The organism is Embleya sp. NPDC127516, from assembly GCF_044765325.1.
Classification (GTDB): Bacteria; Actinomycetota; Actinomycetes; order Streptomycetales; family Streptomycetaceae; genus Embleya.
This window is the reverse complement of sequence record NZ_JBIWJT010000045.1, coordinates 1-57,671: the sequence shown is the minus strand read 5'-3', so window position 1 is coordinate 57,671 and position 57,671 is coordinate 1. Positions and strand designations below refer to the sequence as shown.

41 protein-coding genes and 4 CRISPR repeat arrays (1 of these 45 running past the window's edge) are annotated in these 57,671 nt (G+C 70.6%); of the genes, 23 read left to right on the top strand and 18 right to left on the bottom strand.

Annotated features, from left to right (window positions below):
- On the bottom strand, positions 1 to 2,103 hold the start of the coding sequence (mobF, locus tag ACIRL2_RS46725) for a MobF family relaxase (protein WP_402241124.1). The gene continues 2,634 nt to the left of window position 1, outside the view; 2,103 of the gene's 4,737 nt are visible here — the first part of the coding sequence; its start codon is at positions 2,101 to 2,103; its stop codon lies off the left edge, out of view.
- A 441-nt stretch (positions 2,104 to 2,544) separates the two neighbouring features.
- On the opposite strand from mobF (ACIRL2_RS46725), the gene ACIRL2_RS46720 reads away from it, so the two are divergent.
- Entirely contained in the window at positions 2,545 to 3,261 is a 717-nt protein-coding gene (locus tag ACIRL2_RS46720; RefSeq protein ID WP_395871078.1) for a hypothetical protein, read from the top strand.
- A 468-nt stretch (positions 3,262 to 3,729) separates the two neighbouring features.
- Here the strand turns inward: ACIRL2_RS46720 and ACIRL2_RS46715 are convergent, their stop codons facing one another.
- The 10 genes from ACIRL2_RS46715 to mobF (ACIRL2_RS46670) form a co-directional block, all read right to left on the bottom strand.
- Positions 3,730 to 4,572 (bottom strand): hypothetical protein, encoded by an 843-nt coding sequence (locus ACIRL2_RS46715; RefSeq protein ID WP_402241121.1) that lies wholly within the window; start codon positions 4,570 to 4,572, stop codon positions 3,730 to 3,732.
- A 19-nt stretch (positions 4,573 to 4,591) separates the two neighbouring features.
- Positions 4,592 to 4,882, bottom strand: a complete 291-nt coding sequence (locus ACIRL2_RS46710) for a hypothetical protein (protein WP_402241118.1) — start codon at positions 4,880 to 4,882, stop codon at positions 4,592 to 4,594.
- 439 nt (positions 4,883 to 5,321) lie between these two features.
- A complete protein-coding gene (locus tag ACIRL2_RS46705; protein WP_402241116.1) occupies positions 5,322 to 6,158 on the bottom strand; it encodes an SDR family oxidoreductase in 837 nt (278 codons plus the stop codon).
- 210 nt (positions 6,159 to 6,368) lie between these two features.
- Positions 6,369 to 6,863 (bottom strand): GNAT family N-acetyltransferase, encoded by a 495-nt coding sequence (locus ACIRL2_RS46700; RefSeq protein WP_395871070.1) that lies wholly within the window; start codon positions 6,861 to 6,863, stop codon positions 6,369 to 6,371.
- Positions 6,860 to 8,245, bottom strand: coding sequence for a UDP-glucose dehydrogenase family protein (locus ACIRL2_RS46695; protein ID WP_402241114.1), 1,386 nt, complete (start codon positions 8,243 to 8,245; stop codon positions 6,860 to 6,862). The genes ACIRL2_RS46700 and ACIRL2_RS46695 overlap by 4 nt, the downstream gene beginning before the upstream one ends.
- A gap of 116 nt (positions 8,246 to 8,361) precedes the next feature.
- A complete protein-coding gene (locus tag ACIRL2_RS46690) occupies positions 8,362 to 9,600 on the bottom strand; it encodes a hypothetical protein (RefSeq protein WP_395871066.1) in 1,239 nt (412 codons plus the stop codon).
- A 360-nt stretch (positions 9,601 to 9,960) separates the two neighbouring features.
- Positions 9,961 to 11,259 (bottom strand): aminotransferase class III-fold pyridoxal phosphate-dependent enzyme, encoded by a 1,299-nt coding sequence (locus tag ACIRL2_RS46685; protein WP_402241111.1) that lies wholly within the window; start codon positions 11,257 to 11,259, stop codon positions 9,961 to 9,963.
- 316 nt (positions 11,260 to 11,575) lie between these two features.
- Positions 11,576 to 12,262, bottom strand: a complete 687-nt coding sequence (locus tag ACIRL2_RS46680; RefSeq protein WP_402241109.1) for a hypothetical protein — start codon at positions 12,260 to 12,262, stop codon at positions 11,576 to 11,578.
- Between the two features lie 523 nt (positions 12,263 to 12,785).
- Complete coding sequence (locus ACIRL2_RS46675) at positions 12,786 to 13,196, bottom strand: hypothetical protein (RefSeq protein WP_402241107.1); 411 nt, start codon at positions 13,194 to 13,196, stop codon at positions 12,786 to 12,788.
- Between the two features lie 908 nt (positions 13,197 to 14,104).
- Positions 14,105 to 15,559: a MobF family relaxase gene (mobF, locus tag ACIRL2_RS46670; RefSeq protein ID WP_402241104.1), complete on the bottom strand. Its 1,455-nt coding sequence runs from the start codon at positions 15,557 to 15,559 to the stop codon at positions 14,105 to 14,107.
- A gap of 228 nt (positions 15,560 to 15,787) precedes the next feature.
- Here mobF (ACIRL2_RS46670) and ACIRL2_RS46665 point away from each other — a divergent pair, with 228 nt between their 5' ends.
- Both ACIRL2_RS46665 and ACIRL2_RS46660 read left to right on the top strand, forming a co-directional pair.
- The gene (locus tag ACIRL2_RS46665; protein ID WP_395871056.1) at positions 15,788 to 15,979 is read left to right on the top strand and encodes a hypothetical protein; all 192 of its coding nucleotides are present in this window, start codon (positions 15,788 to 15,790) and stop codon (positions 15,977 to 15,979) included.
- Positions 15,976 to 16,647 (top strand): nucleotidyl transferase AbiEii/AbiGii toxin family protein, encoded by a 672-nt coding sequence (locus tag ACIRL2_RS46660; protein ID WP_402241102.1) that lies wholly within the window; start codon positions 15,976 to 15,978, stop codon positions 16,645 to 16,647. Before ACIRL2_RS46665 ends, ACIRL2_RS46660 begins: the two co-directional genes overlap by 4 nt.
- A 193-nt stretch (positions 16,648 to 16,840) precedes the next feature.
- Here ACIRL2_RS46660 and ACIRL2_RS46655 read toward each other — a convergent pair whose 3' ends face one another.
- Positions 16,841 to 19,756 (bottom strand): hypothetical protein, encoded by a 2,916-nt coding sequence (locus tag ACIRL2_RS46655; protein ID WP_402241101.1) that lies wholly within the window; start codon positions 19,754 to 19,756, stop codon positions 16,841 to 16,843.
- Between the two features lie 840 nt (positions 19,757 to 20,596).
- Between ACIRL2_RS46655 and ACIRL2_RS46650 the strand changes: the two genes are divergently transcribed.
- Positions 20,597 to 21,877, top strand: a complete 1,281-nt coding sequence (locus ACIRL2_RS46650; RefSeq protein WP_402241099.1) for an HNH endonuclease — start codon at positions 20,597 to 20,599, stop codon at positions 21,875 to 21,877.
- A gap of 139 nt (positions 21,878 to 22,016) precedes the next feature.
- Here ACIRL2_RS46650 and ACIRL2_RS46645 read toward each other — a convergent pair whose 3' ends face one another.
- The 6 genes from ACIRL2_RS46645 to ACIRL2_RS46620 form a co-directional block, all read right to left on the bottom strand.
- A complete protein-coding gene (locus tag ACIRL2_RS46645) occupies positions 22,017 to 22,172 on the bottom strand; it encodes a hypothetical protein (RefSeq protein ID WP_402241097.1) in 156 nt (51 codons plus the stop codon).
- A gap of 655 nt (positions 22,173 to 22,827) precedes the next feature.
- Positions 22,828 to 23,179: a CRISPR direct-repeat array (repeat unit 30 nt; unit sequence ACGGCTCACCCCCACCTGCGTGGGGACTTC).
- A 454-nt stretch (positions 23,180 to 23,633) separates the two neighbouring features.
- Positions 23,634 to 24,443, bottom strand: a complete 810-nt coding sequence (locus ACIRL2_RS46640; protein ID WP_402241095.1) for a hypothetical protein — start codon at positions 24,441 to 24,443, stop codon at positions 23,634 to 23,636.
- 761 nt (positions 24,444 to 25,204) lie between these two features.
- Positions 25,205 to 26,140, bottom strand: a complete 936-nt coding sequence (locus tag ACIRL2_RS46635) for a ParB/RepB/Spo0J family partition protein (protein WP_395871048.1) — start codon at positions 26,138 to 26,140, stop codon at positions 25,205 to 25,207.
- On the bottom strand, positions 26,137 to 26,892 hold the full coding sequence (locus ACIRL2_RS46630) for an AAA family ATPase (protein WP_402241093.1): 756 nt from the start codon (positions 26,890 to 26,892) through the stop codon (positions 26,137 to 26,139). The genes ACIRL2_RS46635 and ACIRL2_RS46630 overlap by 4 nt, the downstream gene beginning before the upstream one ends.
- Before the next feature lie 265 nt (positions 26,893 to 27,157).
- Entirely contained in the window at positions 27,158 to 28,399 is a 1,242-nt protein-coding gene (locus ACIRL2_RS46625) for a hypothetical protein (RefSeq protein WP_402241090.1), read from the bottom strand.
- Between the two features lie 2,488 nt (positions 28,400 to 30,887).
- Entirely contained in the window at positions 30,888 to 31,079 is a 192-nt protein-coding gene (locus tag ACIRL2_RS46620; RefSeq protein ID WP_402241088.1) for a hypothetical protein, read from the bottom strand.
- A gap of 1,163 nt (positions 31,080 to 32,242) precedes the next feature.
- Here ACIRL2_RS46620 and ACIRL2_RS46615 point away from each other — a divergent pair.
- The 19 genes from ACIRL2_RS46615 (at position 32,243) to ACIRL2_RS46525 (ending at position 55,487) form a co-directional block, all read left to right on the top strand.
- Positions 32,243 to 33,277, top strand: a complete 1,035-nt coding sequence (locus ACIRL2_RS46615; RefSeq protein ID WP_402241141.1) for a bifunctional DNA primase/polymerase — start codon at positions 32,243 to 32,245, stop codon at positions 33,275 to 33,277.
- Positions 33,274 to 34,782 (top strand): phage/plasmid primase, P4 family, encoded by a 1,509-nt coding sequence (locus ACIRL2_RS46610; protein WP_402241087.1) that lies wholly within the window; start codon positions 33,274 to 33,276, stop codon positions 34,780 to 34,782. The genes ACIRL2_RS46615 and ACIRL2_RS46610 overlap by 4 nt, the downstream gene beginning before the upstream one ends.
- On the top strand, positions 34,779 to 35,183 hold the full coding sequence (locus ACIRL2_RS46605; protein WP_395871038.1) for a DUF6009 family protein: 405 nt from the start codon (positions 34,779 to 34,781) through the stop codon (positions 35,181 to 35,183). Before ACIRL2_RS46610 ends, ACIRL2_RS46605 begins: the two co-directional genes overlap by 4 nt.
- A gap of 24 nt (positions 35,184 to 35,207) precedes the next feature.
- Positions 35,208 to 35,777: direct repeats of the CRISPR family, unit length 29 nt; unit sequence CGGCTCACCCCCACTCGCGTGGGGACTTC.
- A gap of 897 nt (positions 35,778 to 36,674) precedes the next feature.
- Positions 36,675 to 37,373: an SAF domain-containing protein gene (locus ACIRL2_RS46600; protein ID WP_402241084.1), complete on the top strand. Its 699-nt coding sequence runs from the start codon at positions 36,675 to 36,677 to the stop codon at positions 37,371 to 37,373.
- Positions 37,370 to 38,224: a MinD/ParA family protein gene (locus tag ACIRL2_RS46595; RefSeq protein ID WP_402241081.1), complete on the top strand. Its 855-nt coding sequence runs from the start codon at positions 37,370 to 37,372 to the stop codon at positions 38,222 to 38,224. The genes ACIRL2_RS46600 and ACIRL2_RS46595 overlap by 4 nt, the downstream gene beginning before the upstream one ends.
- The gene (locus tag ACIRL2_RS46590; RefSeq protein WP_402241080.1) at positions 38,214 to 39,830 is read left to right on the top strand and encodes a CpaF family protein; all 1,617 of its coding nucleotides are present in this window, start codon (positions 38,214 to 38,216) and stop codon (positions 39,828 to 39,830) included. Before ACIRL2_RS46595 ends, ACIRL2_RS46590 begins: the two co-directional genes overlap by 11 nt.
- Positions 39,831 to 39,835: 5 nt before the next feature.
- A complete protein-coding gene (locus tag ACIRL2_RS46585; protein WP_395871031.1) occupies positions 39,836 to 40,756 on the top strand; it encodes a type II secretion system F family protein in 921 nt (306 codons plus the stop codon).
- Positions 40,753 to 41,643, top strand: a complete 891-nt coding sequence (locus tag ACIRL2_RS46580; protein WP_395871029.1) for a type II secretion system F family protein — start codon at positions 40,753 to 40,755, stop codon at positions 41,641 to 41,643. Before ACIRL2_RS46585 ends, ACIRL2_RS46580 begins: the two co-directional genes overlap by 4 nt.
- Positions 41,644 to 41,691: 48 nt before the next feature.
- A complete protein-coding gene (locus ACIRL2_RS46575; protein ID WP_395871027.1) occupies positions 41,692 to 41,904 on the top strand; it encodes a hypothetical protein in 213 nt (70 codons plus the stop codon).
- Between the two features lies 1 nt (position 41,905).
- Positions 41,906 to 42,325, top strand: coding sequence for a TadE/TadG family type IV pilus assembly protein (locus tag ACIRL2_RS46570; protein ID WP_395871025.1), 420 nt, complete (start codon positions 41,906 to 41,908; stop codon positions 42,323 to 42,325).
- Between the two features lie 278 nt (positions 42,326 to 42,603).
- On the top strand, positions 42,604 to 43,032 hold the full coding sequence (locus ACIRL2_RS46565) for a TadE/TadG family type IV pilus assembly protein (protein WP_395871023.1): 429 nt from the start codon (positions 42,604 to 42,606) through the stop codon (positions 43,030 to 43,032).
- A gap of 302 nt (positions 43,033 to 43,334) precedes the next feature.
- A complete protein-coding gene (locus ACIRL2_RS46560; protein WP_402241075.1) occupies positions 43,335 to 43,805 on the top strand; it encodes a pilus assembly protein TadG-related protein in 471 nt (156 codons plus the stop codon).
- Positions 43,802 to 48,043 (top strand): LysM peptidoglycan-binding domain-containing protein, encoded by a 4,242-nt coding sequence (locus ACIRL2_RS46555; RefSeq protein WP_402241074.1) that lies wholly within the window; start codon positions 43,802 to 43,804, stop codon positions 48,041 to 48,043. Before ACIRL2_RS46560 ends, ACIRL2_RS46555 begins: the two co-directional genes overlap by 4 nt.
- 788 nt (positions 48,044 to 48,831) lie before the next feature.
- On the top strand, positions 48,832 to 49,563 hold the full coding sequence (locus ACIRL2_RS46550; RefSeq protein WP_402241072.1) for a nuclease-related domain-containing protein: 732 nt from the start codon (positions 48,832 to 48,834) through the stop codon (positions 49,561 to 49,563).
- 13 nt (positions 49,564 to 49,576) lie between these two features.
- Complete coding sequence (locus ACIRL2_RS46545; RefSeq protein ID WP_402241071.1) at positions 49,577 to 50,143, top strand: SH3 domain-containing protein; 567 nt, start codon at positions 49,577 to 49,579, stop codon at positions 50,141 to 50,143.
- An 883-nt stretch (positions 50,144 to 51,026) separates the two neighbouring features.
- On the top strand, positions 51,027 to 51,590 hold the full coding sequence (locus ACIRL2_RS46540; protein WP_402241070.1) for a hypothetical protein: 564 nt from the start codon (positions 51,027 to 51,029) through the stop codon (positions 51,588 to 51,590).
- 87 nt (positions 51,591 to 51,677) lie between these two features.
- On the top strand, positions 51,678 to 52,382 hold the full coding sequence (locus ACIRL2_RS46535; RefSeq protein WP_402241068.1) for a hypothetical protein: 705 nt from the start codon (positions 51,678 to 51,680) through the stop codon (positions 52,380 to 52,382).
- A gap of 238 nt (positions 52,383 to 52,620) precedes the next feature.
- A CRISPR array of direct repeats spans positions 52,621 to 52,834; the repeat unit is 30 nt; unit sequence CGAAGTCCCCACGCAGGTGGGGGTGAGCCG.
- A gap of 1,508 nt (positions 52,835 to 54,342) precedes the next feature.
- A complete protein-coding gene (locus ACIRL2_RS46530; RefSeq protein ID WP_402241066.1) occupies positions 54,343 to 54,672 on the top strand; it encodes a hypothetical protein in 330 nt (109 codons plus the stop codon).
- Between the two features lie 299 nt (positions 54,673 to 54,971).
- On the top strand, positions 54,972 to 55,487 hold the full coding sequence (locus ACIRL2_RS46525) for an ATP/GTP-binding protein (protein ID WP_395873488.1): 516 nt from the start codon (positions 54,972 to 54,974) through the stop codon (positions 55,485 to 55,487).
- Positions 55,488 to 55,736: 249 nt separating this feature from the next.
- Positions 55,737 to 56,421: a CRISPR direct-repeat array (repeat unit 27 nt; unit sequence AGTCCCCACGCAGGTGGGGGTGAGCCG).
- Between the last annotated feature and the right edge of the window lie 1,250 nt (positions 56,422 to 57,671).

Genomic DNA, 57,671 nt, shown 5'->3' with positions numbered 1-57,671 from the left:
GACCACGCTCCAGCCGTCGAGTTCGGCGGCGCGGACCAGGACGCGCAAGGTGGTGGTCTTGCCGGTTCCGGCCGGGCCGATCAGCGACGTCAACCAGGTCCCGCTGTGCGCGAGATGACGAACCGCCGCCTGCTGGTCGGGGGCCAGCGTGTGGCCGTGTTCACACTCCGACTCGACCAGGGCCGCGTCGACCGCGGCGCGCGAGAGCGTGGGCGCTCCGTGCGCGCGGGCGTGGGCGAGGAGTCGGCGCTCGGCGTCGAGAATCGCGGTGCTGGTGTAGCGGGTCGAGGCGTGCGCCTGGAAGACGCCGACCCCGTCCGCGCGGCGCAGGGCGGCGGGTTCGGCGACGAGCGAGACCGGGGTGATCCGCACGATGCGGGTGCCGGCGGCGCGGTCGAGAACGTGGCCATCGGCGGTGGCCACACCCACGATCCGGGACACGGCCGCGGCGCGATCGGCGGGGGAGGCGAACGCCGTGTCGCGGGTGACCCGTTGCGCCTCCGCCTCCAGGTTGCGCACCGTCCACGTGGCCCGATGGTGCTGCACGCCCGCCACGGTCGCCGCAGCCCAGGCCGCGTACTGCTCCGCGTCGATCCGGTCGGCGCTCAGCGTGCAGGTGGTCCGCGTCAGACCGGCGAGGAACGTCGCGTACCCCGGGCCGAGGACGCGCTCGGCGATCTCCCGCCAGCGATCGGCCTCGTCGGCCGCCGTGCTGCCCATCTCCTTGCGCGGGCGGTTGTTCAACGTCGCCTGCTGCAACAGTTCGTACTCCTCGTCGCGGCGCGGCTCACGACCGTGAACCTCGCGGAACGACCGGTACATGGCGGCGAACTCGGCCTTGACCTGAGCCCGACGCGACGAGAAGGCCTCGTTGAGCTCGCCCGGTATCTCGACGAGTTCGCGGATCGCGCGACTGCCGTGCTCGACCTGATCGGCGCGTATCCCGCTCTCCCAGCCCAGGCGCTGCGTGACCCCGTCCAGGACGGTCGAGTTGTACTGCTCGCTCAGTGCCACCTTGGCCGCGTACAGCGCACGCCCGTCGAGCGAGCGCCACCGCCCGTCGGGCCCGAGGGTCTTGGTCGAGACGATGACGTGGGTGTGCAGATCGGGGTCTCCGGCGCGGGAGGTGCGGTGGACGAACGCCACCGCGGCGACACCGTCGGCCTTGACCTGCGCTGCGCCGCCGGCACCCACGCGGGTGAACGCGACGTCGCTCTCCAGACGTTCGAGGACCGCCCGCACCGCTTCGTTGTGGGCCTCCTCGAGGGCGAGCCGCGTGGCGTCGTCGCCGGTGACCACGGCCAGGGCCCACGCGGTGGAGATGCTCTTGGGCGGTGAGAACACCAGGTCGAACCCGGTCACCGCCTGGCGTTCACCGCGGACGTCCTCCTCGCGGAGGATCTCGGCCTCGGCCTGGGCGAGTTCGGCCTCGGTGGCCTGGGGGTAGGCGGCCTTGTGTTTCTGGAAGCGGGTTTGGGCGCGTTCGGCGACACTGCGATGGACGGGAAAGGCACGACCGAGCTGAAGCCCGTCGGTTGCGGCGACCAGGTCGGCGGGAGCCGTACGGGTGAGAACGTCGGCCAAGACTCGCTCGTCGGCGTCACCCTTCACCAGACGGTGCGCGAGCCGCGCGACGCGCCGGGCGTCGGCGCTCTTCTCCTCGTCACGGATACGGTTGCGCAGCGCCGTACGCGCCGCGCCCGTGACGTCGACGCCCTCGACGGCCATCCGTTCGTTAACACGGCCGGCGACGTCCGCACCGGGCAACACGCGCTCCACCACCGAAGGATGCCGCCCCAACGCCCGCGCGAGAGCCTCGACATCCACACTCGGGCCGAGCGTGCCGGCGAGGGAGCGAGCGAACTCCCAAAGCAGCATCGGGTGTCGCCCGAGCCCGAACAGATTCCGTATCTGCTCCCGGTTCGCCTCCGTGCCGGCAACCCCCAGCACCTCGGCGAGCGCACCGGTCCACGTCCCTGGCGGATTGTCGGTGGCGGCGTAATAGGCGACAAGGTCCTGCCCGAGCCCACGCCCCTCGTCGGCGACACTCACCGAATCGACGAGGTACTCCCACCCACCCGGCCCGAGCTTGTGCAACGTCATCACGGCGCGACCACCCCCCGCGCGCCGCGACTTCGCGCCTGGTCCATCCCCCGAGCCGTCATGCCCGGATGCTAGGCAGCGCCGACGCCCGCCCACCAACGGCCGCTAGGCGAGCAGAACCAGGGCAAGGCGCCGAACGGTATCGGGCAAGGGAGCACGCGCAGGGGCGGTACCACGGGCAAGGCGGGGAGCGTCGGAGCTTCCCGGGTCCACCCCACCTGCGTGGGGACTTCCTCCACGACCGTGATCGGCGGACCGGGATCGCGGCTCACCCCTGCGCGTGGGGACTTCGCCACGAGCTGCGGGCCTCGCCGCTGCGAGCGGACGCACCGCGGCCCCCTTGGGGGTTGTCCATCTCGGCCGCTTCTTCGCTGTACTCAGGCGGTGGGTTGAGTAGCAGCGCGGATGCCGGGGGAGTGGCGGCCGGAGGAGGGTTGCCGCATGGGTTCTCGGGTGGTGGCCATCGGGCTGAAGGTGTTGCTGGGCGGGCTGTTGACGCTTGCTGTCGTGTTCGACGAGTGGGCGCGGTTCGCCGACAAGGCGATGGGGATGCGGGCCGTGCTCTATCCGGTCGCGGTGATGGCGCTGCCGATCTGGTGGCTTGCGCGGCGCCGGAAGGCGTTTCCGTGGGATGTGGACGCGCTGATCACCCTGCCGTTCGTGGTGGACGTCGCCGGGAACGCGGCCGATCTGTACGACCGGGTCGCCTGGTTCGACGACGCGTGCCACTTCGGCAACTGGGCCGTGCTCGGGACGGCGTGCGCGGTGTCGCTGCGGCGGTGGAGCAGGTTGCCGGGGTGGGCGGTCACCTGGTGCTGCGCGGGCGCCGGGGCGATTGCGGCGATCCTGTGGGAGTTCTTCGAGTACGGGGCGTTCGTTCTCGACACGCCCGAGTCGGTGTCGATCTACCGGGACACCATGGGGGATCTGCTGCTCGGTCTGCTCGGGGCGACCGTCGCCGCGGCCATCGCCGGCCGGCGGATGCGGCCGCGGGTCGGGGAGGCGGTGACGGACTCGTCGACCCGGAGCGCTGGCAGCACCACGAGCACGTCCTGTACGGCGTCCTCGTCCGCGGGGTCAGGCGAGCACGTCGTCCGGGGCGAGGTCGGGGCACAGTCGATGCCAGGACGGGTGTCCGCTGGAGTCCGGCGCGGGTGATGGTGGCACAGGCGACCTCGCCGACCAGGCGCGGCAGCCAGTGGGCGCCGGGGACGGCGGGTCGTGGGTAGAGCGGGCAGTCCTTGGTGGCGACGACGCGCAGCAGTTCGGCCAGGGTCGCGCGCCGCCGCCACTCCTGGGCGGTCGACGGCACGCGGTCGACGGCGGTCGGTGCCTCGATCAGCTCGCGGCGGACGACGTCCCGGGTCAGGGTCCGCACGTCGGTCCGGTCGATCACCTCCTGGACCACGCGTGGCTCGGGCACCGCGGCGCCCAGCTCGGCTACGTGCCGGCGGAGTTCGTAGGCCCGCTGCCTGCGGGTCCGGCCGCAGTAGCGGGGACGGGTCCCGCTGGCCCGATACCGGACGGGCAACCTGCACATCGCGCATTCGTCACAGCATCAGAACCGTTGGACGCGATGCGATGGAGCGCTGGACCGGAGGGCCGGTGATATGGCCTGACGGTTCGTCAGGATGTGAGGGCCTGCATCTCGCCGGCTCGGATGTCGCCCACGGTGGTGGTGCGGGTCGCCTCCAGCAGGCCGGTCTGGCCTCCGCCGGCCCAGGTGACGGTCCAGTGGGTGGCGGCCGAGACCGTGTACACCCCGGGTCGGGTGTAGGTGTGTCCGCAGTCCGGGCTGGGCTGTGCGCCTCGGGCGGGGGTGTAGGGGGTTCCGGGCCTGGTGCAGGTGACGGTGGCGCCGTCGCCCATCGTCCAGGTGATCCGGTCCACCACGGCCGTCGCGGTCACGGACAGACCGGGAACGGCGGCGGTCGCAGTGGCGGGTCCCCAGGTGGCGGGGGTGGCGTCGATCCACAACCAGGTCGGCAACCCGACGAGACCGGTCTTACCGGGCCCGGGAGTCAGGTGCAGCACCGGTGCGTCGAGAGGGATCTCGGCCGCCGCGCGGGCCCCCAGTTCCCCAGGGGTGGGCGGAGCCGCAGGCTCTCCGGGTGGGGTGGGGTCCACGTGCCGACCCGGACACTGCTGCCCCTGCACGACGGTCGCGGCCCCGGGGCACTGGGTGTCGGTCGGGTCCAACGGATCCACCGGGGCCGGGGCCGAGGCCGAGTTGGTCCCAGCCGGGACAGTGCCGCCAGTTCCGCCAGTGCCGGGTTTGGCTCCCGGTTTGTCGCCGGACCGAGCGGTGACCACGACCTCGCCGAGGCTGTTCAGGCTCGTATCGACGTGATCGTCGTTGTCATTGTCGTTGTCCTTGTCCTTGTCCCCGTTCCCGGCTGCGGCGGGCACAGCGAATGCCATCACCAGCACGGGTACGACCGCCACCCCGGTGATCACGCGGCTCAACATGTCCGATCCCGCTGGGCGTTCACGTCAGCCACCCGCCACCCTGCCGCGTCACGCGTGACGGTGACCGCCGTGATGAACCGAGGCGACTGGTCGCGATCTCCGCCGGTGTGCCATCCCGGTTGACCGCCCGCCGCCGGCTGACGTCCACACAGTCCTCCAGCATCACCTGGAGCACCGACGCGGTCAGGGACACGACCGTAATCTGCGTCGACCGGGTTGTGGGTCCCTGGATGGTGATCCCATCCTTGGCGGTGCTCGACGCCAACTGTCGAATCAGCGCGGCGGCCCGTCCGGTCGCGATCCGATCCAACGACGCATCATCCAACCGAGTCCCGCTCGCGATCGTGTTCTGGTAATCCGTGAACCGCCCCTACACCTCCAGGGTGTTGGCTCGCGCGACTTCCTCGGGGTTCGGCGTCGCCGGGGCCTGGTTGGACGGCGGTGGCGGGGTCGATGGCGGCGAGCCTTGTCGTCGTCTCCGCCGCTGCATCCCACTGCGAACAGCAGCGCGGATAGCGCGGCTATGGCCGTACTGCGTCCCAGGAGTCCCCCTCGGTCGGTGATCACACACCGTACCGAGAAGGTTCCACACCGCCTACGGTCGTGACCGGTCGAGCCGGCCTTGGTCGTGCCCGTCACGGCACCCTCCCCATGGACACTCGGAGAGTGCACTAGGTGTGAGGCCTGGTGCACTTGATCGGGTTGTGTGGAGGTGTGGGGGTCGAGGGTGTCTTGCGCTGGTGTGCGGGTTAGGAGTTGGTGGGTTGTTGGCAGAACTGTCGGGCGCCGCGGAGTGTGGTGGTCAGTTTTTGTTGCGTGGTTCGGCTGTCGAGGCGTACATCGAGGGCGCCGGGGAGTGTGCTGTGGGCACGTAGGCCTCGGGGCAGTCGGGTGGGGTCGAGGCCGTCGCGTTGGGCGATGAGGGTTCCGAGTTCGTGGCGGCTGAGCGCGTCGGGGCCGGCGAGGTGGTGGATGCCGTGTGTGTCGAGTGTGGCGAGTTCGAGGAGGGCTGTGGCGAGGTCGGTGACGTGTACTGGGCAGCGGATGTCGTCGGTGAACAGGGCGCCGTCGCGTGTGCCGGCGGCGAGTTCGTGGACGGTCTGTTCGTGGGTGGAGCGTCCGTGGCCGATGATCAGGGATGTGCGGGCGATGATGGCGTTGGGGTGTACGGCGAGGACACCGGTTTCCGCGGCTGCTTTCGCTGCTCCGTAGGGGGTGATGGGGTCGGGGGTGCTGGTTTCGTCGTAGTGGATCCGGGCGCCGGAGAAGATCGCGTCGCTGGAGACGTGGAGCAGGCGGCTTCCGCGTTTGGCTGTGGCGATGGCGAGGTGGACGGGGCCCTCTGCGGTGACGGCCCAGGCGGCCTTGGCGCTGGTTGCGTTCACGACAAGGCGTGGGTTCACCTGCGTCATGATGGCGTCGAGGCGTGCCGTGTCTGTCAGGTCCAGGAAGTACCACGCGGTTTGGCAGGTTTCATCGGGTTTGTTCGCATGGTATGTCGCGGCGGTGGTGTGTCCGGCAGTTCGTGCCTGCCGGATCAGCTCGGTGCCCAGGAATCCGCTGCCGCCGATGATCAGAAGTGTCATGTGCGCACGATAGAGGGGCTTCGGTGGGCGCCGGCGGAGTCGGGTCTGTTTTCCGGGTCGTTGTGTGGGGTTGGCGCGTGGTCCGGGTTCGCCGTGCCGGATTCGCCGGGGGACGGTCACCCGGGTTCGGGTGACCGTCCCGCCTGTCGGTGTGCCTGTTCGGGCGGTGGCCGCCGGGGCCGATGGTCTGGGTGAGGGCGGCCGGGCGGTTCACTTGCGGGTCTGGTCGTTCCTTTCGGGCTGTCGGGTCCGGGGTTTCCAGTCGTAGCGGATGTCCGGTTCTTGTTCCTCGTTGAGCTGCCCGTCGGTTCGTCCGGTCTCGGTGAATCCGTGGCGTTCGTAGAACCGGCGCGCCGGTTCGTTGATCTGGAAGGTACGCAGTGTCAGGCCGTGTGGCCGTTGCTGTTTGGCCAGGGTCATGAACCGGTCGCCGAGGCCTCGTCCGCGCCATGCCGGGTCGAGGTAGAGCTGTTTCAGTTCTGTGTCTTTGAGCACCATGAGTCCCACTACGGTGTTGTGGGAGAGCGCCACCCAGGTCTCCTGGTGCGGTATGAGCACGTGTGAGAACCAGGCCTGTACGTCGGCTTCGTCGTGCACGCGGCGTACGGACGGCAGTGCGGTGGTGAAGGAGCGCAGCCACACGTCGGCTGCGGGGAGCGCGTCGGCGCTGTCCGCGCGGCGGAGGACGATGTCGTCGTCGTTCACGGTGTGAGACCTCCGTGTGCGATGGGGTTGTCTTGCGGCCCTGTTGGGGGGTTCGGTTCGGTTTTCGCGGGACGTCCGATCTGGTGGATGGTCCAGCCCGCCGTGCGCCAGGGTTCGGGGTCGAGGGTGGTGCGGCAGTCGACGAGCAGGGGGTTCGCGGGGCGGTCCGCGAGGGTTCGGGGGTCGGCCTGGAGGTATTGGGGCCAGTCGGTGGCCAAGACAACGAGGTCGGCGTTGTCGAGGGAGGCGGGCAGGTCGTCGGTGTAGTCGAGTTCGGGGTTGTGGGTCATGGCCGTGGGGACGGCTTGGGGGTCGTGGACGGTGACGGTGGCGCCGTTGCGTCGGAGGGCGAGGGCGAGGGCGAGGGCTGGGGATTCGCGGGTGTCGTTGGTGCCGGGTTTGAACGCGGCGCCCCACACGGTGATGTGGGAGCCGCGGATGGGGTGTTCGCCCAGGGCGTGGGTGATGAGGTCCAGGGCGACGTGGGTGCGGGTTTCGTTGATCTTCTCGGCGGCGCGCAGGAGCGCGGCGGCGTGTGGGGTGCCGAGTTCCCGGGCGGAGGCGGTGAAAGCGCGGACGTCCTTGGGGAGGCAGCCGCCGCCGTAGCCGATCCCGGGCCTCATGCCGGCGCTGCCGATGCGGGGGTCGATGCCGAGGATGTCCACGATTTGGGAGACGTCGGCGCCGGCGGCCTGGCACATGTCGGCGACGGCGTTGATGTAGCAGATCTTCAGGGCGAGGTACGTGTTCGCGGCGCCCTTGGCGAGTTCGGCGGTCTGGGGGTCGGTGACGAACAGGGGGGTGCCGGCGGCGAGGATGGGAGCGTAGAGGGTGCGGATCGTATTCTCGGCCCGGGTGGTGGTGAGGCCGACGATGAGGCGGTCGGGGTGCAGGGTGTCGTCGACGGCGTGTCCCTCGCGGAGGAACTCGGGGTTCCATATGACGTCGACGTGTTCGCCTGCGGGGGCCAGGTGATGGGTGAGGGTGGTGAGGCGGCGGGTGGTGCCGACGGTGACGGTGGACTTCCCGACGACGGTGCAGGGTCGTTGGAGGAGGGGGGCGAGTCGGCGGATGGCGTCGAGGACCTGGCCGGTGTCGTAGGTACGGCCGTCGGTGTGGAGAGGGGTGCCGACGGCGATGAAGTGGAGGTCGGCGAAGGCCGCGGCCTCGCGGATGTCGGTGGTGAATCGCAGGCGTCCGCCGGTGGTGTGGCGGGCGATCAGTTCGGGAAGTCCGGTTTCGTGGATGGGGCATTCGCCGGCGTTGAGGCGGTCGATCCTGGCCTGGTCGACGTCGACGCCGATGACTTGGTGGCCGATTTCGGCCATGGCGGCGGCGTGGGGGATGCCGAGGTGGCCGCAGCCGATTACGGAGACGCGCATGTCGGGTCCTTGTCTGGTCGGGGAGTTTGGTGCTCGGGTTCGTGAGGTGGTCCGGGGGCGCACCGGGCAGGGTGCGCCCCCGGACGTGGTGGGCGGGGCGGGGCGCCCCGCTCGGCTCAGATGTTCAGGTCGAGGAGTTCGACGAGGTTGAGCAGGGCGGGGATGGCTGCGGAGCGGACGACGATGTCGCCGTCGCGGGCGCCCTCGATGGGATAGGGCTTGTAGACGCCGTTCTCCGTGACGCCCTCGGTGTCGAGATAGACGATCTGGAGGCCGCGGGCGCGGGCGCGTTCCTGGACGCGGCGCCGGTCGGCGTGCAGACCGATCACGAGCAGGGCGCGGGCGTTTTCGGGGAACTCCATGTGCGGGGTGTGCTGGTCGTAGCGGCGCATGAACGCCTCGGGCAGTCCGGCGCGGGCGAAGATGCGGTCGAAGTTGTGGGTGGCGATCGGGCCGACCAGGTGTCCGGCGTCGTGGAGGGCCTTGAGGGCACGGTGGGCGTCGGTCGGTTCGGCTTCGACCACGGAGCGGAACATCGAGACCATGTCGTTGATCTTGCGGGCCGTGTCGGTGAGGACCTCCTTGATCAGGATGTCGGTGGTGGGGTCGAGGGTGAAGGCGAAGCCCTGAGTGAGGTCGTTGCCGGTGCGGGTGGTGACCCGGTAGACCTCGTGGAGCCAGTGCAGGGGCGGGATGCCGGCCTCGATGCTGGTTCCGCATCCGGCCTCGACGACGAACGGCAGGTACTCCAGCAGGCCGGACAGGTCGTCGGCGTAGGTGGGGTTGCCGCGCTGGTCCTTGACGCGCATTCCGCCGGCGAGCACATCCCACGGGAGGTTTCGCGAGGCTCGGGTGAGGGTGTAGTCCGCGGAGGTGATGGTGACGTCGATCGAGGTGAAGCCCTCGGGGGTGTCCCGGTCGGCGCGTTCGTCCTGCGGGTGGACGGTGTATTCGGTGACGGTGGCCTGGAGGTCGCCGCGGCGCCAGGTGTCGTTGCCAGCGGACTTCCAGCGGCCGTCGCCGAGCCACTCGTTCAGGTCGCGGCGGTGTGCGGCGATCTCGGCGGCGGGCGCGAGCCAGGACGCGTACAGGTAGAGCTCCTCGAGGACGAGGCGCTCCGTCGGCTGGGTCAGGTCGATGCCGTAGTGGAGGCGGTAGTGGACGACGCGGCGGCGCCCGGACTCGTCCTCGGTCCAGCCGGACTGTTCGGCGTTGGCCGGCTCCTGGGTGCGGCGCCAGATGCCTTCCTCGATGGCCGGGCGACGCTGTCCGCCGGCCTCGGGGGAGAAGTGCGCTTCCCAGGTGGCGACCTGCCGGGGGGTCAGGGAGTGTATGACGGGGTGGGGCAGGAACATGTCGGTTCTCCTCGGTTCGGTGCGTTGCCCGCTCGGGCTTGACGCCGTGTGGTCTGTTTTCTGGTGCCGGAGGGTCGATCACCTTGGTGTGGTGGTCTTTCGGGGTATGCGGAAAACCCCTTTTCCGGCTCGGGCCGACCGGCGGGCGCCGGGCGAGGGCCGTGAAATCGCTTGCGATTTCGCGGAACCGCCCGGGGTCTGCCAGGCTCGAGAGCCGGAAAAGGGGCTTTTCGCGTGCCCGACCTTTGATTTCTTTCTTTTATGGATGTGGCCGGTCGCCGGCACCCTGGGGGGTGTCGGCGACCGGCCGTGTGGAAGGTGTGTTGGTCGTGTGGGCGGCGGTGTCGCCGGTGGTGGGGTCTAGCGGTTGGGGTCGAGGGTGGCCGCGGCGCGGTGGAGTGCCTCGGTGAGGAAGTCGATGTCCTCGTCCGCGGAGTTCAGCGGCGGGGCGACGACCAGGCCCTCGCTGCGGGGGTCGCTGGCTCCGGTGAACGGGTAGAAGAGCACGTCGTTCTTCTCGGCCTCGCGCATGAGGGGCCAGAGGACGCCGGGTTCGAGCTCGACTCCGTAGAAGTGGCCGAGGCCCCGGACGTCACGCACGAGGGGCAGGTCGGTGAGGGCGCGCAGGCTCGTTCCGAGGCGTTGCCCGCGTGCGCGGAAGGCGTCGAGGTCCATGGATTCCAGCTCGTCCAGGACGCCGAGACAGATCGCCGCCTGGAGGGGCTGGGCGGCCATGGTGCCCATGGCGGGCAGGGGGTCGGCGGTGGGGTGATGGAGCAGGGGTGCGAGGTCGGGGGACACGAGCACCGCGCCGACGGCGGTGTAGCCGGCTCCGAGTCCCTTGGAGAGGATGCACAGGTCCGGTGCGGCGTCGTCCCAGTGGTGGCCGGCCAGGGGGGTGCCGGTGCGCCAGAGTCCGGTGAGGACTTCGTCGTGGATGACGAGCACGTTCCTTTCCCGGCAGATCCGCGACAGGCGGGAGAGGTAGCCGTCGGGCAGCACGTGGGCGCCGCCGGTGGTGCCGTTGACGGGTTCCAGGAGGACGGCGGCGACGTTCTCGGCGCCCCTGGCGTCGATCACCCGCGCCACCTCGTCGGCACACGAGGCGTCGCAGGGGCGTTCGGGGTGGTTGTGGGCGGGCGGGTAGGGCGCCGGGAAGGCGGGGCCGAGGCCGAGGGCGTCCTCCGGGCGCGGGCGCCTGGCGTGGTTGCCGGCGAGTCCGAGGGTGAGGGCGCTCATTCCGTGGTAGCTGAGGTTGGACGTCAGGATGTCCCCGCGTCGCTTTCCGTCGCGGACGCGAGTGATGGTCCGGGCGAGCTTGACGGCGATCTCCACGGCGAGGGTGCCGCAGGTGACCAGCGCAACGGAGTCCCGGGGGCGTCCGACGGCGTGGCACAGGCGTTCCGTGAGTTCCATTTGGGTGTTGGGCCGTACGACGGCGGGGCCGCCGAAGGAGGTGCGGAGGGACTGCGCGTTGATGCGGGCGAGGACCTTGCGGCTGTTGTGGCCGACGTTGACGCAGATGAGTCCGCTGGATCCGTCGAGGATCCGTCGGCCCTCGGCGAGGTGGAGCCAGGATCCGTCCGCGGTGACGACGTCGAGGTCGGGCATGGGCCTGGATGACGTCAGCAGTCGGTCGCGGGGGGTGTTCCGGTTCATGGGTGGTGTTCCCTTCCTGTGGTGCCGGAGGGTCGATCACCTTGGTGTGGTGGTCTTTCGGGTATGCGGAAAACCCCTTTTCCGGCTCGGGCCGACCGGCGGGCGCCGGGCGAGGGCCGTGAAATCGCTTGCGATTTCGCGGAACCGCCCGGGGTCTGCCAGGCTCGAGAGCCGGAAAAGGGGCTTTTCGCGTGCCCGACCTTTGATTTCTTTCTTTTATGGATGTGGCCGGTCGCCGGCACCCTGGGGGTGTCGGCGACCGGCCGTGTGGAAGGTGTGTTTTCTGTTGTGGGTGCCGGCCCGCAGGGGCGGTCGCTCACTCCGGGGCGGGGTCGGTCGTGTCCCGGGGGCGGTGTTTCCTGTTGGGGTGCTTGCGGTGAGGGCCGGCGGCGGTGCGGGTGTCTGCGTAGGTCCAGATGTCGGCGCGGCGGTACCGGCGGCGGAGGCGGCCGCTGGGGAGTTGCTCCTCCTCGACCGGCCGGGGCCAGCCGCGGGGCATGCGCTCGGGGTGGTGGGCGATGCTGACGGGTGTGACGCCGAGGACGCGGGCGGCCTCCGCCAGGGTCAGCAGGTCGTCGGGGTTGCCGCTGCGATCGGCGTGGATCTCGCGTCGTTGGGTGCGTCTCTTGTGTTCGGCGTACCAGGCCTCCCAGCGGTCGGAGTCCCAGTACATGACGCGGTCGAGCGTCTTGACGGGCGTCGGGTGTCCGTTGTCCTCCCGCAGTGCCCACAGGCGTTCGAGGGTGCTGCGGGCGAGACCGTGACGTTCCTCGAGGCCGGCGCGGGTGATCAGGCCGTCCGTGTCCTGTCGTTCCCGGTACCAGCGGTCCCATTCGGCCGCGTCCCAGACCAGTTCGCGACCGTGGCCGGTGGTGCCGGCCGCCTCCGGGTGGCCGGTCCGTCGGCGGTTGCGGTACCACTCCTCCAGGGGGGACAGCGCCATGCCGTATCTGGCCATCAGGTCCCGGCGTGTGTAGACCTCGCGGCCGTCGAGTGTTGTCATGACCGTCCTCTCGATCCGTGGCCTGACGGGCGACCCGGGATGGGCGGTTCATTGTCTAGGATGCGGATATCGCCTCTCGGAATGGGCTTGTCGATTGTGCCCTTGGGCCGAGGGGCGTAGGGCGGCCGGCGGACTGCCAGAGTTCCCGTCGGTCGCCCGCACGGCCCGTGTCGCGGACGGTTCGCGGACCGGTCGGAGTGTCTGTGATTGCCGTGGTTGTGTCGTGGTCGTCTTTCGCTTGCGCGACCGTTCTTTCGCGTGCGCGACCGTGTCGGGTGTCGTGTGGCCGCCCCGAAGGGGCGGCGTTTTTGTCGCGCCGTAGGCGCATGAGGCTGTCGCGCCCCTGCGGGGCGCGTCCTTGGTCCGGTGCCCGAAGGGCCCGGCCGGAGCGAAGCGGAGAGCCGGGCCCGCAGGAAACGCACCGGACCACCGGGCTGCCGCCCCCGCAGGGGGCGTCCTTTTCCACGCCGGGGCCGGGCGCCCCCCGGGGCGGGCGGGTTCCCGCCCCGGGAGGGATACGCGGTCAGCTCGCGGTGTCCGACGGGGTGACGGCGTTGGGCAGGGTCACGGAAGCAGCGCGCAGTCCGATCACGTGAACCCAATTCTTCTGCTCGTTCTTGTAGTTCCCGTACCACTCGTCCGCGACGGCGACGATCGCGACCGCCTCTTCCTTCGTGGCGCCGCCCGCCCCGTTGGGGAAGGCCGCCTGAAGCGTCTTGACGTCCTCGCCCTGGGCCCACACCTCGAACTCGCGCCGCTTCACCTCGCCGAAGTACTCGTCCACCATCGCGAAGACCAGCAGGGTGAACACGAGGTACTTGGTTCCCTCGGAGTCCACCCGCTCCTTGAACTCGCCCTTCGGGTCGATGTAGCCGATCTTCTCGCCGAAGCTGCTCGCGATGACGGCCCTCGGGGCGGTCTTCTTGATCGTCATGTCTTCCTCATCCTCGTTCGACTGTTTCTTGGGTTTCGCGGAAGTTTCTGCCAGGTCCCTTCCGACATCACTAATTATGCCATCTTTCAGGAGGCACCACAGTGACGCAGGTCACAATCTGACGGGAAGTCATGTGACCTGAGTCACATCACTTCCGTCGATGTCGCATCCGCCCGACGCCGGTCGACACCCCACCCACGCGGGTGGGGGTGGCTCCCTCCTCGGTCGGACAGCTCCGCCGCGCCGGGGTTCTCCCCGGGGTGTCAAGGGCTCGCCGCAGGCGACCGCGCCCGCGCGGCCCGGCCCTTGACACCCCGGGGAGGTTCCCGGCACGCCCTTGGGGGTCCGACCGAGGAGGGAGCCACCCCCACCCCTCCGAGAGAGGACCGGGGTCCGGGGCGGAGCCCCGCAACCCACCACCGAACCCCGACCGACCCACCCATCCCCACCCCCCTCCTCCTCGCCCGCGCCTGTCACCCGACCACCACCGAAACGCCCACCGAACCACACGAACTGCCATTCAGAACACACCACCACAAGCCGAATACGACATCCCATCTCACCCAACCCGAGCCTCCACTCGACGGACGACCGCCGACCCTCAACGACCCGCACATGATGCCTAGGTGTGGGGAATTCCGGATCGGTTTCGAGAGCCCTTGGATCGATGACGTCGTGCGGGTCGAGAACCTTGAGCCAGCGGGTGCATGGTGAACCCGCCGGGTGGCCTGTATGGCCCCGCGAGTTCTGCTTCGGGTACCTCGGCGGAGCATCGCGTCGGTGATGAGTGGGGTCGCGGGGCCACCACGATGTCGACTCGGATATGACGGAATCCGTCTGCGCAACCGCGCGGGAGCCAAGTGACCGGGTCTCCCGCGCTCCCCCACACGCGGGCGCTCGGACCCGGACTACGGGACGACGGGGCCGCCTGCGGTGACGGGAAGGAGCAACTCGTCGGCGTCCGATAGACCCATGCCCAGGAGGGCCCGGTCGGCCAGGTCGTCCACCAGCCGGCGGATGTTCACGGTGGCGAGGCGGTCGGGGAGTTGGCGGCACAATTCCGCGACCAATTCCGGACGGGTCCAGGCTTCCCTCACGGCGTCGAGGGTCGACATGGCGCGGGCCACGATCGCCGAGGGGTTGGGCTGTTCGGCGTCCGTCGGGCCGACGCGGTGCAGGGTGGCCGCCGGGATGTCGGTCAGGGCGATGCCCGGGTCGCGACGGGCGGCTTCGGCCCAGCGGGTCAGGAGTTCGGTGCGGGGTACTGGGACTCGCTTCTTGTCCTCGCGGCGGAGCAGGGTGATGTGTTGGGCGATGGCGGTGAGTTCGTACGCGGAGGGGTCGCGGCTGTAGGTGGCGGTGAACCTGGCGGCGTAGATGGCGACTTCGGCGGCTATCGCGCGGCGTCTGGAGGAGAAGCGGGCGCGGAGGGATTCGGGGATGCCGACGATCTCGCGGGCGCGGCGGTCGGGGCGGGTGGCGAATTCGACGCCGAGGGCGTGGGTGAGGGCGATTTCGGCGGCGCGTTCGCACAGGTGTCCGGCGGCCTGTTTGTGGCGGTGGATGGCGCGGCTGTCCAGGGTGCGCCAGACGCCGTCGTCGGCGTGTACGCGGTTGAGGACGGCGGTATGGACGTGGAGTTGGGGGTCCTCGTCGCGGGAGGTGTGTTGGGAGAAGGCGGCGACGGTCCAGCGGTGTGCGCCGATCCAGCGGCCGGTGGAGGCTCCGGTGGAGGTGCGTCCGTGGCGGCCGGCGCGGGCGAAGCCTGCGTTGTCCTGGAGGTATTCGAGACCGGTGTGAATTCCGGTCAGCCAGGCTTCCCAGACCTGGTCGGCGTCGTTGTCGCGGCCGGCGAGTTGGAGGGCGGCGTGCAGGATGGACCAGGATTTGGGGGCGGACCAGGTGAGGTCGAGGTATTTGACGGCGGCGCGGGCGCGGGCGCGTACGCGGGCTTCGATCTGTCGGCGTCGAGCGGGGGTCGCGTCGGGTTCGGCGGCTAGGGCTCGGGTGATCGCGGCGCGGGTGCCGGTGGTGTAGTCCCTGGGCCGAGGCCCCAGGCGGACGGTGTCCCGGGCGGCGTCGGCGGCGACGATCCACTCGGGGGTGCCGGGCGGGGCGGTGATTCGGGCGATGGCCGCGGCGAGTTCGTCACGGCGGCGGGGGTCGACGAAGTCGTGGTAGAGGTCTTCGAGGATGGCATGGTCGATGACGCCGTGCAGGCCCAGGTCGTGCGCGCCGCGGCCGAGCCACTCGCCCGGGGGTTCGCCGATCAGGGCGACGCCGCTGAGGAGGTAGTGCTCGGCGCCTTGCCCTACCTGTCGGGACAGGTAGGTGACGTCGCTGCGTGGGGCGATGGTCAGCATGTGGGGGGAAGTGTCGGACGGTCACCCGGTGTGACGGTGGGTTGGGCAAGGGGTGGGCAGGCCTGGGCGAGGTGCGCCGGTGGTGCTTCGAGGCGTGTGTGGTCGTCGCGGCTCGGTGGTGGGCCGGCCCGGGGCCGCACGGTGAACGAGGGTTCATTCATCGGGGCCGGGCCGCTCGGAAGGGCCGCCTTCACCCGTGCGGGCACGCGGGAGTGGGACGATGGGGTCATGAGCGAACACGATGAATCGGCTGCGAGGGGCGAGACCGTCGACGAGGTGGACGAGTTGCGGATCGACGCCGGCTTCGAACGTGTCCTGGCCGCTCAGGGCGAGGATCGTGTCCGCGAGGGGCGGGCGCGTCTGGACGCGTTCGCCGCGAAACTCGCCGCCGCCGGCCACGAGCAGATCCCGGACCTGTGACCACGCCCCCGGACGACGAGTGGCCCGATACGCACCTCGATCCGGAGGCGCTCCTGCGCGTGCTGCAGGACCACGACGTGCGGTACGTCCTGGTCGGTGGCTACGCGATGGTGGTGTACGCCGTTCCGGACCGGCTCACGATGGACATCGACATCGTCCCCGATCGACGTACGGACAACCTGGAGAACCTCGCGACCGCCTTGCGGGCGTTGAACGCCCGTGTCGTCCATTACGCCGACGCCCACGAGATCCACGCGCAACGGCGGCCCCTGACGCCGGAGTTGTTCGAGGCCAATCCGTTCCTCCACCTGTACACCGCTCGGGGTCGGGTGGATGTCCTGCTCGCGCCCACCGGGCTCCCCGAGGGGTACGACGGCCTGATCGGCCGGGCGCGTGTTCTCGACGTCGACGGTCTGCGGATCACGGTCGCCGATATCCGCGATCTGATCACGACGAAGGAGGCGACCGGTAGGCCACGTGATCTCGTGGATGTTCGTGTCCTGCGCGAGCGTCTCGGTGCGGATCGAGGCGGGAGGCTGGGCCGGGTTGCGGAAGCGTTGGATCGGAGCGGCACCGCGTTGGAGGAGCCCTCAGGCCACCGGGAGCGTGGGGTGTCGCCTGCCTCCGGCGATGTCGCGCAGCGGCCGGATCCGGGTCTGTCCTTGTAGGGCTTTTCGGGGCCGAGGTTTCTTTCGCGGACACCGTTTGCCTGCGCCGGTTGGCGCTTGGTTGTCCGCCGTCGCATGAGTCCGCACGTGGGGCGGGTGTGGGTCCCGGCCGACGGCACGCCGGTGAATGGGCTCGGCCGGGTACGAATCAACGCTTCCTGCGGCGTGGTTCGCGAAGCCCGGGCTGGGACGTTCACTGGTTCAACCAGGGCACCGATGTCTCGGGGAGGCCTCGGGTGGCCGGAGCGGTCATGTCCTCGACGCGCGGACGGCGGGGGCGGGTGCTCGGTGCTGCGGCCAGCGCGTCGTCTGCGGTTTGCAGGGCGAGACGGACCATCGAGATGGTTCTGCGGCCGGGCCTTGGCCGGGCCGCCCGCGGTTCGGGCGTCCGCTGTTGAAGGGCGGGCTCGATCGATTCGGTTGCGGGTCTCGGCTTGGCCGTTTCCGGGGCGGGCTCCCGGGTTGCGGGCTCCCGGGGCGTGGGTTCGCTTGCTCGGGGCGGTTGTTCGCGACGCTCCGGTTCCCCGGTGGTCGATTCGGGTGGGCCGGAGTTCTTCGCGGGGGCGGGGACGTCCGACTGCGGTGGGACGGGTGGTGTCGCGACGGGTTGTGCCGTGTCTTCGGTGGTGTTCGTACCGCTGTTCGCCGTTCCGCGCTCGAGGATCGAGCGGAGTTGGGCCGACTCGTCGTCGGTGAGGGGGCGTCCCCAGGCTCGGCGGTATTCGGCGGCGATGTCCTGGTGGAAGCGGTCGATGTCGATGGCCGGGGGTCGGGCGGCGCCGAGCAGGTGGCGCGCCTCGTCGGGGTCGCTCGCCAGGCCGGCCAGGTGGCGGGCGCGCAGGCGGTGGGAGCGGGCCTGTTGGAGCTGTGCGGGGGCGTCGTCGGTGAGGATGTTCCCGGCGGCGACGCGGGCCTCGATGCGGTTGGCGCGGTCGAAGAGGTGGGCGGCGTGGGCGGCCACGGCGCGTTCGGGGGCGCCGGTGGTGTCCAGGGGCGCGGGGGCGTTCTCGCGGACGCGTTCGGTGACCAGGACGGCGGGGGTGTCGGGGTCGAGGGTGACGCCGAAGGTGGCCTGGACGCGGTCGGTGAGGAAGGCGAATGCGTCGGTGCGGGCGGGTCCGCGTTCCCAGTCCTGGACGGCGCGCCACATCCAGCCGACCTCGACCGGGCGGGCGTCCTCCCACCACCGGTTGTCCAGGGAGGACTTGAGGGCGGCCGCGTCCTGGGCGAGGTCGCGTTCGGCGCGGTCGCGGCCCGCCTGGTCACGGCCGATCTCGCGGACCTGCGCGGCGGTGACGACGACGGGCTTGGCGTCGGGCCGGTCGGCGGGGACGATCTCGACGACGGCGCGGGCGAGGGCGTCGGGGTCGGCGCCTCGGGCGGCGAGGTCGGCGAGGACGCGGCGGCCGACGGTGTGCGGGGTGTCGCGTCCCAGGGCGGTGTGCTCGCCCTGGTCGAGGAGACGGGTGTGGAGGAGGGGGTCGCGGACGGTGTACGTCCAACGGACGGTGGGACCTTCGGCGGGGGCGGGCTGGCCGCGGTCGAGGGCGGCGTTGAGGTTGACGCCGTTCACCGGTGGTGTGTCGGGGAGTTCGACGCCGTGGTACTGCCGGACGCGGCCGCGCATGTGATGCAGAATCTGGGCGGCGGCGACATCGTGGTGCGCGGACCATTCGACGGCGCGTTGCCAGACGGCGGCGATCTGGCCGGGGTCGGCCCGGCGCCACCAGGAGCGGTCCCGGACGTCGCGCATCACCCGGTGTGCGGCGGCGTGTTCGGCACGGATGTCGCGCACGAGACGGTCGTGTTCGGGACCGGTGGTGTGCAGGTGCTCTTTGGCGCGCACGTCTCGACCGACGACGCCTTGTCGGGCGAGTTCCTCCGCCTCGGCGACGCGGGCCAAGACCGTGTCGGGGTCGGGGCGTTGGCGGGGGGCTCGCGGGGTGAACACGGGGCGTTCGGTCTGCGGTCGCGGTCGGCGGCGCGGTGGGTCGAGGGCGTCGGCGCTGCGGTGGAGGTGGCGGGCGTGGAGTTCCGCGGCGACGCGGAGTTCGTGCAGTGCCTCGCGTTCGACGGGGCGTTGGGGTGAGGCGGCGAGTTTGGCGGCGGCCCGGGCGACGGCGGTGTGGCGGTCGCCTTGGTCGCGCAGGTCGCGGACTCGTTGACTGGTGGTCTGGGGTGGGATGCGGGGGGCGTTGGCGGTGTCCCAGGCACTTTTGAGTGCTTTGTAGTCTCGGGTGTAGATGGGGTCGCGGTCTCGAATACGGTCGCGGACCCGGGCGGGACGGCGCGGGCGGGCGTGACGGCGTGTGCCGGCGTGGCGTCGATTGCGGGCGGGTGCGGGTGCGATCACCTGCCAGTGGTCAAACTCGGATTTCGGGTGTGGGGGCGTGGGCACCTCGGTGCGAGTTGCGGCGGGGCGGGACTGTTGGGTCTGGGCGCCGGCCGATTGGACGCCGGCGGACTCGTGCTGGGTGGGAGACCCGGTGGCGGCCGGTGTGGCCTCGGTCGGCGGCGTGGTGCGGGCTTGTGCCCATCCGGCGGTCCGCGGACCGTCTGCGTCGAGGTCGCGAACGGTGGCACGTACGGCTTCCAGGTGCCGGCGGGTGAGTCGCCACATGTCGCGTAGGGCGGTGAGTTCGGGGTCCTGCCTTCGAGCGGCGAGTTCAGGGCCCTGCTCCCGGGCGGTGAGTGCCCGGCCCAGGGTCTGGATGTCGGCGGCCAGGGTGCGGATGTGTTCCGCGATGGCGCGGAGGTCGTCGGGATCGACGACGGGCGTGTCCGTGTCGACGGCGGGATCGCCGAGGTGGACGCCGTGTGCGACCCAGGAGGCGCGGTGCGCGGTGGTGACGGCCTCCCGGAGTCCGCGAATGCGTTCCGACGCGGGGAATCGGCCGTCGTCGCAGGCCTGCCACGCGCGAGCGGCGTCGTCGATCCTCCGGGCCTGGGCGTGGGCGTCGCTGGGAGTGGCGTAGGGCTCGGGCTCACCGGGATCACGGTTCGACCCACCGGGATCCGGGTCGGCCCGAGGGGACGTCGATGCCGGGACGGGGGAGGTGGGGTCCGGGTGTCCGGTGCCGTCGGGGGGCTCGTTCGGACCGTCGGGCACCGGAGTCGGCTTCGCGGGTATCGGTCCTGGCTCCGGCCCTGGGGACACGGCGTTCTGCGGCTCGGTGACCGGACGGGTATCCGTGCGGGATCGTCGCGTGGTGTTGGGGGCTCGCAGGTTGCTGTCGTCGAAGGGCGGCTCGACGTCGCCGGGGCGAGACGGGACGGGGACCAGGGGCGTGGGGGGTTCCGGGGCGGGGACCATGGAACCGGGGTTCGGGGTGGCGGTCGGCGGGTCGTGGTGGGTGGGATCGACGCCATGGACACCGGCGTTCGCGCCGGTGTCGACCTGGATCGCCTTTGGCGTTTTCGTCCTACCGTCGGGCATGCTCGCGCCTGCTCACGTCGTTCCTCCCGTCGCTCCCGTCGTGCGGAAAGGTGCGCTTCCGGCGCGGGTTGTGACATGTGGCAGCCCGGTGTTCCGCGGTGACACGGGCGCAGCGAGGGAGTGTCCGTGGTGCGGCGGTCGGCGCTTCGGTCGATGGGTTTCCGCGTTTGGAGCGGCCTTTCGGCCCGGCACCGGCGAGTTCGGTGGTATCGGACCGGCGAACACGCGTGTGGTGCCGGGCTCGGCGCCCGGGAGGAGTACGTGCGAAACCCCCGGGGTGGGTCGTCAAAGGTGGGCCGCGAACCCCCTGCGGGTGGTTGCCGCCTCAGTCGGGCGGATGGCGCGCCCGGCCGTGGTGCCGTGTATCCGGCGTCTCCCGGATGGCGCCTCGCCATTCGCGGTAGACCCGGCGTCGCTCGAATCGCCCGGCGGACGGCTTCCGCCGCCACGTGGTGCTCCCGGTCCAGGTCCCGGTCTCGGGTACGTGTCGGCGCGGACTCGTACCCTCTGTCCATGACGATGGGCGACATCACGCGCGAGACCGTTCTCCGGGCCATCGAAGAGTGCGACGACCTCGGTGTCGAGGGCTTCCGCGCCAAGTACGGCTTCGGTCCCGCACGCCAATACGTCCTCGTGCACGAGGCGGAGCAGTACGACTCCAAGGCGATCCTGAACGTGGCCCACCTCTACGCCACCGGTGTGCTGGGCGGCTTCAGCGGAGGAAAGGACCACGCTGCGGCACGTCTACGGGAGTTGGGTTTCGTCGTGGTCGCGCGCGGTCCGCAACCGGCCGCCGATCTCGACGTGTTGCGCTCGATGCCCCTGCTCGAGCAGATCAGGAGGATGCGCACACACAAGACCGGCACCACACCCACGCGACACAAGCCGCTGGCGCTGCTCTGGGCGATCGGGCTCGCCCCGACACCGGACACACGTCTGAACGCGTGGCCGGACTTCCGAGACGGCGTGGGACCTCTGCTGCGGGACTTCGGGCACGACCACAACAAGTCGACGCCGGAGAACCCGTTCTGGTACCTCGCCAGCGGCCCGTTCTGGGAGGTCACCGGTATCACCTCCTCCGACGGTCAGGTTCCCGCCGCCGGCCGGCTCACCGCGGTGTCCCGGGACTCCGTGGCCGGGGTGTCCGCCGGATTCACCGAGGAGGCCGTCAAGGTACTCGCGGATGAGGTACGACGAGCCGAGATCGTCGCCCATCTCCTGACGACGTACTTCCCGGAGCGCGACCACGCCCGTCTCCTGGCGGCGACCCATGTCCGAACGGAAGACGAGGGAGCTGCCACCGACGAGGATGAACAGGACGAACCCGTCACCCTCGATGTTCCGGGAAGCAACGAGGAAGACCGCGCCGTGTCGAAGACGATTCGCGCGACCACGCGCTACGACCGCGACTCCGGCATCGTGCGGGACCTCAAACTGCTCTACGACAACACGTGCCAGATCTGCGGGACGACTCTGCGGGGGCGAGCCGGTAAACGCGGCAGCGACGGCGCCCACTTTCGCCCCCTCGCCGAGGGCGGCCCCGACAGCCTGACAAACCTGCTGTGCCTGTGCGCCAACCACCACCGTGAACTCGACCTTCACGGCATCTACGTCGGCAGCGACAACGTCGTGTATATAACCGACAGCTTCGAGATCGAGGGCGAACTCACCTTCCACTCCGAACACCGGATCAACGCCGACCACGCGCGCTACCACCGTGCCCGATGCCACGTCGACACCCACCCCGACGTGGAACCGCCGCCCGAGGCCGGATCGAATCCGGCGTCGGCCTGAGCACAACGGGACCGGGATCCTTGGGTCCGAGGTGACGGCTGGACGGCCGCGCCCGGGCCGGAACCCGCGAGCCCGAGGGATCACATCGAACAGGCGGTGGCCGCACGGCGAGCGACCGACTCGTTCGCCACGGCCGAGTTCAAGACGACCCGGCCGGCTCACTCACCGTCGCGAATTCGACCTTCCGCTCGACGTCGCCGCAGACCTCCTCCGGCAGGGCCTCGCGGATGTCGGCGATCGTCCCGGACACGGGTCTCCCGCCCTTGATCCGAGTCCTGAGTGCATATCGCGCCATGACGTCCCTCCTGCGCAACGCCTCCCTGTCGCCCACCGATCCGCTCCCCAACGGCCGACACCGGCAGTGGCCGCCACCGGCGCACGAAGCGAACACCCGACCCGACGTGTCGGCACACCCGCCACAAGGCGACACCGACATGTCGGCTGACACGCCCGCCGTACGAATCCCCCGACACACATGTCGGGTTCCCGGACACCGACACCACCCGACACGACGTGTCGGCCCCGGACACGAGGCGACACCGGCATGTCGGCCGACTTGCCACCCACACCGATCCACCCGACACACATGTCGGGTTCCCAGAGACTGACACCACCCGACACGACATGTCGGCTCACCCGCCACGAGACGACACCGGCGTGTCGGCATACACGCCCGCGCCGTACGGCCCCCGACACCCATGTCGGGTGTCGGACAGGCCAAACCGCGACATCGTCGAGGATCTCAACGTGGGCCGCCCATCGAGGATGAACTCGCCGCGCTTATGGTCACGTCCAGCCGCGAGCAGGCACCGAAGCCGTCATGGACTGCGTCTCGCCCCGGTGAGCACCGCCGGGAATCAGGACACCGTACGAATGCGTGCCGCACGCAGCGCGAGGCAGGACGACCGCGACGGCCACACCAACGTCGAATGCCCCGCCATACGCGCGCAACCGGTACCCCACCTGCGTGGGGACTTCCTGCTCGCTGCCTGGCCGGGGCAGTTCGACTACGGCTCACCCCCACCTGCGTGGGGACTTCTCGCTCACCTGCACGTCGTGCCCGCGCGGACACGGCTCACCCCCACCTGCGTGGGGACTTCGACGGAGTGAACGGCCACACCGACAAGGTCTCCCGGCTCACCCTCACCTGCGTGGGGACTTCCGGGACCGGATCGCCGCGTCCACCCGGAAGCTGGGCTCACGGGGAAAACAAGGCTCACCCTCACCTGCGTGGGGACTTCAGGACCGCGCTCGTGGACTTCGCGGTGCCCGGCGGCTCACCCTCACCTGCGTGGGGACTTCCCTTTCCGACCTGCGCATCTCTATGACATTGCCATTTCGTGATGAAAATCGAGCAATTAAGGCAGAAAGCCTTCCTGTATCCCGTCTGACCAGCCTTTTCTCATCAACACGACCCCTCCTCAAGCGGTGCTGGCCTCTCGTCAACACCTTCACCTGCAGAGCCAAGGCTTGTGGTCGTCCCTGTGATCAGCCGTAGTCGTGATCCTTACAGAAGCCAGCAGCGGTCTGGGGGTCTCGCGTATCGTGCGAGCTCCTGACGCGGGCCGTGGGTCGTCTTGAGATGCTCGGCGCGACTTTAGCGCCGGCTCACTCGGTCAGGTCGGTTGAACTGCCACAAGGCATCCGGTACTTGAGCCTTTGAGGATGAGTCAGGTCCGTGGGGCGGGTCGCCAGTCCGTGAGCAGGTCCGGGGGAGTGGAGGGGTTGTAGCGGCCTGCTCGGGCTTCGGTCAGGGCTAAGCGGACGCATTCCCGTGCGCCTTCCAGGGCCCGGGCACCGATGGGGAGTCCGGCTGGGCGTAGGGGCCGCCGGCGCGGTGGGGGACCGTGGTGACCCACAGGGCGTGCACCGGGCCGCCCTCGAGTGCGGTCGTCAAGCGGGTGCGCTCCAGGGTCCAGGCGCGGAGGGCGCGGGTGGTTCGGGGGTCCAGGGGTGCGGTGTGGGGTGGTTCGGGTGCGCCGGTACCCGGGGGTCTGGGGATGATGTGGGCTCGGGTGAGGTGGCCGTCGAGGTCGTGGACGGTCATGGCGGCGATTTCGCCGACGCGGGCTCCGGTGTCGTTGACGACGCGGACGAGGGCGCGGGGGCGTCCCCAGAGGGCGGGAGTGACGCGGTGAGGGCGTGGGCCTTCCAGGAGTGTCGTGCGGTGGTGCAGGTGGTCCGTGTCGAGGTGGGCGCGGGCGGGTTGGCGGGGGTGGGGCGTGGTCTCCAGCGGGACGTCGGCCCAGCCGGCGAGGGCGCGCAGGGAGGCCGCGGCGGCGCGAATGGTCGCGGTGGATCCGCGACGGTCACCGGCGGAGGTGGCTCGCCGGCGCCGGTGGCCTTGGGCGACGGCGTCGAGCCAGGCCTGGTACGTCGGGGGATCGAAGAGCGTCGCGGCGGGGGCGGGGGTGTTGGCTGCGTGCTCGTGCTCGACGTAGGCAAGGAGGTCTTCGAGGAAGGTGACGCGCTGCCGGAGCGTGGCGGTGCCGATCGTCCCGTCCCTGTGGCGCTCGCGCAGATCCGTGATGAATCCGTCGACGAGATCGCGGGCGCGAGGGGTCATGTCACAGCACTTTATGTGGCCCACTCGGCTCCTTGGGGTGCTGCCGCGCCGGTCGGACGGGACGTCCGATGGGGTGTTGAGGTTCGTCGCGGGGTGTACCACTCGCTCCATCGCAACCTTCTGTTATTACGACTCCGCTGCCCGGGCTGGGGTTTCAAATACGCCGATGCGATCGATGCCCATGGCTTTGACCTGCGACTTTACGTCCTTGCCTGGGGCCGGCCCAGACCTTGCCCACCCGTCATTACGGCGTAATGACGCCGGTCCCTGCCGGGCGAAAGTGGTTGATCCGGCCTTCATTACGCCGTAATGACGGGTGGGGATCCGAAGGCGCGGAGCGAGTCGGCGGCGATCGTGAGGGGGAGTCATTACGCCGTAATGACTCGGCGGACGACTCTCGTGGGGCCGCGGTCCGCTCCCCGGGGCCGCGTCTTCATTACGGCGTAATGAGCAACGAGGACGAGCCCCGGCGCGGTACTTCATTACGGCGTAATGAAGATCCGACGCGCGAAGGCCTGGCCGCCCGTTCGACGTCTCGACATGGCCGGGAGTCGAGTTGGCGGCGACGTCGGGAGAGCGGGCAGTGGGGACGCCTCCTCTCTGGCTGCAGCCCTCTCCCCCCACTCCCCCGATTGCCGGGATCCATTACGGCGTAATGAGCCGCGGTGACGGGGTCCGGGCCACACGAACCGGGGCTCTTCTCATTACGGCGTAATGAGAAGAGCCCCGGCGGGTCGGGCGGGCTGAGTGGGTTGTGCGGGTCAGCGCGCGACGCGGGTAAGCAGGAGCTCGACGAGCTTCTCCAAGTCCTCCGCCGACAAGTGCTGTTGCAGGGACGCCGCCAGGTCGGCGGGCGGGCCGAGTCGAATGACCCTGGAGTGGTCCGTCCGGGGCTGCGGCGCCGCCGGCGCGGCGTCGGTGCGTTCCGGTGGGGTCGCCTTCGGTTTCATTACGCCGTAATGATCCTGGGCGGTCCGGGCGGCGTCCGCTTGCTTGTCGGGCGCCATGCGTCCGATCTTGCGGGCGTCCTCGACCTTGAGTTCGCCGTTGCGGAGCAGGTTCTGCAACTCGGGGAGGAGGCCGAGGAGCGCGATGCGCTGCGAGACCCATCCCTGGGACTTGGAGAGCCGCTTGGCGACCTTGTCCTGGGAGCCGTGGATGTCCAGGAGTTCCTGGACGGCCTTGGCCTCCTCGAGGGGGGCGAAGGCCTTGCGGTGGATGTTCGCGACCAGTGCGGATTCGAGGATCTCGACCGCGCTGGTGGCCAGGGTGTCGTCGACCACACTGTTGAGCGTGGCGAGTCCGGCCCGTTCCGCCGCGAGGAGGCGTCGGTTGCCGTCGACGACGATGTAGCGCACGTCGGGTGCGAAGGCGTGGTCCAGGTCGGGGTTGGCCTCGCGGTAGGCGCCGAGAGTAACCACGGCGGCGGCCTGGAGTTGTCCTTTCTCCAGGATGCTGTCGGCCAGGTCCGCGACGTCGCCGAGTGTCTCGCGGGGGTTGGCGGGGTTGTAGGCGAGGTGGGTCAGCGGGATCGCGAACGGGGCGCCCTCGGGTGTGGGGGGCGTCGGGTCCGTGACGGGCGGGGCCGCGAGGGCCTCGGCGGCGGTGGCCGGTGTCGGTGGGAGGGGTGTGGCCCCCTCCCCCGTCTTGGGCGGCAGGAGTGTCGCCAGGGAGCGTTGGCGTTTGGACACGCTCATGCGCTCGCGGCGATCTCGTCGAGGCGTCGGGTGGCGCCGCCCAGGCCCAGTTCGAGGGCGAGGCGGTAGAAGTCCTCGCGGGCCTCGAGGGAGATCCTGTTGCGGGGGTACTGGGTGACGACGCGGCTCTCGGCGGCGGCCTTGGCGTGGATCTTGTAGTGGCGGACCACCGTCTGGGTGCGCCACCAGCCCTGGCTGTCGACGAACGTGCGGGTGTCCTCGAGGTCGGCGAGGCCGTCGCGGGGATCCCAGTTGTTGACGACGACGGTGTAGGGGAGTCCGCGGGGCTTGACGATGTTCTCGATCGTGTTGGCGGTCGGGAGGAAGGACATGCCTTCCGGCTCGATCGGCACGATGACGTCGTCGGCGGCCGACAGGACCGCGCGCAGGGCGGCTCCGGCGCGCCCGTCGCCGAGCGGGTCGCCGCCGGGCCCGGGCTCGTAGTCGGTGGAGTCGGGGCCCAGCCAGCCGGGGGTGTCGACGAAAATGTGCTGGTAGCCGCCGATTTCCTTCAGCCGCGCGAGTTGTTGTGGTTCGCGGTGGGCCTGGACGAAGTCGAACGGCAGCTCGTCGCCGACGCGTTCGGCCCACCAGGTGGTGGATCCCTGCGGGTCGATGCTGACGGCGAGGACCGGCGGGACGTCCATATTGGGCCGGCTCAGCACGTCGGCGGTGACGGCCGCGAGGTTGACGGTCAGGGTGGACTTGCCGACCCCGCCCTTTTGGTTCAGCAGAACATGAACTCTTGCCACGGGTACTGCCCTTTCGGTCTGATTCCCCGGTGCCCTGCACGCCTTGGGTGCGGGCGTGAGCGGGACGAACTATGCCATGTGGAAGGCCCACCATGGCGGAGGGGCTCGGCCTTTTGTCCGAGCCGCGTCATTACGCCGTAATAAAGCGCCCGATCAGCCGTGTCTCGGAGGCCGCCGAAGGAGTGATGCCATTACGCCGTAATGAGCCTGGCGTGGGTGCCTGTTCGGGGTGGTGCGGCCGGTACTCCCGGGGTGGCGCGGCTTATTACGCCGTAATGGGCATCGGGGCCGGTTTCGCAACTCGGGCCGCGCGGGCGCGGGCGACCGCTGCGGCGTGCACGGTGTCGCTTCTGGTCTCGCCCGGCGTCGTCGACTCGACGGGCAGGGCCGCGCGGAACGTCCGTTCGGGCTCTCGCCAGCGGGGTTCGGCCACGGTGTACTCGGAGCGTCCACCTCCTCGTCGGGCGGGGTTCGCCGATACGGTCCGACGTACTCCCCCGGCGCGAACCGCGGCAACCCACGCGGACGCGCGTGCTCTGATGGCGACACGTACGGGCGTGAAGTCCTCCCGTCGGTCCTCGGTCGCCACGGCGGCCTCCCGGTCGGCGGCCAGGCGCGCGCGGAGTTCGCGTTGTTGCCTCAGCCGCAGGTCGTCCCGCCGTTGGCTCGCTGTTGCCTGTGCGACGGACGGGGGTTCGGGCCACAGCGCGGTCGCGCCCTCGAGGCGGGCTCGGAGCCAGGCGACGGGGAACAGCACCAGCAGGGGCAGTGGGGAGACGATCAGCCAGGCGACGACGTCCTCGGCGGTCCAGCCCCGGTCCGCGACGTCGCGCAGTGCCGAGGCCAGCCGGCCGATCCGCTCGCGGGCGACGAGTACGACCCGGGAACGAACCTGGCGTGCGAGTTCCCAGCGCCTCCAGCGTCGGGTGCCCGGGCGAGGGGCGGGTCGTCGTCCTTCCCGGCGGGGGCGGGGAGTTGCGGCCGCTTCGCGCGTACGCCCGTGCGTGCCCGCGCGGTTGAGCCCATCGTCAACGCAGGTATCGGTACCAGGGTCGGGAGAGGGGTTTGGTGGGGTATCCGTGCAGGGCGCACCGATCGGTGTCGCGGACGCCGGGACGTCGCCCGCGGGTGGCGGGGGAGAGGTTGCTTCGTCGGTGGGGGAGGAGGCGGCTTCGAGGGCGTACAGCGCCTCCAGGCGGGCGAGTTCCCGTTCGTCCCAGGCGGCGGGGATGGTGGCCGCGTACTCGGCCGCGAGGCGCACGCCGCCCGGGCAGCGGGTCCCCCGGGCGACGTGTTCGAGCAGGTCCGCCTCGCGCAGCCAGCGCAGGTGTCGGCGGACGCTGGGCAGGGACAGGCCCGTTGCGGTCATCAGGCGTGCGTGACCGGGGCGGATGTCGCGGCCGTCGTCGTGGTCCGCGTATTCGCACAACGCGCGGGCCAGGATCAGGCTCGTGGCGTTCAGGCGCGGGTGCAGCCGGACACGAACGGCCCACTCGACGACGGGCATCCACCCGCGCGCACCCCCCGAAGAAGCCCGGAATTGTGGGGTATGCGGCTTTTTATAGTGCGCGACACGCGAACGAAGTCGAACCAGAGCGTGCGCGGCGCCACGAGTATGCATAGACTCGGGCACGCAGGACCTCCTCGTGAGGGCATGCAGAAGCCCCGTATGTGCTCTGGGTAGAGCGGGACTTCGCAAAAATGGGTTCACGCCCGACACGTGACCGGTGTGGTAGCCGGGCAGCGACGGGCGTCGGTCCTCTCGGGTGGAACTGAGAGAGGCCGTACGAAGGCGACCCGCGACCCTGGCAGGTTGCGGATAGCAGAAAGAGCGGACCGTCTCCGTGCTGGGAGACTCCGCTCGAAAGAGTTAGATCACGACCGCCCCCTCTGACGAGAGGGAGCAGACGCGAACCTGCAACAGCACGGCCCGCCGGACATCAAGCGCTGAGGAAGCGCGGCGTGTCACTGGCGGGCTCTTGTGCATCGGGGGGTGTCTGCCGGTACTCTCATTCATGTCGACGTTCTCTCTTAGGTGTAGTCGGCCGCGCCCCCGGGGAGTTGCACCTCCTGGCAGGGGGCTTCTTCATGTCGTGGTGAGCCTTCCGTTACTCACGGGAGTTTCATGGGAACCCTAGTCCCTTCGGGGGGCTCGGTGCGCGAACACGGGACAACTCGCCGGTCGGCGTGTCGCCCGGCCGGGTGGTCCGGTGTCAAGACATCGTGTGTGCGGACTCCCGCGCCTCAGGGCCAGGTTGCGGATTCCTGTGTGTGCATATCCGCAGGAGGTGTCCGGGAGCGCCGGCGTGTGACATCGCGTGTGTGGTCTTCGCCGAAACCGTGCCGTCGCATCTCGGGACGCGCCCCGATTCGGGCTCGGTAGGGCGGGGTTGGTCGATCCGACGCGTCACGTTGGTTCTCGTGTCCGGACGCGATCGCGATGGTCGCCGTGTCGGGAGGGTCGGTTCGGGCGACGTGTATCGGGCGACATGGCGGGTGTCGGGGGTGTCCTGTCGGCCGACACGTGGCGGGTGTTGGGGTGTCGGGGGTGTCGTGTCGCCCGACAGATGGCGGGTGTCGTGTCCGGGGATGCCGACAGGTGTGTCGGTGCCTGTCGTGTCGCGCGGGGTCGTGTCGGGTATCTGCGTCGAACCGTGTCGGGTGGCGCCGAATCGGGTCGTGGTCCGCTGTCCGCGTCGCGTGCGCGTTGTCGCAGGACCGGCTGGGTGACGGGGTTCCGGGTGAAGTTCATGTGATGTGGCGTGTGTTCGCGACGGCCGGACCCGTGTCGTGTCGGCGGGCGGGGTGCGGTGCGACACGACACCGGGGTGTCGGCCGAGGGCCCGAACGGTTGCGGGGGTGCTGTCGCCGGCGTTGTCCGCTCGGAGCATGTCGGGGGTAACCCGCCGGCAGGCGACACGTTCTCGGGTGTGTCGCCTGCCGGCGCATGTACGCGCCTGCGTGAATTGGCCCGTCGCTCGTGACGTGTCAGGGTCGACGACCCGCCACGGACGATCGTCGCTGCGGAACCGTGGTCCGAGGCCCGGGGGTTCGTCGTCGCGACCGCCCCGGGCCACCCGTGGCCGGGCGATGGTCGGTCCGGGGCCGCAGCGCCGCGGCGGGCACATAGCCGGGCGCGCTGTCGGCACACGACGAGAGGCCTGTCGCGGGCCGTCGGTATGGTGGCTGCATCTCCCGGGTCGAGCTATCGAACGCTGAGGATCTCGGCCACGAGGTCGGGTTCGGCGTCAGGAGCCTCGGAGAGGGCTCCCGGGCCGAGGTTGCTCATGAAGGTGGGGCAGCGACCGTCCACTTGCCGGCAATGGGGAGCACCGCATGGTCGGTCCCGCCGGTGTCCTCGATTACGGCTGCTGCGGATGCGGCGGGCGAGCCCGGTGGGTCGGTTGCTTGGGTGCGCCGGGGCGACGCGGGTTCGGGCGGCTGACCGGGGGGTGGGTGATTCGGTGCCGGGCGTCGGCTGCCGGTGCGGCCGGCGAGCGTGGATGGTGGGTTCAGGCCTGGACGGTGAGGGATCCGGGGTTGCCGGGGATCAGGCGGGCGGTGGCGTGCCAGGGGCCGCCGCCTTCGGTGATGCCGCCCCAGGGGACGGCGAAGGCGCGGGTGGCGTGTTTGGTGTGGGTGAAGACGAACAGGGCTCCGGCGCCGGAGTAGTAGTCGGAGCCGCTGGCGCTGATGCCGTCGGGGAGGTCGATCCGGTCGCCGGTGGCGGGTTCGATGTCCTTCTTGGAGGCGCCTTCGAAGAAGACGTAGACGTTGGTCCCAGGCGAAGGTGGTCAGGTCGCGGAGGGCGCCCTCGCGGCCGTGTTCGCCCAGGTCCTTGATGCCGTTGGCGAGTCGGTCGTAGGCCTTGCCGTCGATTTCGACGCCGACGCGGGCCGAGGCGTCGCCGCATCCGGTGAGCAGGGCCAGGAGGAGGCTCGTCAGGAGGGCGAGGGCGGTGGGGATGGCGCGGTGTCGCGTCGTGTGCTGGGGTGTCAACTGACCGTCGATCCGTTGTCGACTCCGCTGCCGGGGTCGTAGCCGTCCTTTTGGGGCTGGTCGCGCGGCGGGCCGGAGGGTGGGGCTCCGTGGGCGGGCAGCGGTGGGTCGTTCCTGGGGATGGTGGTGTTGCGGCCGATCTCTTCCTGGTCGCTGTAGACGAGTTCGTGGTTGCGGTCCAGAACCACGGCGCGTCCTTCCCGGTTGGCACGCTCTATGTGGTCGGCGAGTTCGACGGGGGCGTTCGTGGTCCGGGGCGGGCGTGGGCGCGTGGTGGTGGGCGGTGTTGAGGGGTGGCGGGTGCATCGCCGCGTGGGCGGGCGCGATCTCGGGGCGGTGAGGGTGAGCGGGTTCCCTCGGTGTGGTTGTAGTTCGTCGTCCTGCTTTCGGGCACCGCGCGCTTTGTCGGTGGTGGACATGTGGCGGGGTGGGGGGCGGTGGGCCGTCTCCGGTGTGGGGAGCCGGAGGCCTTTCGGCAGCGACCGAAGCGACCGAGGTTTCCATATCGGGTGACGAAGATGGAGCGATGAAGCCGCCGGATGGTGGATCGATGCGCGTGTTCGTGGTGTCCTCGGTCGCCGCAGCGATCAACGACGAGCGACCGAAGCGACTGAAGCGACCGAACTTCCCGAGTCCGGCGACCGTGTCGGCGGCGAAAATCGCGGATCGGTACGCGTCCGGCGGCTCAGCGACCGAGCGATCCGGGGTGTGAAGCGACCGGCGAGCTTCGGTCGCTGCTTCGGTCGCTGTGCGAAACCGCAGGTCAGAGGGCTCGTCGTGGGCGATCAGCGACTGAAGCGACTCAACTTTTGCATTATGACGACATTGGCGCGTGTGCGTGTGCGCGTCATAGATACGGACCTTCAGTCGCTTCAGTCGCTGTTTTTGTGGTTGTACATGTTCTGACCTGCGGTTTTTCGTCAGCGACCAAAGCAGCGACCGAAGCGGCTCAGTCGCTGCCCCTTCGGTCGCTCGGTCGCTGACACGCGGGGGAACCGAGGTGGGGTCTCGGGGGAAGCGGTCCGCTAGCCTGTCGTGTCGCAGCAATATCGGGATGTGAGTCGCTTCAGTCGCTTTCGATCCCGTTCACTGCTCTGACCTGCACTTTCGTTCAGCGACTGAAGGATGGATCTCGATCGACAGGCGCAGCCCGCGGCGGGGAACGGGTGGATGCCCGACACCCTCCGGCCGAATGTCCGGGACCGCCGGCGTGGTGTCGGCGGGTCCGTTCGGGCGCTGCGCGGGTCGTCGGGCGAGGGCTTCGGTCGCTGCGCCGGTTCCCTCGGAGGGTGGTGGGAGTGTGACGGCCGAGCGGGGTGCCGACGGGTCGGCTGCGCCGGACGGGTTGAGCGTGGCGCGCTGGTGTGCGCGTTCGGGTTGGCCGGTGCATCCCCTTGCGCCGCGGCGCAAGACTCCGCCGGCCAACTGCGCGGCCTGTCACGCGCCGGGTCACAGCCACGTGGACTGTCCGTGCGTTCCGGCGGGTCGGTGGTGTCACGGCTTCCACGCGGCCACGCTCGATCCCGAGCGGATCCGCTCCTGGTGGGGAAGCGACCCGCGGCTGGGGGTGGCGGTGGCGTGCGGGCCGGCGAACCTGGTTGTGATCGACGTCGACGCCCACGGCCCGTCGGTGCCGACGCGCGATCGACTCCTGCCCGGTATCGCGATCGGCGACGACGTGGACCTGACGGGGCTGGCCACGGGTTTCCACACCCTGGCGTTGCTCGCGGCGCTGCGTGGCGCTCCGGATCCGGCGGCCGATGAGGACACGCTGCGCGTGCGGACGCCGTCCGGGGGTTTGCACGTCTGGTATCGCACGCCACCGTCGCGGCGCTGGCTGTGTTCGACCGGGTCGAGCACAGGGCGCGCGCTCGCGTGGCAGGTCGACGTCCGTGCGGGCGGCGGGTACATCGTCGCGCCCGGGACGGTTACCCACGCGGGTACGTACACGCCGGTGGGGTCGTGTCGTGTCCCGGCGTTGCTCCCGACGTGGCTGGCCCTCGAGTTGGAGCGGACCGGGCACGCCGACCGCCCCGCCGCGACACCGGTGCCCGCGGCTGTGCCCTCGCGGGCACGGGAGGCGGTCGCCGCTGCGGGGGGTCATCGCGAGGCCGCGGCGCGGGTGTTGGCGAAGGCGGTGCAGGAGGTGGCGGACTGCGCCGCGACCGCGTTCGGCGCCGGGTTCAACGAGAAGCTCAATCGGGCGGCGTTCACCGTCGGTGGTCTGGTCGCGGCCGGTCACCTCGCGTCGGGCGAGGGCGAGCGGCTGTTGCTGGACGCCGCGCGGTACGCCCGTCCCGGGCACGAGCAGCGGTCCCTGGCCACGATCCGCGCCGGCATGGCCGCCGGCGTCGTACGGCCGTTGCGCCTGGGGGGTCGCCCGTGAACGGCGCTCCGCAGGGCGGTTTCGACGCGGCGGCGGTCGCCGCGCAGATCCTGGCCCAGCAGTCGGCGTCGGTCCCCGCTCAGGGAGGCGCCACGCAGGGGGTGTTGCCCGGCACGGTGACGGCGCGCGGCCTGGTGCCCGACTCGCTCAGCGACCGGGGGAACGCTAAGTCGTTCGTCGCGTTGTACGGGCGGGACTTCCGGCACGTCCCAGGCCTGGGTTGGTATCGGTGGGACAGCCACCGCTGGCAACTGGACGAGGACGACGGGGTGTTGTGGGCGGCCGGCGACATGGCCGAGACACTGGCCGTCACGGACGCCGAGGGCAGATACACGGACGCGGATCTGCGCCGGCATCGGCGTCGGTCGTTGTCCACGTCCGGTCTCAAGGCGATGCTGATGCAGGCGCAGGCGGCGCCGGGCATGGTGCTCAAGGCCGAGCATCTGGACTCGGAGCCGTACGCGTTGTGCACGCCCGGCGGCATCGTCGACCTGCACACCGGGGCCGTGGTGGCGCCGGACCCGGAGAAGCACCGTCATTCGCGCTCGTGCACGGTGGCGCCGCGGGTGATGGCCACGCCGCGCTGGAACCGGTTCCTTACCGATACCTTCGGCGACGACGCCGAGGGCGCGGAGATGATCGACTTCCTGCACCTGTTGCTGGGATATTCGGTCACCGGGGATGTCGGCGGGCAGATCATGCCGTTCCTGTACGGGCTGGGCAAGAACGGCAAGAGCGTTCTGCTCGACGTCCTGGTCACGTTGTTGGGCGACTACGCGGACGCGGCGCCGCCGGGTTTCCTGATGGCGAAGCCGTTCGAGGGGCATCCCACCGACCTGGCCGAGCTGCACGGGCGGCGGGTGATCGTGTGTTCCGAGCTCAAGCCCGGCGATCGGTTCGACGAGGCGCGGTTCAAGCTCCTGACCGGTGGTGATCGGCTCAAGGCGCGCCGGATGCGGCAGGACTTCTTCAGCTTCGAACCCACCCACAAGCTCTGGCTGTTGGGCAACCACCGGCCGGAGGTGGGCACCGGCGGGTTCGCGTTCTGGCGGCGGATGCGGTTGATCCCGTTCGAGCGGGTGGTTGCGGACGAGCAGCGGGTCGACAACCTCGCGCAGGTGCTGGTGTCCGAGGAAGGGCCGGGGATCCTGGCCTGGTTGGTGGACGGGGCGCGTCGGTATCTGGGGAGCGACCGGGACCTGACCGGGCCGCCGCGGGTGCGGGTGGCCACGCACGCGTACGCGGAGACCGAGGACCACATCGGTCGTTTCGTCGCGGAGCGGTGCCGGATGGGGACCACGATGCGGGCGGAGCAGACCGGTTTGTACGCGGCGTACAAGACGTGGTGCGGCTTCGAGGACGCGACGCCGGTTTCCGCGAGGGTGTTCGCGGTGAGGATCCGGGAAGCGGTCGGTCTCTCGTCGCCGAGGCAGATGATGACGTCCAATCAGCGCAAGTACTACCCGGGCATCGGCTTGCTCGGCGAGCACGAGGAGACGTCGTGAGTGCTCTGATCACGGCCAAGCAGATCGCCCACGAGATCGACATCGTGTGGCTCGAGGACCCGACGGGGCTGGACTACGTGCGCCAGGTGCTGGACCGCCTGCCGCGCCGCACCGGGGTCCCGGCGTTCCATCGGGACGGGCGGATGGTGGGGTACGCGTTGTTGGGGCCGGGGGCGAGGAGCTCGCCGGCGTCGGGGACGTATCGGCGGCGGGTCTTTTGGCTGGCGCCGCACGATCGTGATCGGGTGCCGGACGGGGCATACGTGTCGGGGGCGCCGTCGGAGGCGGTGGATCCGCGCACGCTCGAGCCGCGGGTGCCCGGGTACAAGACGGAGCGGTCGGAGGGTGGTCCGCCGTCGGAGGCGATGCGGGAGCTGGGGATAACGCTGCCGAAGGGGTAGGCGGCGTCGGATCGGCGGGGTGGTCGGACTTGCGCCGCCTGCGTGGGGACTTCCGCTCGGGTCCCGGACGCGACGTCGGCTTACGTCCATCTGCGTGGGGACTTCGAGAACCGCCCGTGATGGCGTACGGCTCCCAGCGGCTCACCCCCACTCGCGTGGGGACTTCCGCCATTCCCTCGAACCCGGCTCCTGCCGGGGCGGCTCACCCCCACTCGCGTGGGGACTTCGGCACGACCCGCGGGCATCGTCGGCAGGTGATCGGCTCACCCCCACTCGCGTGGGGACTTCCGCCGTGCGGGAGCCCGCAGCCATGGCGGCGGACGGCTCACCCCCACTCGCGTGGGGACTTCCTGGAGGACCCGGTGGTCGACGGCCCGGCCGACGGCTCACCCCCACTCGCGTGGGGACTTCAGCACGCCGGCCGGGATGGACAGGGACCCCGGCGGCTCACCCCCACTCGCGTGGGGACTTCAAGGGCAAGGAACCCTCCTCCCTGGACGACCTCGGCTCACCCCCACTCGCGTGGGGACTTCCCACGAGCCCTTTCTCCTTGTTTTCCAGGTTGCGGCTCACCCCCACTCGCGTGGGGACTTCCCTTCCTGACCTGCAGGTTTGGTCGGGCGTTACCGTTTCGTGTCCTCGGAAGGGCGATTGCGGCAAGGAGTTTGCCTGTATCGCGCATGGTGCCTCGCGGTCGGCGTGGTTTTGGTTGTTTCTGGCTGTGGGCGGGTTCGTCGGCGGTGGTTGTGGTGCGGTGTGGTGTGGTGTTCAGCAGGTGAGTGTTTGCATTTCGCCGGTGCGGATGTTGTTGATGGTGGTGGTGAGGGTGCCGGTTTGTCCGCCGCCGGTCCAGGTGATGGTCCAGTGGGTGGTTTTCGACTACGGGGTCATTCTCCTCTTTCTGGACCAGACGGCTCGCATCGGGCAAGCGCGGTGGGGTTCTTGTGGGGATCCCGTCCCCGTGGGGTACTGGCTCTCGAAGCTCCGGCCCGTGTCACGTTTGCGAGGGTGCCGGCAGTGAGATCGTTTTCGGATCACCCACACAGGCGTGTCGCAATTGTCTTCCTGCAGCGGATGTATTCATCGCTCGGACGCTGGTCCCGTCATTCGATCGACAATGCGGCCGATTACGTGCTCTCGGCCCGGATTCGCTCGGTGTGGCCCCGTTTGTTGATCACGGAGGATCGCGGTGTGTTGGCCGTGTGCGTCGTGGGGAAGCGGACTGCCCTGCCTGCGACGGGAGTTCGGAGCGCGAGGGATTCGGTGGCCTGGTACGGTTTCGGGGCTTCGGGGTAAATGTGGGTGGTGGAGGGCTTTTCTTCCCGCGTGTCACAAGCCGGTCGTCGGGCGCACCTACCGGGGGTGGGGATTGCGTCACAGAACGATCGCGCCCTGTTGGCTGGAACAGTATGTTGGCTTGTCCGACGGGGGAATTCTTTATGCCCCCGTTCGGTCGCCGATGGTGTGTATCGGGATATAGGGGGAGTGTGCGTGAAATCCGCGACGGCGCGTCGGTCTCGTGATGCCGGGGACGGGGCGGCGCCGGAGGCCTCGTTGGTGACGCCGCCCAAGGGGCTGGGGCAACGGCGGCGTCGGCCGGGGGTGATGGCCCTGGCGGTGGCGTTGGTCGCGGTCGGCGGGGTCGGCGGGGCCGCGTTGTTCACCGCGAAGGACAAGCGGGTCGAGGCGTTGGCCGTGGCGCGGGCCGTGCCCTACGGGGCGGTGGTCACGGACGCGGACGTGCGTACCGTGATGGTGTCGGTCGGCGGCGGCGTGCAGACGGTTTCCGTGAAGGACAAGCGTTCGGTGGTGGGCAAGCGCGCCGCGGTGGAACTGCGTCCGGACACGTTGTTGTCGCGCGGGCAGGTCACCGACGCGCCGTTGCTGCAACCGGACGAGATCCTGGTGGGAATGGCCCTGACGCCGGGGCAGTTGCCGACCACGCCGTTGCAGCCGGGCCGCAAGGTCTGGGTGGTGTCCACGCCCGGTAAGTCCGACGCGAGCAAGGGCCAGGCGCTGACGCCGCCCGCCACCGTTGCCGCGACCGTGTTCGCGGTCGGCAGCCCCGACCAGTCCGGGCGTGTGGTGGTCGACGTCGCCGTGCCCAAGGGCGACGCCGCGACGGTCGCCGCGCGCGCCTCGACCGAACTCGTCGCGCTGGTGGTCCTGCAACCGGGAGCCAAGCCGTGACGGTGGTGGCGGTGGTCGGGGGAGTGGGCGCGCCCGGCGCCACCACGACCGCGCTGGGCCTGACCCTGTCGTGGCCGCTGCGCGCGGGCCTGCGGGTGGTGCTGATCGAGGCCGACCCGGACGGCGGCGCCGTCCTGGCCGGCGCGCTGCGCGGACGGGTGTCGGCGCAGTACGGCCTGCACCAGCTCGGACTGGCCCACCGGCAGGGCAAGTTGGACGAGTTCTTCTTCCAGCAGCTGATCGACCTCACCGGCGGCGAACGCAACCGGCTGCTCCTGCCGGGTCTCGCCGACTTCGCCCAGGCGGCCTCGCTCGCGCACACCTGGGAGCCCCTCGCGCGCCTGCTCGCCTGGCTCGAGGGCCCGGACATGCCGCACGACGTGGTCGTGGACCTGGGCCGCTCGGGCACGTTGGGCTCCTCCGCCGTCCTGGCCCGCAAGGCCGACGTGGTCCTGGTCGTCGCGCGCGGGACGCTGCGTTCGGCCACCGCGGCCCGGGTGCGCGTCGAGGCGCTGCGTCGGGATCTGGACGCGAACGGCACCGGCGCGGACGCGCTGGGATTGGCCGTCGTGGAGGGCCCGGACTACCCGGCGGGCGAGGTCGCCAAGCTGTTGGGCCTGCCGTTGCTGATGTCCCTGCCGTACGAAACGCGTACCGCGGAGGCGCTGTCGGACGGTCGAGGCGAGGTGGACAAGCGGGCCATGCGTTCGCGGCTGATGCGCCAGATCGCCTCCGGGGCGGACGAGATCCTCTCGCACGCCCGGGCCCGCCAGGTGCGTCTGTGGGTACCCGGGAGCGGGCCCGGACCGGGACTGGGATCGGGATCGGGGGAGCAATATCGTGTTGGGTAACGCCTCTCCCCTGCATCACCGGCCCACCCCCGAAGACACGCCGCAGCCGCCCGCACCCGCAGGTGCGCCCGCAGCACCCGCAGCGCCGGCGCCGCAGACCCAAACGCCCGCTTCGCCGCCGGCCCGGATCACCGCCGCCGCGTGGACGATGCAACTCCCCACCGGCCCCGTCGCGACCCCTCGCGCCGCCACCGCGAACAGCAACGCCGCTGGCGGCACCGCCACCGGCCCCGCCCTCGGCGCCGCCGCCCCCCAAGTGGTCCTGGACCTGGCCGCCGTCCGCGTCCTGCGCGAACGCGCCGCCGAACGCCTGCACGAACAGGACCGCGCCCGCCCCGGCCTGCCCGAGGCGGACCGCGAACAACGCGGACGCGCGCTGATCGCCCAGGTCGTCGCCGAATGGGCGGACGTGACCGCGCGCGAACGCGGCACCGCCACCACCCCCGTCGAGGACCGCGCCTACACCCGCGCCGTCTTCGACTGGCTCTTCCGCGCTGGCCCCCTGGAGCCCTACCTCAACGACGACGCGGTCGAGAACATCCTGATCAACGGCTACGACACCGTGTGGGTGGACTACGCCGACCGTCCCCGCCGCAGGGTCGCCCCGCTGACCGCCTCCGACGACGAACTCCGCGAACTGCTGCGCAACCTCGCCCGCCGCAGCGGTGCGGGCGAGCGCACCCTGTCCACCTCCTCGCCGTTCCTGGCGCTGCGCCTGCCCGACGGTTCGCGCCTGCAGGCCGTCATCGAGGTCACCCAGCACACCTGCGTGACCATCCGCCGCCACCGGGTCAAGACAGTCACCCTGGACGACCTGGTCGCCTGGGGCACCCTCGAACCCGTCCTGGCCCGCTTCCTCGGCGCCCTGATCCGGGCCAAGAAGAACGTCATCATCTGCGGCACCCAGGGCGTCGGCAAGACCTCCCTCCTGCGTGCCCTGGCCCGCGAGATCCCCGCGTCCGAACGCGTGGGCACGCTGGAGAGCGAGTACGAGCTCTTCCTGCACGAACTCGGCCACCTCGAACAGGTGGTCGCCTTCGAGGCCCGGGAGGGCAACGGCGAACGCGGCACCGACGGCCGATCGTCCGGCGAGATCACCATCGGCGACATGATCCCCCCGGCCCTGCGGATGACCCTCTCCCGGATGATCGTCGGCGAGGTCCGCTCCAGCGAGATCGTCCCGATGCTGCGCGTGATGACCAACGGCGAGGGCGGCTCCATGTGCACCCTCCACGTCCGCGAACCACACATGATCTTCGACCGGATCGCCGAACTCTGCCTGGAATATGGCCAACACATGAGCGACCGCCTCGCCTACCGACTCGCCGCGAACGCCGTCGACTACCTCGTGTTCGTCCGCATGATCGACGAGAGCGGCATCGGCGGCCGCCGGCACCGTTTCGTCTCGCACGTCCTGCAGATGGCCGGCATGGGGGAGAACGGCCGCCCGGCCACCAACACGGTGTTCGGCCCGCGTGGCGAGGACCCGCGCGCGGTACCGCTCACCGCGCCCACCGACGCCGCGGCCCTGCGCCGGGCGGGCTTCGACCCGCTGTGGCTCAACGCCGCCCCGCAGTGGGCGCCGATGCACCTCGTGGGGGGTTGACCGACATGGACGCACAGGCCCTGTGGGCGGGGGTGTGCACGGCGGTGGTCGTCGCCGGACTCGTCCTGCTGTGGTGGGGATGGCGTGGCACCACCGAGGGCTTACGCCTGCCCCGACCCGGGCGGACCCGCCGTGTACGCACGCCGCTGTCGCCGGCCGCCGTGCGCGCACGCAACGTTCGCCGGGTCGTGGCCGGGGTTGCCGGTGTTGCGGCGTGGTTGGTGACCGGGTGGCTGGTCGCGGTGGTCCTGGTGCCGGTCGCGGTGCTCGGCTGGCCATGGTTGATGGCGCCGACCCGGGCCGACTACTCCGGGATCGACCGGCTCGACGCCCTCGCCGAGTGGACCCGGCGCCTGGCCGACCTGGTCGAACTGGGCGCAGGTCTGGAGAACGCCATCCTCACCTCCCGGGGCACCTGTCCGGCTCCGATCGAGTCGGAGGTCGGCGACCTGGTCTCGCGCCTGCAGGCCCAATGGCGGCCCGCCGACGCCCTGTACCGCTTCGCCGACGCGTTCCAGGACGCCACCGCCGACAAGATCGCCGCCGCGCTGATCCTGCGCGCCGACGACCGCGGCCCCGGACTGGCCCTGGCGCTACGGGACTTCGCCACGACCGTGCGCGAGGAGGTACGCCAGCGCCGCTCGATCGAGGCCGACCGCGCCAGCGCCCGCGCCACGGTCCGCTGGATCACCTACCTGACCGTGGCGATGGGTGGGCTGATGGCGTTCAACCGCGACTACGCCAAGCCGTACGCGAGCGCGGTCGGGCAGACCTCGCTGGTCGTGTTGATGGTCTGCTTCACCGGTGTCCTGTTGTGGATGCGGTCGGTGACCGCGTACAAGCCGGCGCCGCGGATCCTGGTGCACGACGACCGCAGCGTCGTCACCGTCGCCCCTGCGGTGGCCGAACCGGAGGCCGCCCGATGATCTCCACCTGGTACCTGATCCCGGGCGCCCTGGTCGGCGCGGGCATTGCCCTGCTGATCCGCGAACTGCGCCCAGCTCCACCGGACTTGACCGCAGCCGCCGAGCGCCTGACGGGCCGGCCCACCGCCGCCGCCCTCGCCGCGCGCGACACCGGGACCGGCAGCGCGTTCGGCGACGCCCTGGCCCGGCTGGCCCAGCGCGTACCGGGTGTCTCCGTCCCGCACACCCGCCTGGCCCTGGTCGGCCAGAGCGCCGGCGACCACCTGCGCACGAAGGCCGCGATGGGTCTGCTCGGCCTGCTCCTTCCGGTCCTGTTCTCCACCGCGGTGAGCATGCTCGGGATCACGCTGCCGTTCGTCGTGCCCGTCGGGGCATGCCTGGTCCTGTGCGTGGTCATGTGGCAGACGCCCGACCGCGAACTGGCGGTCAAGGCCAAGGCCGCCCGGGTGGAGTTCCAGCACGCCGCCGCCACCTACCTCGACCTGGTCGCCCTGCAACGCGCCGGCGACGCCGGCCCCGCCGAGGCCCTCGAACACGCCGCGCAGGTCGGGAACGGGTGGGCGTTCCTGCGGATCCAGGACGCCCTCGCCCGCGCCCGCGCGCACGGCGCCGACCCCTGGCAGGCCCTGCGCGACCTCGCCGGCGACCTCGACCTGCCCGAACTCGCCGACGTCGCCGACATCATCGAACTCGCCGGCGTCGAGGGCGCCGCCGTCTACGGCACCCTCCGAGCCCGCGCCGCCGCGCTGCGCACCGAACTGCTGTCCGCGGAGCACGAACGCGCCAACACCGACTCGGAGCGCCTGGTGGTACCGGGCACCGTCCTGGTGATCCTGCTGACGATCTTCCTGGGCCTGCCGGCCATCCTCCAGATCGTCGCGATCTGAGCCCACGATCCGAGCCCCCGGCCACCGAACAACTCACGGAGGGAACCCATGTACAACGCCGCGCTCCACTTCGCCCTGACCTTCGCCCTGACCGTGCGCGACCGCTACCGGCGCAAGGTCGAGGAGGAGGGCTCCGACGCCGGGCTCACGAGCCTGGAGGTCGCCTTGATCGCCGCCGGGGTGGGTGTACTGGCGGTGGGGCTGATCGCGGTCATCACGAAGGTCGTGAACGGGAAGATCAGCATCATCAATGGCTTCTGACATGCTCCACCCGCTCCGCCGCGTCCGTCGCCGATATCGGGACCTGGAGCCGGACGGCGGGACCACCTCGCTACAACTGGCCATCCTGATGCCGGTGGTGCTGACCCTGATCCTGGTGACCCTGCAGGGCTGCCTGTGGTGGTTCGCCCGCGAGGCGGCGCTGGCCGCCGCCCGCGAGGGCGTCGAATCCGGCCGCGCCTATCGGATCGGCAGCCCGCAGAGCGCGGCGGAACGCGCCCGGCAGGCCGCGGACAACCTGGGCCTGCGCAACCCGAGCGTGTCCACGTCGGGGAGTACTGCCGACACGGTGCGGGTGCGGGTCACCGCCAAGTGCCTGTCGATCGTGCCGCTGCTGCCGGACATCACGATCATGCAGGACGCGCAGGCGCCGGTGGAGCGGTGGAACCCGTTTGTTCCGTGACACACCCTGATCACCCCGAGATACCCGATCACCCCGTGGTATCCGACCACCCCGTGACACGCCGCCGTTCCCGGAACCCGGAGAGGAGGACGACACCCGTGTTGGCACACTGCTTTCGCCCGCGCCGCGACCGTGCCCGAGGTGGGGCGGCTTCCGTGACCGTCTCCGTGTCCGCGGTTGCCCCCACCCCTGCGACCGCCCCCCGATCCGCGGTTGCGACCGCCTCCGCGACTGCCGTCGCGACCGCTCGCGTGTCGGGGTTGGCGCGGCGCGCTCGCGTGGACGGTCGCGACACCGGCTCGGTCGCTCTCGAAGTGGCCATCCTCGTCCCGGCGTTGCTCGCCCTGCTGTTGCTGGGCGTGCTGGCCGGCCGGGTCACTTTGGCGGGATCGGCCGTGGACGCCGCCGCGAAGGCCGCCGCCCGCGCCGCGACCTCGGCCCGTACGGCCGGCGACGCCCAGAGCCGTGCCGTCAGCGCGGCCGGTGCCACGTTGTCCCAGCAGGGGCTGCACTGCGCGAGCACCACGGTCACCGTGGACACCTCCGGCTTCAACGCGCCCGTGGGAACCGTCGCCTCCGTCACCGCGACCGTCACCTGCCGCCTTCCGCTCGGCGATCTCGCCGCGCCCGGCCTGCCCAACCTGGGGACCAAGTCGATGACTTCCACGTTCGTGTCCCCACTGGACACCTATCGGGCGCGGGGATGAGCGGCGCCATGCTCGCGGGTCGGCGCGGGCACAACGAGGATCTCGGCCGGGTGGGTGGGAGCGACGCGGCTTTCGTCGGGGTGGGCAGGGTCGACGCCGTTTCCGGTCGAGTGGGTGGGATCGACACCGCTTGTGCCGGAGTGGGCGGGGTCGACACCGCTCCCGCGTACTCGTGTGGGCGGCACCGCGATCGCGCCACTGCGGGCTGCGTCGACGTTGCTTCCGCGTACACGGGCGCGCCCGACGAACCGGCCGGCCGCCCCGGACCCGGGACGCGGCCGGGGTCGCGGGCACGTCGCGCGGTGCCCGAGCCGCAGTCGCCGCTGCCGGGACGGCGAAGGGCCCAAGGGGCGCGGGACGAGGGCAGTATCAGTCTGCTCTTCGCGGGCGTCGCCATCGCGGTCCTGTTGCTGATCGGGCTGGTCGTCGACGGCGGCGGCCGACTGCGCGCCGTCCAGCGCGCGGACAGCCTCGCCGCCGAGGCCGCGCGCGCCGCCGCGCAGGCCATCGACCCGGCCGCCGCCATCCAGGACGGCGCGGTCCACATGAGCCCCGACCCCGGCGTCCCGGCCGCGACCGCCCGTGCCTACCTGGCCCGCGCGGGCGCGAGTGGCACCGTGTCGGTCGGTGCCGACCGGGTCACGCTCACCGTCACCGTCACCGTCCCCTTCAAACCCGTCTTCAGCGGGATGCTCACCGACGGATCCGTCTCCGCCACCGCGCGGGTCACCCTCGTCCACGGCGTCATCGCACCGGAGGGCAAAACATCATGACCGCCACCCGTCCCACCCCCGACCGCCGGCGCCGCGCCCCCATCGCGCCCCTGCGGGCCCTGGCAAGTCTGGTGGCGCTGGCCGCGGTTGTGGCCGCGATGCCCACCGTCCTGTTCCTGGCCACCCGCACCCTGGCGCCCCGCTTCCCCGACCGCGACGACCTCACCTTCGAGGCGCTCCTGGAGCGGCCCGCCGACGCCGGCATCGCCTACGTCGCCGCGCTCGCGGTGGGCTGGCTCGCGTGGGCGATCCTGGCCGGCTCCGTGCTCTGGGAGATCCCGGCGGCGCTGCGCGGCCGGACCCGCCGGGCGGTACGCGGGTTCCGCTGGAGTCAACGCCTGGCCGCGTTCCTCCTCGGCGGCCTGGCGCTGACCATGTCCGGCGGGCCCGCCCTGGCCGCGCACGCCGCCCCGGTGGCCGCCGCGTCCGCGCCCGCCGGCGTCGAATCGACCGCGCAGGCCGCGCCCGCCGCGCCGGCCACCGCGCGAGGCAGCGCCGCCCCGGCCGGGGCGACGTACACCGTCCAACGCGGCGACACCCTGTGGGACATCGCCGAACGCACCCTGGGCGACGGCGCCCGCTGGCACGAGATCGCCGAACTCAACGACGGCCGCGTGATGACCGACGGGCACACCTTTCGCGCCGCCGACGACATCGACGTCGGCTGGATCCTGCGGATGCCGGCCGGCGCCCGCGCCACCACACCGCCCGCCACCACGCCGCCCGCCGCGACCGCGCCCGAGAGCGCCGACCCCGTCGCCCCAGCGCGGGCACCCGCCGGCGACACGCCCCGCACCGTGACCGTGCGCTCGGGCGACACCCTCTCCGACATCGCGCAGCGCGAACTGGGCGACCCCGACTGGACGTCGCTGTTCGCGGCCAACAAGGACCGTCCGCAGCCCGACGGGGGTGCGCTCACCGATCCCGACGTCATCGAGACCGGGTGGGTGCTGAACTTGCCGGCGGCTTCGGAGACGCAGGCTGTTCCCGCCGCACCGGCTGCTCCGGCCGCGCCAGCCGCTCCGGATACGCAAGCCCCTCCTGCGGCGGTCGCTCCGGATACGCAAGCCCCTCCTGCGGCGGTCGCTCCGGATACGCAAGCCCCTCCTGCGGCGGTCGCTCCGGACACCGTGCCCGGTGCGCCCTCGACACGTGCGGCGGATCCTGGCGCGGCGCCTGGTGCGGGGGGCGCCACCGCGGCACCGTCTGAGCAGGCGCCGCCCGCTGAGGTTCCACCCGCCGAGGTTCCACCCGCCGAGGTGCCGCCGGCCCAGATTCCGCCTGCTCAGGTTCCGCCCGCTCAGCCGCCCGGTGAAAAGCCTCCGGTTGCCGATGTGCCGGCGCCGCCCGCGCAGGACCCCGGTGCCCGACAGCCCGCACCGGTCGAAACGGCTCAGGCGCCGGCACCGCCGTCCACGGGGGCGCCCGCGACGCAACCACCCGCAGTGGCCGACACCCCCGCGCCCCCGGCACAGCCCGTTGCACCTGCTGCGCCCGCTGCGCCCGCTGCACCCGCTGCCGTCGACGGCGACGATGGCGACGACGGTGACGAGGCTTCGTCCCTGGTCCCGATCGGCATCGGCGTCGGCGCGCTCGCCGGCGCCGGACTGATCGCCGCCGTGGGGGTGCGCCGACGACTCCAGCAGCGTCAACGCCGCGCCCACCGGCGCATCGCCATGCCCGCCCCCGGCCCGGCAGCGTACGAACAGCGTCTTCGCGCGGCGGAACGACCCGAAGGCGCCGAGTTCCTCGACCTGGCCCTGAGCACCCTGGGCATCGAACTCGCCGACGCGGGCCGCCCGATGCCCGCCTTCACCACCGGCCACCTCACCGTCGCCGGCCTCGAACTGCGCCTGCGTACCGCCGAACCGCCCATCGCGCCCTTCAACGCCGTCGACGGCGACACCACCCGCTGGTTCTGCCCGGTCGACGCGCCCCTGGTCGGCCCCGAGCGCGCCCGGGTCTTGCCCGCCCCTTGCCCGGCACTGGCCCCGATCGCCCGTACGGCCATCGGCGAGGTCCTCCTGGACCTGGAGTCCTGCCCCGTCACCCTCCTCGACGGCACCCCCGAGCAGCAGCGGCAGATCCTGCGCACCCTGGCCGTCGCCCTGCTGACCGGGCCTCGCGGGGAGGACGTTTCGGTAACCGTCGTGGGCCTCGACGACGACCTCGGCGCCCTCGACCCCCTTCCGGGACAGAAGGTCTTCCGGGCGGCATCGCCCGCCGAGGCGCTGTCCCGCCTGGCCGGATGGCACGACGCGTGCGCCGAGGTCCTCACCCGCGAGTACACGCCCTCCGCCCGCGCGGCCCGCACCATCGGCGCCGCCCCCGACACCTGGCCCCCGGAGATCGTGCTGTCCCGGGAGCCCCTCGACGCCGACGCGATCACCGCGCTGCGGCGCCTGGAAGGCCACGCAACCCGCACCGCCTGGGCCGTCGTTGCCCCCGCGCCCACCGGCTCCGAGACCCCCGAGCACTGGTACACCCTGCCCACCGGGCCCGACCCGACCGCGCTGGCCGGCCTCGACGCCGAGGCCACCCTCCACCGCCTGCCCGACGAGGAACTCGCGGACCTGGTGGGCATCTTCACCGCCGCCGGCGACACGAAGGGCCACCCCGCGCCGGAGACCGACGAGGCGACCGGGGACGCTGTCGCGGAGGCTTCCGTGGTGGCGCCGCCGAACGACTCGGCCGCGTCGACGGCGGCCGACACGGCTGTGGCGGCCGCGCCCGAAAGCGGTGTCATCCGCGTGACGGCTTACGCCGAGCCGCCCTTCGACAGCGGAACGCTGGTCGCTCGCGGAGTACCCACCGCGGTACCCGCGTTCCCGCTCCCGGGCAGCCCCACGTCGCCGAACCCGCCCGCGAAGCCGCTGCACAACCCGACGATCGGCGTCGTACCGCCGATCGAGAACAGCGGCGCGGATTCTGCGGGCGACAGCGCGGCCGACGACGCCGTCGGCGATCCGGATCCGGTGGCGGACGGCCTTGAGCGGAAGCCGGAGCCGGAGGTCGGCCCCGAGCCTCAGTCGGAGCCGACCGAGGGCGTGGCTGTGGTCGAGGACGCGCCCGCCCCACCTGCGGAACCGGAACGCGACACCTACACGGCCGACACCGCAGACACCTCCACGTCCACTGCCGGGCCCATCTCCGCTGCCTCCACCGCCCCGCCCGTCGCCCCGTTCAGGTCCTTCCTCGGGTCTGTCGAGCCCGAACCCGGTGACGACGACCGAGCGGCGGACGTCGATCCGACATCGACCCCGGCACCATCCACCGAGGACGACCACGCCGACGTCAGTGCCTGGTTGGACTCATTGCCCACCCCGGACGACGAGGACGCCGCCTGGGCCCAGGCATGGGAGGAGACCATGGCCGAGACTTCCTCGAGGATTCTGCCTACGACCTCCCCCTTCGCAGAGCCCGCTGCATCCACATCCGCTGAGGCCGAACCGGCGCTGACCGGCGTGCCCACCACACGCCACACCGGACCGGAGATCCGCGTCCTGGGGCCGGTCGAGATCGTCGGCGTGGGCGAACCCGCCGAGGCCAGCAAACGCGCCCGCCTCACCGAACTCGCCGCCTACCTCGTACTCAACCCCGGCCTCGGCCACAGCGACGTCGACGCCGCGATCTGGCCCGACAGCGGCTCCGCCACCAACCGCCACACCGCGATGAGCAAACTCCGCCGCTGGCTGGGCACCAACCCCGACGGCGACCCCTACCTGCCCATGATCGGCGACGCCGGCTACCGCTTCGCCCCGGGCGTCACCTGCGACTGGACCCGCTTCCAGCGGCTGGCGCGGAAGGGCATGCGCCTGGGCCCGCTGGGCGGCCCCGACCTGACCACCGCACTGTCCCTGGTACGCGGACGCCCATTCGGCGGCACCAGCCCGCGCCGCTACATCTGGGCCGAGTACCTGCGCCAGGACATGACCTCGTCGATCGTCGACGTCGCCGCCCGCCTGGGCGAACTCCGCCTACGCGACGGAGACATCCGCGGCGCGAAACTCGCCCTCGGCAAGGGCCTCGAGGTCTGCCCCGAATCCGAGATGCTCTACCGCCTGATGTTCCGCGCCGCCTACCTCTCCGGCGACATCAACGAACTCGAGGCCTACGCCGCCCGCCTCAACCGCCTCCTCGACGACCTCGGCTGCGACATGGAAGACGACACCATCCACCTCCTCCGCTCCCTCCTCGAAGCCCGCCGCCGAACCACCAACTCCCGCGCCGCGGGGTAGGGGAGTCGCCACCCGACCCGCGCACGCACGGTCAATGGCCCCGTGCGCGCCACCGACGATCCACCGAGTTCGACCCGGCTAGGCTTTCCGAGAAGGGCAGAGGGGCAGGTGCCCGAACACTCGATCGCGGAAGGCAAATCAGGCAAGCCATTGCCTGATTACCCAGATATCCGATCACGTATCGGTTACGTCCCCAAGAAGCCGCAGGTCAACAAGGGAAGTCCCCACGCAGGTGGGGGTGAGCCGCAGTGGCAAGAGCCCAGCGACCCGCCCTCCGCGAAGTCCCCACGCAGGTGGGGGTGAGCCGCCGATCGACGACCCGCTAACCGCGCTCCTCGAGAAGTCCCCACGCAGGTGGGGGTGAGCCGCTCTTCCCCCGGATGCGGATCGACGTTTCGCAGAAGTCCCCACGCGAGTGGGGGCGAACCGGGCGGGCTTCCGGACGCGCTCAAGAAAGCCTAGAAGTCCCCGCGCGAGTGGGGTGAGCCGGACTACACCTACTACGCGCGGGTGGGGGCCAGGAAGTCCCACGCGAGTGCAACGAAAATCCTAGATCCGGAACCTCGATTCCGAAGTCCCCAAAAACGTGCCGGAATTCGATCGCTTCTCTGTCTCCGCGACGCGTCGGAAGGGCTCCGGTCGGCCATCGCTTGCGGCCAAAAGGCGACAGCGTGCTGCGTTCCGAACGGACGCTCGGCACGCTGCGTGCGGGATCTTACGGTGCGTGTCGGAGCGGATCGCTATTGTGGTCGAGGTCCAGGGGAGGACCGTCTCGGGGGAGGCTGCGCATGGTCCGCAGTACGTTCGGTGCCGGGGCGTCCGCCGCCCGTCAATCCCGCTCCATACGCAGCGCCCACCGCCGGGCGCGACATCGCGTCGCCCTGCGCCGTGCCCCGTTGGTTGCGGGCATAGCCTCCGTCGCCGGGTGGGTGATGGCTGCGGTCACCGCCTCCGCGAGTTTCGGGGCGGGAGCGGGGATCGTGGTGGGCGCCACCCTCACCGGCGGCTCGTACACGCGCTCGCTCACGGCGGATCGCTGGGCCAAGGGCGCCAAGGGGGAGCGGCGTACCGCCCGGTCGCTGGCCCTGGCCCGCGGCTGGGTCGCGTTGCACGATCGAGCGATACCCGGGTCCCGGGCGAACCTGGACCACGTCCTCTGCGGCGGCGGAGGGGTCGTGTATCTCGACACGAAGACCTGGACGTCCGCCAAGTCCCGCGCGCGCTTCGACGCCGACGGCCGCCTGTGGTACGGCAGATATCCCCAGGACAAGGCCCTGCGCACGGTCCGGTGGGAAGCCGCGCAGGCCGAAGAGGCACTGGGTGTGAGCGTGCAGGCGGTGGTCAGTATCCACGGCCAACCACACCTACCCCGGCTCGGAGCCGTGGTGGACGGGGTCACCGTCCTGCCCGCCGAGGCGCTGCGCGACTGGCTCGGCACCCGACCGCGGCTGTTCGACGAGAGCAGCGTTGCCGCGCTTGTGGCCCGCGCCGAGATTGCCCTCCCCCCGTACGTCCACTGACTCAGGAGGCATCGTGTCCGACGTTCCACCCGGCTACACACGCGTACGCTCACACCTGCGTCGCAAGCCCGGCACCCGTCCTCCCCGCGCAAGCGGCGGTGGCGGTGACGGTTTCTCGTTCGGCGGGATGGCGCTCTACGGCGGCATCGCGCTCGTCCTGGTTGTCGGAGGATGCAGCGTCCTGGACCTGGGCGACGACAAACCCGACACCGAGTCCGCCGCCAAGAGCACCCCCACGACGTCGGCCGCCCCGAAATCCGTCGCCGCCTCCCCGTCCGGCACGGAGGCGGGCAAGGCTCCCGCCGCCCTCGCCGCCGAACCACCCGCCTCCCGGACGACCGTGACGGCGCTTCAGAAGATCGGACTCACCGTTCGGGCCCGCCCCGGAGCCGGGGCAAGCGTCACCACCGTGCCCGTCGGTACCGACCTCACCGCCACCTGCGCCAGCACCGGGCCCACCACGTGGGGTTGGCACGGAGTCCGCAGCAACCTGTGGGCACGCGTGACCACCGACAACGGCATCACCGGTTACGCGCCCGTGGCGTGGCTCCAAGCACCGGCCACGCTCCCCACCTGCTGACCCGGGCCGGCGTAAGGAGGCGTCCTGCTCAGTCGGCCGGCGGCCGTGCGCAGAGCGTGGCAGCGAGGACGGCTCCGGCGCATGAAGCAACATGCGCGGTGCTCCGTCATCCGTGCCAACTGCGTCTGGGTACACGCCTCGAACGTCGCCAGATACAGCCCGAACAGGCCGCCGATGTCAAGATTCGCCAGGCGTGCCTGGACATCATCACGACTCCACCACGACGCAGGAACACTCTCCGGATCGAACGTCTTGCGACGCGACATGAGGCCCCCCGAAAGCCCGACACATGGCCGCCTCGACCACGCCGGGCTCGGCAAACACTAGCGTGATTGACCCGTGACGATAGGTACAGACATCGCTCGACCTGGGGTCGGAACGGTCAAAGGGCAGGCCCTGCACGACACTTGGGTCGATGTGCTGCGCTGGCGGCGACATGATCCGCATGCGCACCGACGTACCCGTCACCGCCCAGCCTGCGGGCGTGCCCCCAGCCCCGAGCTGCCCAAGGCCGCGCACGTCATCGAGAAACTGGGCCTGTGGTGACGCCCGGACGTGCCCTCGCGGTGGCCGGCGCTCGACCACGTGACCGCGCTCCCGGATAGGTCCGGAGTTCTGTTGCCCCAGCGCGTGGGGACTTCCACGGGATCGTCGGCCGGTCCATGGCCCGCCACGGCTACATCGCACCAGCGTGGGGCTTCCGGCGCCGATGCTCGGCAACTGTACGGCCGATCGGCCTGCCCTCGTTCGCGTGGGCATCTGATGCTGGACGAGGTTGTCAGAGTCGACCGGCTTCGACTTCGAGTGTTCGTTCGGTGGTCACGGTTGTGGTCGTGGTGGTACTTCCTCGGTACGGTGTGTGATCGACGACCGAGGGGGACGCGTGCGGCGGAGCACAGCCACGGGGGCGATAGCCGTACTGCTGTTGACCGTTGCCGGGTGCGGCGGTGACGACGACGGCACGACTGCGGCACGGACCACCCCGCCACCGGCACCGCCGTCCAGCCCGGCCGTCACGGCGCCGAGCCTTGAGGAAACCGCGCGGACCCAGGCGCTCGAGGTGTACCGGCAGTGGCGAGCGTTCCAGCTGACGATCGACGCCGGCACCCCACTCGACGCAGCGACGGTCGATCGCCTCGCGACCGGACCGGCGGCCGATCTGGCACGCAGTGCGGCGGACCAGATCGCGCGGCACGGGATCACGACACACGGTCCGGATGGTGCCCTGGTCCCCACAGTGACCGTGTCCCTCGACGCCGGCATGCCCACTGTCACGGTCGTCGACTGCATGGACACCAGCGCACGCTACGCGACCAATCGGGACGGGAGCCCATACGCGCTCCCGTCCCAATCACCGCGGTATGTCAAAACGTTCACCCTGACCCGCAACGCGTCCGGTGTGTGGCAGGTGGCGGGGATGCGCTCGGAACGGGACCGCACGTGCTGATCACCGCGTGGCTGAGCGTCAGCCTGACCGTAGGCACCGTTCCCACCGGCTCCACGCCGCCGACGCCCCCCGCCGCGACCGCCGGACGTGAGCGTCGACATCGACTGGTCCGGCGCGACGCTCGGTGTGAACACCCCAGGGCGTCCCGGCGGCACCGGCGGGACGAGCGGCAGCACCACCCCGGCCGGGACGAACTCGTCCCCCGCCCCGGTGGATCCGAAGGATCCCGACGACACCGAGTGCCCCGGTGCGGCGGTGGTCCTGAACGCGGCGTCCTGCATGGGGACGATGGACCCCAACCCTCCTGGTGGTGGCGGGGCTGCGCCGCCGACGCCCGTCGACCTCGGTGCCCAGGCGGCCGCACGGATCCCGCTCGACGCGCCTGCGGTGCACCTCACTCCCGGTCCCGGGAAGACCGGCTTGGTCGGCCTGCCCACCTGGCTGTGCATGGACGCCACTCCGGCCGCGTGGGGTCCGGCGACGGCGACCGCGGCGGTTCCCGGGTTGTCGGTGACCACGACGGCCCGGGTCGACCACATCACCTGGACGATGGGCGACGGCGCCGTCGTCGCCTGCACCACCCCCGGCACTCCGTACACCCCGGTCCGCGGTGCGCAACCGAGCCCGGACTGCGGACACACGTACGTTCGGCCCGGTGTTCACACCGTCACGGCGACCACGCACTGGACCATCACCTGGGCCGGCGGTGGGCAGACCCGCACCCTGGCCGCCACTCGTACCACCACCGTCGGCGACATCCGCGCGGGCGAGATGCAGGCACTGACCTCCTGACTCGCACTCAGGCCACGTCCCCGGCGGTGCGGGCTATTTGTCCGCCGGTGCCGTGCCCGTACCTCGAACCGACATACCCATCCACGCGACCAACGACGTGAACAGGATGAACCATTCGATAATGCTGCCCTCTACGCGGAGTCGCTCGCCCGGAGCGAATTCAGGCAGAGATCTTGCCGCAATGTCCCGATCGAGATCACGAATCGGCAAAGCCTTCAAGAACCCGCAGGTCAGGAAGAGAAGTCCCCACGCAGGTGGGGGTGAGCCGCGCCGAATGACGCGTTCTGCCCGCGCCAACCCGAAGTCCCCACGCAGGTGGGGGTGAGCCGCTCGTCGTCCAGGCCCTCCGCAATGTCGTCCTCGAAGTCCCCACGCAGGTGGGGGTGAGCCGGCCCAGTTTCGAGCAGACCCGAGCGCATGCACGAAGTCCCCACGCAGGTGGGGGCGAGCCGAGTTCACCGCCCCGTACCTCGAACTCGCGGAGAAGCTCACCCCGCTCGAGGCCGCCGCCACCGCGCTGAACGCGTTCTTAGGCAGCCTCCAGGAGCACTTGGGCAACGCCACCGCAGCTCGCCCCGCCGCGGCCGCCCCACCTGGGCGCCCTACGGCCCACCCCCACCGGCGCCGATGACCCACCACCCCGCGCCGAACGGAACCCGCCGTGCCCGACAACGAACCCGCCCCGCTGCTCCTCCCGGCTCGTCCCTGCGCTTGGCCCTGCTGGACGAGCACCGCAACCCCGACATGAGCCGAGCCCTCATGTTCCAGCCCAGCGACGACCTCACGCCGGTAGCCCGCGCCCCAGGCTGACCCTGCACATCGTGCCGCTGCGCCCCGACGGCGAACACTTCATCGACGGCCTCCCACCGGCCCTGCCCTGCCCGGGAACGCCCAGGAGACCGAGAGTCGCATCGCGCTCGCCCGGGACGCCGGTGATCGGATCGACGCGCTGCACGAGTCGGTGTTCGATCGCCATTCGCTGACCTTCTCGACCGGACCGCGTTCCCAGCCGAGATCCCGGCCGCAGCTTGACCCGCAAACACCGTGAGGTGTCTCATCACGGCGGAAGGCAGCGTATCGAAGTGGTGTGAGTGCGGCACGAAACCAGGACGGCCGAGGCGACGGCGGCCCCCGGAGTCGAATGCGAGCGTCCCGGAACCTTGACGGCCGGCTGGGCAGCCGTCCGGAGAAGACGAAGCATGCGTCATCCCGGACATAACGGGGTGGCGCAAAGCTCACCGGACGCGGATGTGCGTTGACTGGGAGGCGGGGTTGGCCCGGACTTCGAACCCGTGCCCTCAGGCGGGAGTTACGACCCGGCAACCACCGATCAAAGTCGGCCGGCGGGCGCAATCAGTACGTGCGCCATCGGAAGTTCCCAAGCGGGAGGGGGCGACGATCCGAAGCCCGGCCTGGTGGTGGCTCGTTACGAGGCGCCGCCGTGGAGTCGGCTGCGTTGCGCGTTCGTAGCTCAACGGTTGAGTGTCGGCGGCGGTGGTGAGAGGCGCTGGCGAAGCCCACGCACCAGATCGCAACGTCCCTCCGCACAGGCAGGCTCCATGCGCTTCCCGCGTTCACATTTCACAGTGCGTAAAGCTAGATAAAGTGCCATTTTGCATGTGCGTGATCCTCCTGGAAGAGACTTGAAGTCGTCACAGGTCTGGGACCAGCGACACCTCCTCGATACGTTGTGTGATCGGATCGTCGGGGAGGGCGTGTGAGTCGGAGTAGGGGAACAGCCGCGATAGCCATGCTGCTGTCGGTGGTGGCCGTGGCAGGGTGCGGTGGGGCGGACGAGTCCAAGCCGAAGCCCCGTCCTTCATCGGCTCCGCCATTGAGCCCAGTCCCACACACGGCGAGTGCCGAGGACGCGGCACGAACCCAGGTTCTCGAGGTATACGACCGCTTCAGGACTCTTCAGGCGGCATTGGAGGGCGGCGACCCGCTTGACGAAGGAGCTTTGGCCAAGGTCGCAACGGGCCGTGCCGCCGCACTCCTGCGTGGCGTGGTGACCCAGGTCGACAACGACGGGGTGGTGGTGCGCGGGCCGCAGGGGGTGAAGGCTCCGAAGGTGGTGATGACAGTACTCACCGGTACGCCGCCTTCGGTCACGGTGGAGGACTGTATCGACACCAGTCAACGCGTCCCGGTCTACCGAGACACTGGTAAGCCGTTCTCCGCACCCACGCAGTCGCCCAGGTACGTCAAGACCTTCATCGCCCAACAGCCGAGCGCCGGAGGCTCTTGGGTGATCGCGGACATGCGCTCGGAAAGGGATCGCACATGCTGACCAACCGAGTCATAACGGCTACGGCGCTCATCTTGGTGGCCGGCACCGCTCACGCGTGGGCCGTTACCCCGACACCCCCGCCGCTGCCGCCTGGTGTGGACATCGAACTGGGCGGTGACGGCAGTGAGTTGAGCTTGGGAGCCGCTACCTCCGGAAAACCACCTGGGAAGCCTTCGGGCGGGGGTTCGACGGTGTCGGCGGGGACGGGTGCCGGGACGGCTCCGGTGGCGGTGGATCCTAAGGACCCGGACGACACGCAGTGTCCGGGGGCGGCGCGCGTATTGAACGTGACCCAGTGCATGGGCAGCATCGATCCCAATCCCGGCGGTGGCGGTAACGTCGTCCCGCCGCCCACTCCGGCCGAACTCGGAGCCCAGGCCTCCGCCCAGATCCCCCTGGACGCGCCTGCGGTGCACCTCACCCCCGGCCCCGGAAAGACCGGTTTGGTCGGACTGCCCACGTGGTTGTGGGTCGACGCCACCCCGGCGGCGTGGGGTCCGGCGACGGCGACCGCCGCTGTTCCCGGGTTGTCGGTGACCGCGACGGCTCGGGTCGACCGCATCACCTGGACGATGGGTGACGGCGCCGTCGTCACCTGCACCACCCCGGGCACGCCGTACAGTCCGGCGCGGGGTGCGCATCCCAGCCCTGATTGCGGACATACGTACACGCGACCCGGTGTTCATGTCGTCACCGCCACCACCCATTGGAGCATCACGTGGGCCGGTGGCGGACAGACCGGCACCCTGGCCGCCACTCGCACCACCACGGTCGGCGACATCCGTGCGGGCGAGATGCAGGCGCTGACGTCCTGACGTGCCCTCGAGCCAGGGCCCTGGCCAAGCGCGGGCATCCGTCGGTGCCGTGCCCATACTTTGAACCTATACGTTCACCTCTCCGGGCCAACGTCATTAACGGGATGATTCGCTTGATAACGTCGCCTTCACCAGGGGTCGTTGGCCCAAGCGTTGGCTCAAAAGCGAATTCAGGCAGGGGCCTTGCCTCAATAGCCCGATTCGCATCACGAATCGGCAAAGCCTCCAAGAACCTGCAGGTCAGCAAGTGAAGTCCCCACGCAGGTGGGGGTGAGCCGACGACTACGAGTACAGGCCCTACGGTCCGTGCGAAGTCCCCACGCAGGTGGGGGTGAGCCGTGATCTCGTGTCCGATCGCATCACGATCCGCAGAAGTCCCCACGCAGGTGGGGGTGAGCCGCGTGGCCGGGTCGTGGCCTCGCCGGTGGGGCTGAAGTCCCCACGCAGGTGGGGGTGAGCCGCCGACACTCCAAGACGTCTCGGACGACGAAATGAAGTCCCCACGCAGGTGGGGGTGAGCCGTCGGCCAAGAAGTAGGGAGTGGGTCATGCCTCGAAGTCCCCACGCAGGTGGGGGTGAGCCGTCTCTTTCTCATCTCGTTGGGGGCTGAGCCACGAAGTCCCCACGCAGGTGGGGGTGAGCCGAATCTGCCGACCGGCAATCAACGGTCGTGGCGGAAGTCCCACGCAGGTGGGGGTGAGCCGCAGAGGCAATCCCTACCACCCCCGTCCCCACGCAGGTGGGGGTGAGCCGCGCACGGCCGCGCTGCAGGCCGCCCACGACGCGAAGTCCCCACGCAGGTGGGGGTGAGCCGCCCGTACCGTCGGTCGTCGCTGAGTCCCTTCGGAAGTCCCCACGCGAGTGGGGTGAGCCATCCTGGCGACCACCGGACCGTTGTGGGACACCGAAGTCCCCACGCAGGTGGGGCGAGCCGCGATGGGTCATGGACCGGCCGACGATCGGTAGCGGCACAGCGCCGTGCCGACTTCGTGACGGTTGCGGCCGGTCGCCTGACGCAGCAGAGCTCAGGTTCGAGGTTCGCCTCCACCTGCGTGGGGGTTTCCGGTGCCGATGCTCGGTAACCGTCCGGCCCCTCGGCATGTTCTCGTTCGCCGTGGACTCACGCTGGGCGAGGTCTCAAGTCGGCCGGCTTCGGCTTCGAGTGTTCGTTCGGTGGTCACGGCTGTGGTCATGGTGGTACTTCCTCGGTACGGTGCGTGATCGACGACCGAGGGGGACACGTGGGGCGGAGCACGGGCACGGCTGCGATAACCGTGGTGCTGTTGGCGGTTGCCGGGTGTGGTGGCGATGACGGCGGCACGACTGCGGCACGCAGCACTCCGCCGCCGGCTCCACCGTCCAGCCAGTCCACGCCGGTCCCGAGCCCCGAGGAGACTGCCCGGACAGCTGCGCTCGAGGTGTACGGGCGGTACGGGGACCTCCAGATCCGGGTCACCGGTGGGGCCGCGCTGGACACTGCGGAGCTGGATCGCATCGCAACCGGTCGGGCAGCCGCCGTAATTCGGGGGCTGGCCTCGGCTACCTCAGACGATGGGATCACGGTCCGAGGGCCCATCGTCCACTCCCCGCGCAGCGTGAGCGTCTCGCTGGCCGCGACGGTACCCACCGTGACGCTGGAGGACTGTATCGACGTCAGCGGTCGACGGGCCACGAACCGGGACGGCACGCCCGCAGAAGTCGTGACGACAGCGTCCAGAAGCGTCCAGGGCGTCGTCGTCACGCGTGACTCGGCCGCCGCTGGCTGGCGGGTGACCGATGTCAACGCCCAACGGGAGCGCACATGCTGATACCAAGCGCGAGCGATCGTTGTCCTACGAAGCGAATTCAGGCAGAATGCCTGCCGCAAATGCCCGATTCAGATCACAGTCGGTAAACCCTCCAGAACCTATCTCTGCCTGGACGACTCCTCCGTCCTGGTCTACGTGTGCTCCGAACCGCACGTGGAGGGCCGAGGCCGCAGGATTCACCCGCTGGACCGGGACCTCGGCATCCCTTGGCCCGCGCATGGCCGCAACGGCACAGGCATCAGTGCCGTCATCGGCACAAGAGACAGCGCGGCACCCCTCTTAGAAGCCGTTGTCATACCGAACTTGGCGTCGGGTTATAGGACTTGGGTTCTCGTTGGAGTGGTCTCGGCGCTGAGAGCGCATGAAAGCAGGGCCT

Excerpts from the sequence above, each read along its gene's own strand:
- ACIRL2_RS46720 (WP_395871078.1), top strand. The coding sequence starts at position 2,545 with ATGGGTTCTCGGGTGGTGGCCATCGGGCTGAAGGTGTTGCTGGGCGGG.
- ACIRL2_RS46715 (WP_402241121.1), bottom strand. The coding sequence starts at position 4,572 with ATGTTGAGCCGCGTGATCACCGGGGTGGCGGTCGTACCCGTGCTGGTG.
- ACIRL2_RS46705 (WP_402241116.1), bottom strand. The coding sequence starts at position 6,158 with ATGACACTTCTGATCATCGGCGGCAGCGGATTCCTGGGCACCGAGCTG.
- ACIRL2_RS46695 (WP_402241114.1), bottom strand. The coding sequence starts at position 8,245 with ATGCGCGTCTCCGTAATCGGCTGCGGCCACCTCGGCATCCCCCACGCC.
- ACIRL2_RS46690 (WP_395871066.1), bottom strand. The coding sequence starts at position 9,600 with ATGTTCCTGCCCCACCCCGTCATACACTCCCTGACCCCCCGGCAGGTC.
- ACIRL2_RS46685 (WP_402241111.1), bottom strand. The coding sequence starts at position 11,259 with ATGAACCGGAACACCCCCCGCGACCGACTGCTGACGTCATCCAGGCCC.
- ACIRL2_RS46680 (WP_402241109.1), bottom strand. The coding sequence starts at position 12,262 with ATGACAACACTCGACGGCCGCGAGGTCTACACACGCCGGGACCTGATG.
- ACIRL2_RS46675 (WP_402241107.1), bottom strand. The coding sequence starts at position 13,196 with ATGACGATCAAGAAGACCGCCCCGAGGGCCGTCATCGCGAGCAGCTTC.
- mobF (WP_402241104.1), bottom strand. The coding sequence starts at position 15,559 with ATGCTGACCATCGCCCCACGCAGCGACGTCACCTACCTGTCCCGACAG.
- ACIRL2_RS46665 (WP_395871056.1), top strand. The coding sequence starts at position 15,788 with ATGAGCGAACACGATGAATCGGCTGCGAGGGGCGAGACCGTCGACGAG.
- ACIRL2_RS46650 (WP_402241099.1), top strand. The coding sequence starts at position 20,597 with ATGACGATGGGCGACATCACGCGCGAGACCGTTCTCCGGGCCATCGAA.
- ACIRL2_RS46645 (WP_402241097.1), bottom strand. The coding sequence starts at position 22,172 with ATGGCGCGATATGCACTCAGGACTCGGATCAAGGGCGGGAGACCCGTG.
- ACIRL2_RS46640 (WP_402241095.1), bottom strand. The coding sequence starts at position 24,443 with ATGACCCCTCGCGCCCGCGATCTCGTCGACGGATTCATCACGGATCTG.
- ACIRL2_RS46635 (WP_395871048.1), bottom strand. The coding sequence starts at position 26,140 with ATGAGCGTGTCCAAACGCCAACGCTCCCTGGCGACACTCCTGCCGCCC.
- ACIRL2_RS46625 (WP_402241090.1), bottom strand. The coding sequence starts at position 28,399 with ATGCCCGTCGTCGAGTGGGCCGTTCGTGTCCGGCTGCACCCGCGCCTG.
- ACIRL2_RS46585 (WP_395871031.1), top strand. The coding sequence starts at position 39,836 with ATGGACGCACAGGCCCTGTGGGCGGGGGTGTGCACGGCGGTGGTCGTC.
- ACIRL2_RS46580 (WP_395871029.1), top strand. The coding sequence starts at position 40,753 with ATGATCTCCACCTGGTACCTGATCCCGGGCGCCCTGGTCGGCGCGGGC.
- ACIRL2_RS46575 (WP_395871027.1), top strand. The coding sequence starts at position 41,692 with ATGTACAACGCCGCGCTCCACTTCGCCCTGACCTTCGCCCTGACCGTG.
- ACIRL2_RS46570 (WP_395871025.1), top strand. The coding sequence starts at position 41,906 with ATGCTCCACCCGCTCCGCCGCGTCCGTCGCCGATATCGGGACCTGGAG.
- ACIRL2_RS46555 (WP_402241074.1), top strand. The coding sequence starts at position 43,802 with ATGACCGCCACCCGTCCCACCCCCGACCGCCGGCGCCGCGCCCCCATC.
- ACIRL2_RS46550 (WP_402241072.1), top strand. The coding sequence starts at position 48,832 with ATGGTCCGCAGTACGTTCGGTGCCGGGGCGTCCGCCGCCCGTCAATCC.
- ACIRL2_RS46525 (WP_395873488.1), top strand. The coding sequence starts at position 54,972 with ATGGGCAGCATCGATCCCAATCCCGGCGGTGGCGGTAACGTCGTCCCG.